The organism is Vibrio sp. ABG19, from assembly GCF_029962385.1.
Lineage (GTDB): Bacteria > Pseudomonadota > Gammaproteobacteria > Enterobacterales > Vibrionaceae > Vibrio > Vibrio ostreae.
In genome coordinates, this window is record NZ_CP071707.1 from 173,015 (window position 1) to 230,685 (window position 57,671).

Annotated in this window: 51 protein-coding genes and 1 pseudogene (1 of these 52 cut by a window edge); 25 read left to right on the plus strand and 27 right to left on the minus strand. The window is 49.9% G+C overall.

Annotated elements, in window-relative coordinates:
• The 3 genes from J0X00_RS00770 to J0X00_RS00780 all read right to left on the minus strand — a co-directional run.
• Positions 1-1,350, minus strand: the 5' portion of a protein-coding gene (locus tag J0X00_RS00770; RefSeq protein ID WP_282476751.1) for an AMP-binding protein. 159 nt of this gene lie to the left of the window's left edge; only the first 1,350 of its 1,509 coding nucleotides appear in the window; its start codon is at positions 1,348-1,350; its stop codon lies off the left edge, out of view.
• Positions 1,347-1,964, minus strand: a complete 618-nt coding sequence (locus J0X00_RS00775) for a thermostable hemolysin (RefSeq protein ID WP_218561513.1) — start codon at positions 1,962-1,964, stop codon at positions 1,347-1,349. Before J0X00_RS00775 ends, J0X00_RS00770 begins: the two co-directional genes overlap by 4 nt.
• Before the next feature lie 232 nt (positions 1,965-2,196).
• Positions 2,197-2,778: a methyltransferase domain-containing protein gene (locus tag J0X00_RS00780; RefSeq protein ID WP_218562122.1), complete on the minus strand. Its 582-nt coding sequence runs from the start codon at positions 2,776-2,778 to the stop codon at positions 2,197-2,199.
• Positions 2,779-3,050: 272 nt separating this feature from the next.
• Between J0X00_RS00780 and J0X00_RS00785 the strand changes: the two genes are divergently transcribed.
• Both J0X00_RS00785 and J0X00_RS00790 read left to right on the plus strand, forming a co-directional pair.
• A complete protein-coding gene (locus J0X00_RS00785) occupies positions 3,051-3,929 on the plus strand; it encodes a LysR family transcriptional regulator (protein WP_282476752.1) in 879 nt (292 codons plus the stop codon).
• A 385-nt stretch (positions 3,930-4,314) separates the two neighbouring features.
• A complete protein-coding gene (locus J0X00_RS00790) occupies positions 4,315-5,211 on the plus strand; it encodes a cation diffusion facilitator family transporter (protein WP_218561514.1) in 897 nt (298 codons plus the stop codon).
• A 140-nt stretch (positions 5,212-5,351) separates the two neighbouring features.
• Here the strand turns inward: J0X00_RS00790 and yddG are convergent, their stop codons facing one another.
• The 4 genes from yddG to J0X00_RS00810 all read right to left on the minus strand — a co-directional run bounded on the left by yddG (position 5,352) and on the right by J0X00_RS00810 (position 8,256).
• Positions 5,352-6,278, minus strand: coding sequence for an aromatic amino acid DMT transporter YddG (gene yddG / locus J0X00_RS00795; protein ID WP_282476753.1), 927 nt, complete (start codon positions 6,276-6,278; stop codon positions 5,352-5,354).
• Positions 6,279-6,330: 52 nt separating this feature from the next.
• Positions 6,331-6,903, minus strand: coding sequence for a sugar O-acetyltransferase (locus tag J0X00_RS00800; RefSeq protein WP_282476754.1), 573 nt, complete (start codon positions 6,901-6,903; stop codon positions 6,331-6,333).
• A 343-nt stretch (positions 6,904-7,246) separates the two neighbouring features.
• On the minus strand, positions 7,247-7,645 hold the full coding sequence (locus J0X00_RS00805; RefSeq protein ID WP_282476755.1) for an OsmC family protein: 399 nt from the start codon (positions 7,643-7,645) through the stop codon (positions 7,247-7,249).
• A 32-nt stretch (positions 7,646-7,677) separates the two neighbouring features.
• Positions 7,678-8,256, minus strand: coding sequence for an exopolysaccharide biosynthesis protein (locus tag J0X00_RS00810; RefSeq protein ID WP_240798135.1), 579 nt, complete (start codon positions 8,254-8,256; stop codon positions 7,678-7,680).
• Positions 8,257-9,241: 985 nt separating this feature from the next.
• Between J0X00_RS00810 and J0X00_RS00815 the strand changes: the two genes are divergently transcribed.
• Both J0X00_RS00815 and J0X00_RS00820 read left to right on the plus strand, forming a co-directional pair.
• Positions 9,242-9,712, plus strand: coding sequence for a cytidine/deoxycytidylate deaminase family protein (locus J0X00_RS00815; RefSeq protein ID WP_136483833.1), 471 nt, complete (start codon positions 9,242-9,244; stop codon positions 9,710-9,712).
• A gap of 303 nt (positions 9,713-10,015) precedes the next feature.
• Complete coding sequence (locus J0X00_RS00820) at positions 10,016-11,824, plus strand: bifunctional diguanylate cyclase/phosphodiesterase (protein ID WP_282476756.1); 1,809 nt, start codon at positions 10,016-10,018, stop codon at positions 11,822-11,824.
• Here the strand turns inward: J0X00_RS00820 and J0X00_RS00825 are convergent.
• The gene (locus J0X00_RS00825; RefSeq protein ID WP_282476757.1) at positions 11,821-14,475 is read right to left on the minus strand and encodes an ATP-binding protein; all 2,655 of its coding nucleotides are present in this window, start codon (positions 14,473-14,475) and stop codon (positions 11,821-11,823) included. The genes J0X00_RS00820 and J0X00_RS00825 overlap by 4 nt on opposite strands.
• Before the next feature lie 117 nt (positions 14,476-14,592).
• On the opposite strand from J0X00_RS00825, the gene J0X00_RS00830 reads away from it, so the two are divergent.
• The 3 genes from J0X00_RS00830 to J0X00_RS00840 all read left to right on the plus strand — a co-directional run bounded on the left by J0X00_RS00830 (position 14,593) and on the right by J0X00_RS00840 (position 17,868).
• On the plus strand, positions 14,593-15,033 hold the full coding sequence (locus J0X00_RS00830) for a hypothetical protein (protein WP_240798134.1): 441 nt from the start codon (positions 14,593-14,595) through the stop codon (positions 15,031-15,033).
• On the plus strand, positions 15,030-16,076 hold the full coding sequence (locus J0X00_RS00835) for a sulfate ABC transporter permease (RefSeq protein WP_282476758.1): 1,047 nt from the start codon (positions 15,030-15,032) through the stop codon (positions 16,074-16,076). Before J0X00_RS00830 ends, J0X00_RS00835 begins: the two co-directional genes overlap by 4 nt.
• Positions 16,077-16,431: 355 nt before the next feature.
• Positions 16,432-17,868 (plus strand): glyceraldehyde-3-phosphate dehydrogenase, encoded by a 1,437-nt coding sequence (locus tag J0X00_RS00840; protein WP_136483829.1) that lies wholly within the window; start codon positions 16,432-16,434, stop codon positions 17,866-17,868.
• Positions 17,869-18,155: 287 nt separating this feature from the next.
• On the opposite strand, the pseudogene J0X00_RS00845 reads toward J0X00_RS00840, so the two are convergent.
• Positions 18,156-18,690, minus strand: a pseudogene (locus J0X00_RS00845) (transposase); the annotation flags it as partial.
• A 470-nt stretch (positions 18,691-19,160) separates the two neighbouring features.
• Between J0X00_RS00845 and J0X00_RS00850 the strand changes: the two are divergent.
• Both J0X00_RS00850 and J0X00_RS00855 read left to right on the plus strand, forming a co-directional pair.
• On the plus strand, positions 19,161-20,681 hold the full coding sequence (locus J0X00_RS00850; RefSeq protein ID WP_282476759.1) for an EAL domain-containing protein: 1,521 nt from the start codon (positions 19,161-19,163) through the stop codon (positions 20,679-20,681).
• 89 nt (positions 20,682-20,770) lie between these two features.
• The gene (locus J0X00_RS00855) at positions 20,771-20,983 is read left to right on the plus strand and encodes a hypothetical protein (RefSeq protein WP_218561522.1); all 213 of its coding nucleotides are present in this window, start codon (positions 20,771-20,773) and stop codon (positions 20,981-20,983) included.
• A gap of 141 nt (positions 20,984-21,124) precedes the next feature.
• Here the strand turns inward: J0X00_RS00855 and J0X00_RS00860 are convergent, their stop codons facing one another.
• Positions 21,125-21,739, minus strand: coding sequence for a LysE family translocator (locus J0X00_RS00860; RefSeq protein ID WP_136483825.1), 615 nt, complete (start codon positions 21,737-21,739; stop codon positions 21,125-21,127).
• 77 nt (positions 21,740-21,816) lie between these two features.
• A complete protein-coding gene (locus J0X00_RS00865; protein WP_282476760.1) occupies positions 21,817-22,275 on the minus strand; it encodes an Lrp/AsnC family transcriptional regulator in 459 nt (152 codons plus the stop codon).
• Positions 22,276-22,577: 302 nt separating this feature from the next.
• Between J0X00_RS00865 and yjeH the strand changes: the two genes are divergently transcribed.
• Positions 22,578-23,843 carry an L-methionine/branched-chain amino acid transporter gene (gene yjeH / locus J0X00_RS00870; protein WP_282476761.1) on the plus strand — a complete coding sequence of 422 codons (1,266 nt, stop codon included), beginning with the start codon at positions 22,578-22,580 and terminating at the stop codon, positions 23,841-23,843.
• Positions 23,844-23,910: 67 nt separating this feature from the next.
• Here the strand turns inward: yjeH and J0X00_RS00875 are convergent, their stop codons facing one another.
• The 3 genes from J0X00_RS00875 to hutX form a co-directional block, all read right to left on the minus strand.
• A complete protein-coding gene (locus J0X00_RS00875; protein ID WP_282476762.1) occupies positions 23,911-26,034 on the minus strand; it encodes a methyl-accepting chemotaxis protein in 2,124 nt (707 codons plus the stop codon).
• Between the two features lie 444 nt (positions 26,035-26,478).
• Entirely contained in the window at positions 26,479-27,009 is a 531-nt protein-coding gene (hutZ, locus tag J0X00_RS00880) for a heme utilization protein HutZ (RefSeq protein WP_282476763.1), read from the minus strand.
• A 17-nt stretch (positions 27,010-27,026) separates the two neighbouring features.
• Positions 27,027-27,524 (minus strand): heme utilization cystosolic carrier protein HutX, encoded by a 498-nt coding sequence (gene hutX / locus J0X00_RS00885; RefSeq protein WP_136483820.1) that lies wholly within the window; start codon positions 27,522-27,524, stop codon positions 27,027-27,029.
• 349 nt (positions 27,525-27,873) lie between these two features.
• Here hutX and J0X00_RS00890 point away from each other — a divergent pair, with 349 nt between their 5' ends.
• The 3 genes from J0X00_RS00890 to J0X00_RS00900 are packed head-to-tail and all read left to right on the plus strand — an operon-like array spanning position 27,874 to position 30,549.
• Positions 27,874-28,728, plus strand: a complete 855-nt coding sequence (locus tag J0X00_RS00890; protein ID WP_282476764.1) for an ABC transporter substrate-binding protein — start codon at positions 27,874-27,876, stop codon at positions 28,726-28,728.
• A gap of 7 nt (positions 28,729-28,735) precedes the next feature.
• The gene (locus J0X00_RS00895; RefSeq protein WP_282476765.1) at positions 28,736-29,767 is read left to right on the plus strand and encodes an iron ABC transporter permease; all 1,032 of its coding nucleotides are present in this window, start codon (positions 28,736-28,738) and stop codon (positions 29,765-29,767) included.
• The gene (locus J0X00_RS00900) at positions 29,767-30,549 is read left to right on the plus strand and encodes a heme ABC transporter ATP-binding protein (RefSeq protein ID WP_282477012.1); all 783 of its coding nucleotides are present in this window, start codon (positions 29,767-29,769) and stop codon (positions 30,547-30,549) included. The genes J0X00_RS00895 and J0X00_RS00900 overlap by 1 nt, the downstream gene beginning before the upstream one ends.
• Positions 30,550-30,655: 106 nt before the next feature.
• On the opposite strand, the gene J0X00_RS00905 is transcribed toward J0X00_RS00900, so the two are convergent.
• A complete protein-coding gene (locus J0X00_RS00905) occupies positions 30,656-31,117 on the minus strand; it encodes a TetR family transcriptional regulator (protein WP_136483817.1) in 462 nt (153 codons plus the stop codon).
• 589 nt (positions 31,118-31,706) lie between these two features.
• Between J0X00_RS00905 and J0X00_RS00910 the strand changes: the two genes are divergently transcribed.
• Together J0X00_RS00910 and J0X00_RS00915 are read left to right on the plus strand one after the other, a co-directional pair.
• Positions 31,707-32,009: a YfcZ/YiiS family protein gene (locus tag J0X00_RS00910; protein WP_136483816.1), complete on the plus strand. Its 303-nt coding sequence runs from the start codon at positions 31,707-31,709 to the stop codon at positions 32,007-32,009.
• Between the two features lie 242 nt (positions 32,010-32,251).
• Entirely contained in the window at positions 32,252-32,851 is a 600-nt protein-coding gene (locus J0X00_RS00915) for a hypothetical protein (protein ID WP_136484002.1), read from the plus strand.
• 67 nt (positions 32,852-32,918) lie between these two features.
• Here the strand turns inward: J0X00_RS00915 and J0X00_RS00920 are convergent, their stop codons facing one another.
• Entirely contained in the window at positions 32,919-34,025 is a 1,107-nt protein-coding gene (locus tag J0X00_RS00920; protein ID WP_282476766.1) for a 1-acyl-sn-glycerol-3-phosphate acyltransferase, read from the minus strand.
• 243 nt (positions 34,026-34,268) lie between these two features.
• On the opposite strand from J0X00_RS00920, the gene J0X00_RS00925 reads away from it, so the two are divergent.
• Positions 34,269-34,895: an AraC family transcriptional regulator gene (locus J0X00_RS00925; protein WP_282476767.1), complete on the plus strand. Its 627-nt coding sequence runs from the start codon at positions 34,269-34,271 to the stop codon at positions 34,893-34,895.
• Positions 34,896-35,040: 145 nt separating this feature from the next.
• Here J0X00_RS00925 and J0X00_RS00930 read toward each other — a convergent pair whose 3' ends face one another.
• Positions 35,041-36,861, minus strand: a complete 1,821-nt coding sequence (locus J0X00_RS00930; RefSeq protein WP_282476768.1) for a hybrid-cluster NAD(P)-dependent oxidoreductase — start codon at positions 36,859-36,861, stop codon at positions 35,041-35,043.
• Positions 36,862-37,169: 308 nt separating this feature from the next.
• On the opposite strand from J0X00_RS00930, the gene pyrC reads away from it, so the two are divergent.
• Positions 37,170-38,198: a dihydroorotase gene (gene pyrC, locus J0X00_RS00935; protein WP_136483812.1), complete on the plus strand. Its 1,029-nt coding sequence runs from the start codon at positions 37,170-37,172 to the stop codon at positions 38,196-38,198.
• Between the two features lie 186 nt (positions 38,199-38,384).
• On the opposite strand, the gene J0X00_RS00940 is transcribed toward pyrC, so the two are convergent.
• On the minus strand, positions 38,385-39,293 hold the full coding sequence (locus tag J0X00_RS00940; protein ID WP_136483811.1) for a DUF808 domain-containing protein: 909 nt from the start codon (positions 39,291-39,293) through the stop codon (positions 38,385-38,387).
• A 181-nt stretch (positions 39,294-39,474) separates the two neighbouring features.
• On the opposite strand from J0X00_RS00940, the gene J0X00_RS00945 reads away from it, so the two are divergent.
• Entirely contained in the window at positions 39,475-40,389 is a 915-nt protein-coding gene (locus J0X00_RS00945) for a M14 family metallocarboxypeptidase (protein WP_282476769.1), read from the plus strand.
• A gap of 75 nt (positions 40,390-40,464) precedes the next feature.
• Here the strand turns inward: J0X00_RS00945 and J0X00_RS00950 are convergent, their stop codons facing one another.
• Positions 40,465-41,253: a helix-turn-helix transcriptional regulator gene (locus J0X00_RS00950; RefSeq protein ID WP_136483809.1), complete on the minus strand. Its 789-nt coding sequence runs from the start codon at positions 41,251-41,253 to the stop codon at positions 40,465-40,467.
• Positions 41,254-41,467: 214 nt separating this feature from the next.
• On the opposite strand from J0X00_RS00950, the gene J0X00_RS00955 reads away from it, so the two are divergent.
• The 3 genes from J0X00_RS00955 to J0X00_RS00965 all read left to right on the plus strand — a co-directional run bounded on the left by J0X00_RS00955 (position 41,468) and on the right by J0X00_RS00965 (position 43,501).
• Positions 41,468-42,379 (plus strand): DMT family transporter, encoded by a 912-nt coding sequence (locus J0X00_RS00955; RefSeq protein ID WP_282476770.1) that lies wholly within the window; start codon positions 41,468-41,470, stop codon positions 42,377-42,379.
• A gap of 204 nt (positions 42,380-42,583) precedes the next feature.
• On the plus strand, positions 42,584-43,075 hold the full coding sequence (locus J0X00_RS00960) for an acyl-CoA thioesterase (RefSeq protein WP_136483807.1): 492 nt from the start codon (positions 42,584-42,586) through the stop codon (positions 43,073-43,075).
• A gap of 174 nt (positions 43,076-43,249) precedes the next feature.
• Positions 43,250-43,501, plus strand: coding sequence for a hypothetical protein (locus J0X00_RS00965; protein ID WP_218561531.1), 252 nt, complete (start codon positions 43,250-43,252; stop codon positions 43,499-43,501).
• A 160-nt stretch (positions 43,502-43,661) separates the two neighbouring features.
• Here the strand turns inward: J0X00_RS00965 and malG are convergent, their stop codons facing one another.
• The 3 genes from malG to malE all read right to left on the minus strand — a co-directional run bounded on the left by malG (position 43,662) and on the right by malE (position 47,394).
• A complete protein-coding gene (gene malG / locus J0X00_RS00970; RefSeq protein WP_136483805.1) occupies positions 43,662-44,552 on the minus strand; it encodes a maltose ABC transporter permease MalG in 891 nt (296 codons plus the stop codon).
• A gap of 12 nt (positions 44,553-44,564) precedes the next feature.
• Positions 44,565-46,139 (minus strand): maltose ABC transporter permease MalF, encoded by a 1,575-nt coding sequence (malF, locus tag J0X00_RS00975; protein WP_218561532.1) that lies wholly within the window; start codon positions 46,137-46,139, stop codon positions 44,565-44,567.
• Positions 46,140-46,212: 73 nt separating this feature from the next.
• Complete coding sequence (malE, locus tag J0X00_RS00980; protein ID WP_136483803.1) at positions 46,213-47,394, minus strand: maltose/maltodextrin ABC transporter substrate-binding protein MalE; 1,182 nt, start codon at positions 47,392-47,394, stop codon at positions 46,213-46,215.
• A gap of 731 nt (positions 47,395-48,125) precedes the next feature.
• Here malE and malK point away from each other — a divergent pair.
• The gene (gene malK, locus J0X00_RS00985) at positions 48,126-49,247 is read left to right on the plus strand and encodes a maltose/maltodextrin ABC transporter ATP-binding protein MalK (protein ID WP_282476771.1); all 1,122 of its coding nucleotides are present in this window, start codon (positions 48,126-48,128) and stop codon (positions 49,245-49,247) included.
• Between the two features lie 123 nt (positions 49,248-49,370).
• Here malK and J0X00_RS00990 read toward each other — a convergent pair whose 3' ends face one another.
• Positions 49,371-50,276, minus strand: a complete 906-nt coding sequence (locus J0X00_RS00990; protein ID WP_136483801.1) for an EamA family transporter — start codon at positions 50,274-50,276, stop codon at positions 49,371-49,373.
• Positions 50,277-50,390: 114 nt separating this feature from the next.
• Between J0X00_RS00990 and J0X00_RS00995 the strand changes: the two genes are divergently transcribed.
• The 3 genes from J0X00_RS00995 to speG all read left to right on the plus strand — a co-directional run bounded on the left by J0X00_RS00995 (position 50,391) and on the right by speG (position 53,086).
• The gene (locus J0X00_RS00995) at positions 50,391-51,851 is read left to right on the plus strand and encodes a PLP-dependent aminotransferase family protein (protein ID WP_282477013.1); all 1,461 of its coding nucleotides are present in this window, start codon (positions 50,391-50,393) and stop codon (positions 51,849-51,851) included.
• A gap of 203 nt (positions 51,852-52,054) precedes the next feature.
• The gene (locus tag J0X00_RS01000) at positions 52,055-52,450 is read left to right on the plus strand and encodes a DUF2391 family protein (RefSeq protein ID WP_136483799.1); all 396 of its coding nucleotides are present in this window, start codon (positions 52,055-52,057) and stop codon (positions 52,448-52,450) included.
• Positions 52,451-52,555: 105 nt separating this feature from the next.
• Complete coding sequence (gene speG, locus J0X00_RS01005; protein ID WP_136483798.1) at positions 52,556-53,086, plus strand: spermidine N1-acetyltransferase; 531 nt, start codon at positions 52,556-52,558, stop codon at positions 53,084-53,086.
• A 185-nt stretch (positions 53,087-53,271) separates the two neighbouring features.
• Here the strand turns inward: speG and J0X00_RS01010 are convergent, their stop codons facing one another.
• The 4 genes from J0X00_RS01010 to kdgR form a co-directional block, all read right to left on the minus strand.
• Entirely contained in the window at positions 53,272-53,880 is a 609-nt protein-coding gene (locus J0X00_RS01010; protein WP_136483797.1) for a 2OG-Fe(II) oxygenase, read from the minus strand.
• A 151-nt stretch (positions 53,881-54,031) separates the two neighbouring features.
• Positions 54,032-54,757, minus strand: coding sequence for an exonuclease domain-containing protein (locus J0X00_RS01015; protein WP_282476772.1), 726 nt, complete (start codon positions 54,755-54,757; stop codon positions 54,032-54,034).
• A 4-nt stretch (positions 54,758-54,761) separates the two neighbouring features.
• On the minus strand, positions 54,762-56,636 hold the full coding sequence (locus tag J0X00_RS01020) for a putative nucleotidyltransferase substrate binding domain-containing protein (RefSeq protein WP_282476773.1): 1,875 nt from the start codon (positions 56,634-56,636) through the stop codon (positions 54,762-54,764).
• A gap of 81 nt (positions 56,637-56,717) precedes the next feature.
• Complete coding sequence (kdgR, locus tag J0X00_RS01025; protein WP_218561538.1) at positions 56,718-57,500, minus strand: DNA-binding transcriptional regulator KdgR; 783 nt, start codon at positions 57,498-57,500, stop codon at positions 56,718-56,720.
• Positions 57,501-57,671: the final 171 nt, after the last annotated feature.

Sequence of the window (57,671 nt, forward strand, 5' to 3'; positions counted from 1 at the left end):
TGCAGTCACCACCCGAGTAATGCGTGCGTAATCAGGCAGGTGCTGATTAAGCCTGGTAACACTGCCGATGATGGTGTCGCTGATGTCACCATCCAGAACGGCTGTCAGTCCGTATTGCCCCTCACCGACCACGATCATGCCCATTAAAGCTGGCATGGCTTGCGCTTCCGATTCGATCCATTCCGGCGACACATTGCGTCCGAAAGCGGTAATAATCTGGTTTTTCTTGCGTCCGTTGATGGTGAGAAAACCGTCTTGGTCTAATGACCCTAAATCACCGGTTGCCAGCCACGCATGACCGAATGGCTCACCGATATAACCGAGAGCAAGATTACCGCGCACCAGCACCTCACCATCGTCAGCGATTCTGACCGCTACATGAGACAGCACACGGCCGCTTGTACCCGGTTTAGAATGCGATGGTGTATTCACACTGACCACCGACCCACACTCTGACAGGCCATAGCCCTCGTAAGCCGGAATGCCGCATGCCTGAGCCTGCTGCAACAATGGCGGGGACACTCGTGCGCCGCCAACCGCCACAAACGTCAGGCTGCGGGTCAGGGCTGGTTGCAGGGTCGCAACCTGAATCAGTGCCATCAGCAGCGCTGGGGTCAGCACCAGACTGTTGGGCTGATATTGCTCCAGAGCCGCGGCGAATTGCCGTGCATCAAACTGGCTTGAGCCGGATAAGCCAACCTGCGAACCAGATAGCACGACTGAATTGGCGCCAAGCAAGATCGGCACGTAGACGCCGGTGATGTTTTCCAGCAGAGTCGATAACGGCAACATGATCAAATGGGTCTCGCAACGCACGTCCGCCTGAATCGCAGCAGCAAGGGCACAACTGACCTCAATCAACTGCTTCTGCCCCAGACAAACCCCTTTCGGCTGCCCGGTAGAACCGGAAGTAAAGGTAATCTTACTGCTGTCTGGCAGCCACTGTGGCAACCCGCTTGGCAAACGCCAGACATCGAAACCTTCAATCCGATCATCGGCGATACCATGACTATCAAGCCACTCTCCGACCAGGAGGTCAGCACCGGATTGCTGTAAGGTATGCGCCACCTGAGCCTCACTGAAAAACATCGGCACCGGAACAATCGGGATCCGCGCATACATCGCGGCCAAATCGACAATCACCCAATCGAGGCTGTTATCCGCTCGCAGCGCAATACAATTCACTGACCAGGCTTGCAATAGCTCCGCTGCCTGCTGAACCCGCACCAGTAACTGACTGTAGCTAAGACGGGTCTGCTGCTGTAATCCGTGCCGAGAACCGCTCAATGCGGTGTTATCCGGCGTATGCTGCGCACGCTGAATTAAAGTGGTAATAATTTGATTCATCATAAAATGCCGCCCAAACGATGCTGACGCGCAGCGAACAGCGCTTGCAGCTGCTGCAGCGCACCATTCAGATGTCCCGCCACGATACGAGGTTGATACTGATAATAATTTCCCCAGATCGTTTCTGCGTCCGGGATACGGGACGGGTCAGCCTCGGCCAGAATAACGGTGTCGAGCCCCAGTCTGGACATCATGGCGTACAGCGGATCGGTCGCGGTGAATACACACCATTCATAACCTTGCTCGACCAGTTTCTGAGTCATGAGTAAAAAGTGCAGCGAAGAGAAACCTTTCGAGAAAGAGGCTAACTGACCAAATTCAATCAGCTGATGCCGGTCGACCGGCTTAGCAAATACCTGCGTCAGCAAAACATCCGCTTGCTGGTCCAGATATTGCTCCAGAAACAGCGGTTCATCACCGGCGACACGGTAGCCGCATAAGGATTTAATCTGGTTGTTATCCATCAGTGCCATAAACGTCGGCATAAAAGTGTCAAGCCGGGCATCAAACGCCAGCGAATAACGCTGAGCGATGTAGTGTTCAACTTGTGCGCGATCAGGATGGTTACGATCAACGATCGCAAGTTGCAGTGGATGATCCTGAAAAAAATCTTTCATTCAAAAGCCCTCTTTGGTGACTTACCTAAAGAGCTTAAAAACACAAGCTTAAGGAAAACTTAAGAAACACACATTTTTCTTAAGAAAAGCAAGAGAAAGATGTAATCATTTGAAAAGTAATAAAATAAATTTGAGTAAATACTACAAAAGAAGAGAGAAATAACCGACTGGCAATAAAAAACCGCAACTGACGGCTGCGGTTTAGAAAATTGAAAGGCTGAATCGCGCAGCTTTATTTGCGGCCGATACCCATAATCACTGGCATCACACCGTGTGGTGTGGTCACTTCAAACGCAGTGACAGTTTCAACATCATTAAAGCCGGCCTTAGTCAGCGTTAATTTAACCTCTGACTCGCTCAGGCCAAACTCAGGATCATCTTCCGCCACCAGCCAGTCCCAATGCACAAACAAACCGCCTTCATCCAGCAGCGAGTAAATAATTTCCGCCACTTCATCCAGATTAGCGACATAACCGCACACGGATGACGCCACCACTAAATCAAATTGTTTACGAAATGCCGGATGCTGAGCCACCAAACCGCGGGTCAGGTGATCCACCACAGGCTCCACATTCGCCAGTTCTTTTTTATCCAGCTCTTCAATCATCGCCTCTGACGAATCCAGAGAAACGATATCTTTCGCCAACGGCGACATCCACTGACTCAATAATCCGGTGCCGCAACCAAAATCAAGCACGTGCTTGCCCTCAAGGGAAGTCAGCTTATTCAGTTGCTCAAAGACGTTGTTGGCGAAAACCACGGTCGCTTCATCTTGCTCCCAGCTCGCTGCATATTCGTCCCAGTTTTGTGCCATCATGGCCTCCGTGTAACTTCTTGTCTTCAGGCTTTGTGCCCAAGTAAACTCAAACAGCCGAACTCAGGATTGGGGTTAAACCAAACGAATCCCTCTGTTTGAGACGACTCAAACACTCCAAGATTAAACCAAAATAAAGCGAAGTTCATAGAGTTACCACACAATCTTGTGCTGCAGTGTCTCTACTTGTGTCAATTGGTGATAAATTCAGCACATAGGCAGCACAGATAAAATTGTATATGATTCACACACTTTAACTCCCAGAGACCGTTATGAACCTGTCGCAGATTGAAGCATTCTGTAGTATTGCAGACGCCGGATCGGTGTCCGAGGCAGCCCGCCAGTTGGAGTGCAACCGCACCAAACTGAGCATGGCCATCAAAGCGTTTGAGAGTGAACTGGGCGTCGAACTGTTCGTGCGTACCGGCAATAATGTCAGCCTTTCGGAAGCGGGCAAAGCAATCTATAAAGATTGCGAAAGCATAATGATTACCGCAACACGCATTCGACGCACCTGTTCGCAGGTCTCGGATGAATTTGCCGCTGAAGTCTGGATTGCCCGTGACGACTCGTTGCCTGACACGGTTTGGCAGGAGCTCGCCCACTCGCTCAATAAACTGTTCCCCAACACCTCGTTTAACCTGGTGCTGGCTTCCAGCGGTGACCTGGCCAGCCTGGTCGCGACCCAACAGGTCGATTTTGCTTTTGGCGTTGATTATGAACGCCTGGACGATGCGCGCATCAGCTATCAACCACTGGGTAAAATCCGCATGATGTCGGTATGCAGTGCCACCCATCCACTCACCAAAATCAAGCGAGTGACCGATGAAGACCTGCGTAAATCGATGCAGGCGGTCATGGTCTATCTTAACGAACAGGATAATTCCAGCCTGGGACCATTTTCACGCCGTTATATCGGATTTTCCAGTTTTGAATACATGCTCAGTACCATACTGACCGAGAGCGCCTGGGGGGTGCTGCCTGAACCACTGATCCGCAACCATCTGCGTGAGCAACGCCTGGCGGTGATTCGCCATACCTACGGTCTGACTCAGGAAGACTATTGTATGTTTACCCTGACCGGCAGCACTGAAGATCCGGCCATGGCCTGGCTTTCGGATAAACTGAGCGACTATCTGTTTGATTTCTAGCTATCTGTTTGATTCCCTGCGGCCTTGTCTGAATTTAACTATTTGTTTTAATTAACAATAGACACTTAATCGCCGGCTACCAGCTCCAATGTTCACCATCGCATCAGTCCCCCTTTCTTCATGCCACTGATAACATGCAGCTCAACGTTGAATTGGCCTTGGGCTGCGCATTAGCAGTCTGACTGACGCGCTGTCTATTCCGCTCAACAGGGCGACATGCCACTCAGTGTCAATATTACTGACAGCAAAAATACATTCTATCTCTATGATTTTATTAAACAAAAGCAAAATCGGTTAAACACCAACCAACCAAAAGTACAAATCGTCGTTGTAAAAGGCCCGCTTTAGGCGAGAATAACGTCAGTTTCTTACAGGTATAAATCAAATGTGTGCTCGAACAACTTATAACGAAAAGCGTGTCCTGACCCTCTCTGCCCTTTTTGCATCCCTTTTTGCAGGCGGCGGGTTAGTGATTGGTCTGCTCGTCGGCTCACTGGTGATTATGTTTGATGGTGTTTATTCACTGGTCAGCCTGCTGTTAACATTATTGTCACTCGCGACATCACGTTACATTATGAAACCGTCTGATGAACGATTTCCGTTTGGACGCGCGGTGCTAGAACCTGCCGTGATTGCGGTTAAAGGTGCCGTTATTCTGCTGGTGGTGGGCTACTCGCTTTACTCTGCGATTGGGGCCATGTTCACCGGCGGGCGCGAAGTTGATGCGTCTATTGCCACTGCATTCGGTGCCATCAACGTTATTGGTTGTGGATTTGCATGGTGGTACATGGCAGCACTGAATAAACGCCGTACTTCTGGCCTTATCGATGCTGAAGTGAAGCAGTGGCAGATGGATGCCATGCTGAGTGTTGCAGTCACCGCAGGCTTCGTCATTGCCTGGGGAATTTCATTAACGCCTTTGGCACCTTACGCTGTGTATGCAGACCCGATGATGATGTTAGCGATGTCATTTTACTTCATCAAAGTACCGTTCCAAATGCTGACTTCTGCGCTGCGCGAAATCTTCCTGATGGCGCCGAGTAAAGAGATTTGTCAAACCGTTGACCAAAGCGTGTTTGATGCCGGTAAAGAGTCCGATCAGGAGATTGAACTGGCCGGTGTGACCAAAGTAGGTCGTGAACTTTGGGTCGACGTTGATATTTACCCGGACAGCAGTGAAATGATTCTGCTGGAAGATATTGAACAGACGCGAGAAACCATTAAGAAACGTCTGGCCAAGCTGCCGCTGAAACTGCAAATCACAGTCAACATTGCTACTTGAGATCGCCACTTGAGGTTAGCCAGGCCAACGTTCGGTTAATGAGAGTTAACCAAGCAAGCAAATAGAAAGCGACGTGCCAAACCACGTCGCTTTTGTCATGTCCAGAACCCCAGGCCGTGACAAGTTAACCGCAGCGATCGCTAAACCGTTCTCTGAGTTGGGGATACTCCTGGCTGCTTCGCCGATGAACTATGACGTGTCACCCACCAGCAGACTAAAGATGCCAGCGTCACCATCACCACTCCTTGCCAGAAATGGCTGCCCAGCACCACACCAAGAATCAGGCAGGAAAAGAGAGTCGAAAATACCGGGGTAAAATAAGACAAGGTCGCCAACAGCAACATATTACCGGCCAGAATCGCCTGATTCCAAAGTGCATAGCCGCTGCCCATCACCACAGCTGTGAGTACAAGCGTCACAGCGGACGGCACGGTGAACTGTAGCGCTGGTTCATCTCCTGACACATATTTCACCCAAAGGGTCACCGCGGTAGCAATGAAAAACAGAGTGACTGCATTCTGACCATTGGCAATCACCCGGGTGACGTTGCAATACACCGCCCAGATAACTGCGCCCAGCGCCGCCATGGTATACGCCAGCGGATTACCCGACACATTGCCGGCAATTTGCTTCAGCGATAAACCGCTATCACCTGATATCGCCCAGGCAACGCCGAGAAAAGCGACCAGAATACATGGATAAACCCAACGGCTGACAGGCTGCCGACTGGAGATAACGGTAAGCAGTACGGTCAATGCTGGCCACAGGTAGTTAATCACCGACATTTCCAACGCCTGATGACGAGAGTGTGCCATCCCCAAAGCCAGAGCAAGGCAAATCTCGTAGCTGACAAACAGCGCCCCGCCGATAATGAGATAGCGCAAGGAGAAACGATTAATGCGGGGGATCCCCATCACACCAACCAGAAACACGCTGGCAACCGTATAAATCAGGGCAGCCCCGCCAGTCGGGCTGAACTGCTCCGCGACCATACGAACTAAACCCGCAACGCAACTCCATAACAATATGGCTGCAACACCGTAAACGGTACATCTGTGCAGTGCCAAAACAGGCTCCGGAAAAGTAATCAGAAAAGAGAACGAACTTTAACTGAAATTTTCAGCACAGAGAAGTATCCCTACCACTATTAAGGTAACGAATGATACGCGCAGGTGTACCACCAACCAGAGTATCCGGCGGCACATCATGATTGACCACAGAATTGGCCGCCACCACAGACCGGGCACCAATCGTCACTCCCTGATTAATGACGACGTTGCCGCCAATCCAGACATCGTCTTCGACCACAATCGGTTGACTGAACGCCTCCCATTCACGGCGATGTCGATAATCAAGAGAGTGAGAAGGGGTATAAAACTGGCTGTTAGGACCGATAAGCACATGATTACCAATCTTGATAGGTGCATTATCCAACATGGTCACATTCATGTTGATAAAAGTTCGGCTACCAATCGTAATCGTCTTACCAAATTCACAGTAAAACGGTGGCTGGACAATGCTGTCGGCACCAAACGCAGCAAACAGTTCTGTTTGCAACTTGTGCCGCTCAACATCACACACACTCTGATTGATCTCAACTTTCAGCTCGGTCGCTCGCTGACGTAAAGTCGCGATAGCTGCATCGTTAGCATCGAAAACCTCACCGGCAATCATCTTTTCTAATTCTTTCATCGGGCACCTCATGTTTCATGTTATGACTGCAAGGGTACCCGGATTGCGTACGGAAAAAAGAGAAAAACTCGCAGGTTAGCTTTCCCTGTTTAGAATTGACCGAGGGGGACACATCCTGTCGGTAAAACTTGATACGCAGGGCATGCTGCTCAGGAGTGACGTAACCGTACCCCTGATCGGCATACCACTCAGTGATGTGACCTTTGACGACCATACTAGTAATGATAGATTTACCAAACGTGCGCTAAACATAGTCAAAGCACTGAATTTGAGGAACGAAAAAACCGGGCTTTGACCCGGTTTTTCATTTTTAAGCACTGCTTCTTTTAAGGAACGCTTCCGATCAGCAAATTTCCCAGCTATGAGTCATTTCCACTCCGGCGCCCAGCATCAGACATACCGAGCAGTATTTTTGCAGAGAATCCGCGGTGACTTTTTCAACCACCGACTCATCAAGTTGCAGGCCGGAGATCACAAAGTGAATATTGACTTTGGTAAACAGACGCGGCGCCGTATCACGACGCTCAGTAGTCAGTTTTGCAATGCAGCTGTGTACTTGTTGCTGGGCAGATTTAAGGCCATCAACCACATCAACCGAGCTGCAACCACCAGCAGCCATCAACACCATTTCCATCGGGCTTGGCGCAGTCGCACCGCCGTTACCATCCATCACCACACAATGGCCGGACTGAGATTCACCAATAAATTTAAAATCCTCAACCCACTTAACTTGTGCTTCCATAGTTACTATCACTTCTTTTGCGTTAACACGCCTTATAATACCAACATCAGCGAGTTGAGTGCTATACGCATTAACAGATATCCCACCCACACAGCGAAGACGCTCAGCACGCCACCAATCAGCATGAACAAACCGTCACGCTCAATGATACCCAACGCAAACAAGATAATCGCGATATTAGGGGGAAAGTTCACAAAAGGCAGTGGCATCACTGCGACAACAGATAGCAGACAAATGACCACGCCAACAACGCGTCGCGCCATTGAGTTAGACAGAGGTTCCCAACGCGGTTTGATGTATTGCTCTACCCGCTCCAGCCAAGGCCGCATCTCTTCGATAAAACGCAGGGTTTTATGACGGTTAAGACGACGGCGCTGGACTAGTTTTGGCAGGCGCGGGGACTGGAAGCCAACAATGATTTGCAGACCCAGCAAAAAAATGGCAAATCCGGCGAAAAATGAAATGCCGGGAATTAATCCGGCCAGACTCAACATGATTAACAGCGCGCCATAAGAACGCCGTTTGAGCGATTCCAGCAATTCTCCAATCGAAAGGTAGGTTTCAGGATGCTGTTGCAGGGTCTTGACTAACAACTCAGAGGTTTTTTCCACACTCACCACACTATTTAACCGACAACACTATTTATTAACCAACAACACTATTTATTAACCAACGACACTATTTAACTGACGACACTGTTTAACTCATAATACTGTTTTCATCGACCAGACTATTGCCATCAACAAGACAATTTGCATCGTTGAGATAACGATGATTGCGTGCGATGTAACTTGCCATAAACTCAGCGCACCAATGTCAGCTTATTATCAGCCCATAAAAGAAAACCCCACCAAGCTCGCGCCTGGTGGGGTTCAGTTCTTACTCGCAGCAATCCGGCTACTAGAGGTGCTCCCTGCATCAATTCCTTGATAGTTTGCTGTGTCCTTCAGCGCATTCCGTTTCATCGCCGTCCTAGCGGTGTCCCTGACTCTGTCATCCTGACAGACATACGCTTATGTCCTTCAAGCCGTCCATAAACCTTCCTTCATAACCATCCTGGTTACGTCGCATCCAGCTCATGTCCTTTGCTATCCATGCCGATCATTCATCCTGAATAACCGAATCTTCATCCTGAAGATGACCTATCCCTGGGTCTTTCCTGTTCCATGTCTGCATCCTGCTGACAACTTGAGATTACGATATCGGCCAATTTGAGCAAGCGCTAAAAACAGCCCTTCCAGCTGAGAATCGGTATCAGTTAAAAACTAATCTATAACAAACAATTACTTACATTTACAGCATCTCACTTACCTTACGAATTAACAGCTAAAATCTTACATGACATGTAAGAGATCTCGCACAAAGCCAATCCTAAAATGGTCAATCGGTACTAAAGTCGCCCCCGAATAAAAGTTGATTTGGATCTCACTATTAATGCGCGGAAACCAATCATAAAGCGCACAATAAGCCAGCAATTACCCATCTTGACCTTGTGAGCACGTATTTTTTCTAGACTCATTCAGTTAAATTAAGGATATTAGTCACATAAATAACCTACGTGACTACCAATAACGATTCAGGTGAGGAAACCACACAATGATTTCTAAATGGGCACAACGCTTTTACCAAATGGCAGAACTCGTTGGTTCCTGGAGTAAAGACCCTTCGACTCAGGTCGGAGCGGTGATCACGAAACAAAACCGCATCGTTTCGGTCGGCTTTAACGGCTACCCACACGGTATTTCAGACAGCGCAAACACCGATGACCGCGATATGAAATATCTCAAGACATTGCATGCAGAAGAAAATGCTATTTTGTTCGCGAAACGGGATCTCGACGGTTGTGAAATCTATGTCACTCACTTTCCGTGCCCGAACTGTGCGGCAAAAATAATCCAGACAGGAATCGCTGCCGTGCACTGTCCGGAACAATCAGAGGACTTTTTGTCCCGCTGGGGTGACAAGATCCAAGTCAGCCAGGACATGTTTCTTCAGGCAGGCGTAAAAGTAAACTGGCTGCCAATTGAAGAACTCAGCTCGATTACAGAGATTCGCCTGCCCTCATAAGGTTTTGTCCGGCGTCATCATGAATCAGTAAGCTCTCCACACGGAGAGCTTATTTTTTGCGCTGAAAAACTCTCGCGCTCAAGCGATTATTCTGAACACCGGCCGTTAGACCGTCTCCCAAATGAGACTAGCACTAGGTTTCAGCCAAAGCTGTCAATATATTGACTTACATTCGCTATTCCTGAATTACACTCCAAGTAAAATGTTGCATCACCTTTGGCGCTCGCCGTCATCTTGTTGTCACAACGCGCCTGGAATCGAGACAAATGTCGCGCCAAGGCAGAATTACTCACAGGAACTTACATGTTATCTGCAACCAGTCAGACCGTCTCAAGATCGCTATTACGGGGCGTATTGCCTCTGTTTTATCTTGTTGCCGTCACTATTGTCAGTTATTCATTGTTGGTGGTGCCCCAAACAGTGGCACCTTATCTGTATGCCTATCCGCTGTGCCTGTTACTGGCTTTTATCAGTGCGAACGCAAAGCTCAAGATGCTGGCAGCACTCGCGGCTCTGGGCTGTGTCACCCTGGCAAGCCAGCTATCGCCATCTGCCGCGCTTCAGGAAACCTTTATCCTGATCCCTCTAAGCTATTTGATTCTGTTTCCGGGCACCCTGTGGCCAATCAGCGCCGCGCTGCTTTTGGTCATATCCAGCTTATCTCATCACTCTTTCAATTCGGCGAATTTCGGTGACTACTTATTGGATGCGATAGAGCTTGTCTCTATTTCAATACTGGCAACGCTCGGCGTGCACTACAAACACAAACTGCAGTCTCAGATCGAACGCTATCGACGCGACAGTCTGACCGATTTTCTTACCCGCCTTGCCAACCGTGCCGCGTTTTTAAATGACACCAAGCGTCTGGAATCCCAATATAACAGCGACCAGCATTATGCGTTGTTGCAGCTGGATATTGATGATTTCAAACTGATTAACGATACTTTGGGCCACCATCAAGGCGATATACTGCTCATAGGGCTGGCGCAACGTCTGAACCAGCTGAATCTTGGCTGTGACCAGTTGTACCGTCTCAGTGGCGACGAGTTCGCGCTCATTATAAAAGGTGACCAACACATCCGGGCCAAAGCCGATCAGGTCGCACACCGTATTCTCGCCACCTGCAGCCAGGCATTTTTTCTCAATCAGCGCTACTACAGCATGACAATGAGCATCGGCGTGGCGCTGTTTGACGATGCGATGTACGACAGTGATATCTGGTGCCGTAATGTGGATATCGCACTGCAGCGCGCCAAACAAAAAGGCAAGAATCTGGTACAGCATTTTGATGAAGAGTTAATCGGAGAAACCATCCGTAATTATCAGCTCGAACGTGAACTGAGCACGGCGATTAGCCGCCAGCAGTTACATCTGGAGTATCAACCTAAAGTCGACGTTGTAAGCGGACGAGTGACGAGTGCTGAAGCGTTAATACGCTGGCACCATCCGGATTTAGGTCAGGTTAACCCGGAGCAGTTCGTGGCAATTGCGGAAAAAAGCCAGCAAATCATTCCGATCGGACGCTGGGTCATTGAGACTGCCTGTCGCCAGGCCAAAGCCTGGCAGCAACAGGGTCACGATATCTGTATTGCCGTTAACGTATCTACAGTCCAGTTTCTTTATGACGATATTTTTCAGGTCGTCTCCCAAACTCTGCGGGATACAGAGCTCGATGCCCGGTTACTCCAGCTCGAAATCACCGAAACCACCCTAATGAAACAGCCACAAAGCGTCAGCCAGACTTGTGAAGAGTTACGTCGTATTGGCGTGCGCATTGCAATCGATGATTTTGGTATTGCCTACTCATCGCTAAATTACTTAAAACAACTGCCCATTGATGTAGTTAAGATCGACAAATCTTTCATTGATGACTGTGTTGACGAGCACCACGGTCATATGCTGGTCAGAACCATCATCCAACTCGGCCATAATCTCGGTAAAGTGGTCACCGCAGAAGGGGTAAACAGCCGTGAACAGTTGTCACTACTGGCTGAGGAAGGATGTGACGACTATCAGGGCTATTACTACTCTCCGCCTTTGATAGCAGAAGAATTCATTACTTTGATTACGCGCGAGCAGGCGACTCGAACACTTGCAATGGGTCGCAACTAAGCCACTTCGAGTTCGTTAAAGATATCAAATAGCTGTTTGGACTTATAAGGTTTGGGCAAATAAGCATCCATCCCCGCTTCAAAGCAGTGCGCAATGTCTTCATCAAGGACACTGGCTGTCAGGGCGATAATCGGTGTGTTGGCCATACCATTCTCTTCTTCCCACTGACGGATCCGGCGTGTGGCAGTAAATCCATCCATCACAGGCATCATGCAGTCCATCAAAATGGCCGCAAATCTACCGCCCTGGGTGACGGCATCCACGGCTTCCTGACCATTGCTGACAATCACATAGCTCAGGCCGGCTTTCTCAAGAAAGAAAGTCGCGATTTTCTGATTCATCAGGTTGTCTTCCACAATCAGGATGCAACTTGAGCTTGGCTCAGCGGCAGGACTTTGTTCAAGTACCGTTCTATCTACTGCCCCCGGTGCAACATCGGATTGATTGGCAAGAAGACGTTCAAAACGAGTGCCGAGAAAAGGCAGCGTAACCCAACCATCCACGTTATCCACCTGACTGCGATGGGTGAACAGGTGATGTTGACAGAAAATAATACTGGCGTGCGGAAAACGTTGCCGCAACAACGCAATATCGCCCTCACTACGCTGAGTCAGACTTTGACAATAGACCACATGACTGACCGGCTTACTGAATTCCATCATCGTCAGGTCAGCCACTGTCTGAGCTTCTGCCCACTCGGTTCCCAGGCGCTGGTACTCGCGGCGAATCGCTGCAACATATGAGGTGCCATTTGCCACCAGTAGCGAGAACTGCAAGCACTGAACCGGTTCAGGCTGCTCGTCCGGCAACGCTACTGGAATGATAAACTCAAATTTACTGCCCAACCCTTTGGTCGAGTTGACCGATAATGTACCTCGCATCATTTCAATCAACTGCTTACAGATCGCCAAGCCCAGCCCCGTGCCGCCAAAATGGCGGGTAATACTGTCGTCTTCCTGCGTGAACGGAGCAAAAATAGTCGTCAGCTTGTCTTTCGCGATACCACGCCCGCTGTCCGTGACACTGCAGCGGATTTGCGGTGTATCCTCGGCAAGAAAATTGACTTCAACACTTATTTCTCCATCTTTGGTGAATTTCACCGCATTGGACAGCAGGTTCATCAGGATCTGCTTGACCCTGAATTCATCCGCGACAACCAACAAAGGCAAGGCAGGATCGAGCTGTATAGACAGCTCATCGTGTTGCGTTACAGCACGCAGATTCACCAGGTTTACCGTGTCATACACCAGCTCAGCAAAGTTAAACGGATTCGAGGTGAGCGTCAGACTGCCGGCCTCAATTTTGGACAAATCGAGAATATCATTCAGCAATATGAGTAACGCCTGAGAAGAGCTATCAATGTCAGATAAGATATCTTGCTGGTTAGCCGTCAACCCTGACGTTCCCAACACTTCGGTCATACCAATAATACCGTTGAGCGGAGTACGGATTTCATGGGACATATTCGCCAGAAAAGAACTTTTGGCCCGGTTAGCCGCAATCGCGTCCTCTTTGGCCTGAATCAGAGAAGCTTCATGCAGTTGAACTTCTTCGATGATGTGATTGAGATTGGTGGCGAAGTCGGAAAACTCATCATTACCATCAATGTCGATCAACTGAACCTGATCCCGTTTGTCCTGCATCCGCCACATAGTATCGAGGATACGGTTCAGCTTGGTAGAAATACGATAGAAAGTACCGAGTCCGAGGAACAACAGCAACATAAATACCAGAAACACCACCACACTGACCAGAATGATACGCTGCTGATCCTGCTGGGAGCGATGAGCGATCTGCGCGGCGAGATGATCGGAGAAACCGACAAACAGCTTCTGAATCGATGCATGGCGATTATCCAGGGTTTTTACATAACCGGCCAGCTCAGATGGGGAGACATCCTGCTGCAGAATTTTTTCCCGCACTAATGCCCCTTGTCTAAAGTCCTGCTGAGCAAACAATTTGACTATCTGTTCCAACTGTACTGAGCTGGCCCCGGAGTCGATAAAGCGCTCCAGATACAATTGTTCATTTTCCGCGATGCGCAAATATTTCCCAACCTGCTGTTTGGTCAGCGTTTCCGAACGCGCTAAATCGCGTAGAAACCAGGCTTCACGTTGCATCCAGTACAGAAACCAACTGAGTTCATCATAAATCGTATCTAAATGATGGATCTCTGCCGGAGCGTCGTGATTAATGGTTTTCTGAATTTCGAGATTGAGCTCATAAATTAAATCAAAAGCCCAGGTGCCATATTGTCTGACATCTTCGAGTGGCGCCGTCCGAACCTCCTGCGCCATACTTCTCAGTTCTGCAATATTATTGCGAATTAACAGATCGGAATTTGCCGCCACCAGCCGGGTCACTGAAGGAGCAAAAAATTCACTCAGTTGGCTAAGCTCTGACTCCAACTGTTCAATGTAGAAATCCAGCGGGTCATCGTTCAGCCGACGACTTAATAGGTGATAAAACGAGTGCGTGGCATTGGCAACATAATTGAGCGCAGTCACTTTCTGGGTCGAACTTTGATAAGACAATAACTGTGACTGAAACTGACTAAATAGCGTCCACGTTCCCCAAGCTATTACCACCATAGGTAATAAGCACAAAAGCACCAGCCGCGCTTTTATTGAGAAGCGATTAACAATAAACATTGCCGCACCTTGATAAAGAGAAGACCTAGCCTACAGTTAAACATAGTCACTCTTCCCTGCGTTTGCGCCGATAATTTCAATAAAGTTGAGTCAGTTAGGTCAAGGAAAGACATTTTAGTGAAGCGAATCCGATTTCTTCTGTCGTGTTGTTTGCTGCTGTGCAGTGCCTGCGCACTTGCCGAAAGCTATGCCATCGTCACGCTGAATAAGGCCCTCCCTAAGCTGAAAAGCAGCCAGGTCAAAATGATCTACCGCGGTCATGTCAGCCATATCGATAACGTCAATATTGTATTACTTGATCTGACCCAAGGCTCAGCTCTGCGCAACCGCTTTTATTACACCTTACTGGGCAAAAGTCCGGCTCAGATGCAGGCTATCTGGGCCCGCCAGACGTTCTCCGGCCGCAACCGGGCGCCGTCCGAAGTGGCGGAGAATAACCCGCAGTCTGTGACTAACTGGCTTAATCATAATAAGAATGGCATCGCCTATATTCCTGTTTCCTGGCTTAGGGAAGAGCTGTCTGTCCTCTATGTCTTTGATAGTGAGGAACCACTATGAAAACAGCGTCAACACTCCTCGGCATAATCCTTTTGTCACCCGTGGTATCAGCACAGATTCATCTCGGTGAACAACTGAGACTCAGCGGTTTTGGCACCCTGTCCGCCACACGCTCCGACAGTAAAGTGCCGGTTTTTGTCCATCGAGAAATCGCCGACGACTGGTGCTTTGATTGCGACACGACGCTCGGCTTGCAGCTCGACTGGCTCATCAACAACCGCTGGCGGGCCTCAGTGCAGGCGGTTAAGCGACCACAGGATCATCTGTCCGATCCGGAGCTGGAATGGGCTTATGTTGAGTCGGCATGGGGAGCATACAGCGCTAAAGTCGGACGGCTGCGGCTGCCGTTGTTTATGATGTCTGAATACAACTACGTTTCCGTCGCGTATCCGTGGATTCGTCCGGCGCACGATGTCTATGACAGCCTGCTCGGTATCACCCACTATGACGGAGCATCATTTGAGTGGAATAAAGCGGTCAGTGACGCGTCACAATTGCGGCTGTCGACCTTTATGGCCGTCCCCGGTGACAACGATTACCGCTTATATGACACCAATTATACCCTGGCTGCGGATGCTGCTTTTGGTTTTACCGCCGACTGGTATCAGGAGGAGAATCAGTATCGTTTGACCTACATCACCAGCGAAGCCAATCTTGCTGCCTACAACACTAACATTGACCATTATGATCTCGACCTGTTCGCATTCGGCATCAATTACTCACTCGCACATTATCACGTTTTCTCAGAGTTCATTTACGACCGTACGCTCTATGCCAACTGGTATCTGGGAATCGCTCGCCAGTTCGGCCCGTGGCAGCCTTATGTTCAGTACGGACAGCGGCGTAAACTCAACCATAATGAATCCTATCTGCTCGGGTTACGCTACAACATTACCGCTAATGTGGCGCTTAACGCGGAGTGGCAATACATCACCAGTCAAGAAAATATGATCAATGGTCACTTCACCCGCATCCAGAATCCAATGGGTGACATAGAAACCGAGGTACAGGTTTTTTCAGCCGCTATCTCGTTTACTTTTTAAGGGGGTTATGCGACATAAATTACAGTTTTATGAAATGAAAGCTGCAATGAGAGTAAAAAGTGTAGATATGAAACTAAATTACCACAAAATAAGTTGTGTGTTTTGTTAAAGTCAATACGCATAAATACCGATCAAGGCAACTAAATTCACTAATTTATGTACAAATATAAGCTTAAAATCTGGCCATTATTTTTACTAGCAGAATAACCCTTCGACCTTTACAATCTGACCACACAAAAACAACAAGCTCCCCCGATACCAAACACAGTAAAAACTGTGGGTAGAAATTGCTGACGTTTGTCCCCCTACAGGCCAACGTAAAGCTCAACAAAACGTGAAAAGGTCCCGAGTAAAAATGAGTCCAGAGAAACACCTCCAAGACTGGCAGGCCAGCCAGACGATTGCTGAATCAATGTCCCCCCTGATTGCCCAGCTTTATCGTAACAAAGGGGTGGAAATCATCCTGTTTGGCAAAACCCTGATCAACGCCGCCACCATCGACATCATCAAAACTCATCGCATCGCGCGCCGCTACACTGGCGAAGCGCTGTCACTGCAACAAACCATGCCAATCGTTGAAAAGTTGACCCAGATGGCTCTTTCCCCGAGCCGGATTGATATTGGCCAACTCGCTCACCGGTTCTGGCAAACTCATAATGATACGCACGGTCTGGACGATTTCCTCGCCACTGAACTGCAACAAGCATTGAACGGCGCGGTGATGAACGAGCCAAAAGATGTGGTTCTGTATGGTTTTGGTCGCATCGGCCGCCTGCTGGCGCGTTTACTGATTGAGAAAAGTGGCCCTGGCTACCCGTTGCGTCTGCGCGCTATTGTCGTGCGAGGCGGTAAAGAGGGCGATCTGGAGAAACGCGCCAGTCTGCTACGCCGAGACTCAGTACATGGCCAGTTCAATGGCAGCATCGTGATTGATGATGAGAACAAAGCACTGATCGTCAATGGTAACTATATCCAGGTTATTTACGCCAACTCCCCGGCCGATGTCGACTATACCCATTATGGTATTCACAATGCTCTGGTGGTCGATAATACCGGTGTGTGGCGTGATGCAGAAGGTCTGGGCCAGCATCTGGATTCACAAGGTGCAGCCAAAGTACTGTTGACGGCACCGGGTAAAGGCGACATCAAAAACATCGTATTCGGTGTCAATGAATCTGTCATTGCCCCGCAAGATACTATCATTTCTGCAGCCAGCTGCACCACGAATGCCATTACACCGGTGCTGAAAGCAATGAACGATAAATATGGTGTGGTATCCGGCCATATTGAAACCGTTCACTCATTTACCAACGACCAGAACCTGATTGATAATTTCCACAAAGGTGAGCGTCGTGGCCGTTCAGCATCGCTGAACATGGTACTGACCTCAACCGGAGCAGCAAAAGCCGTGTCTAAAGCCCTGCCTGAACTGGCGGGTAAGCTAACGGGTAACTCGATTCGTGTCCCGACACCAAATGTATCCATGGCGGTCGCAAATCTCAATCTTGCAAAAGAAACCGATAAAGAACAGCTAAATGCTTATCTGCGCGACGTGGCTCTGAACTCAAAACTCGCCGCACAAATTGACTACACAGAGTCGACCGAAATTGTCTCCACCGACCTGGTTGGTTCACGCTATGCCGGCGTTGTTGACGGCGCAGCAACCATCGCTCAGGGTAATCGTTGTGTCCTGTATGTATGGTACGACAACGAATTCGGCTACAGCTGCCAGGTAGTGCACTGCATGGAACAGATGATGGGTGTACGCTACAAAACCTATCCTCAGGTGTAAGCTATTCATCTGAAAACATATTCGTCTCCACAACATAATAACAATTCATCCTGAGGATGGCGGTGAACCAGTAAGTCCCTCTGTTTCACTCTCCTCTGACGGTATCCCCCGTACTTGCCGCCCTTCCTGATGTGGGCGGCTTTTTTTGCGCCATCGGTTAATCCACTGGAAAAGTGTTTTTTATTGCGATTTTGCTATATCAGCGAAGAGACTGGTGTAGCGTGAAGCTGTTCAAGGCTTTGTTGCGTAATTCATTTTCGAAGCTGAGCAGGGCTAGTTAGATTGGGCGCGATCGCTCGTTTATTGTAAATAGCCTTATGGCAATCTCTTGTGTTACAAGCGCCATCGCCTGATAACTCAAGGATTTTCCGACGTGTTTGTTGAGCAAATCAGGCGGCAGCACTTCTGCATCAGTCACCGTAGATAAACTCCATTCTTCGGCGATTATTTCGTGTGTGCCCGTATCCACTGCGAGAGGTAACTTGCGCCACACTCTGCGTTTACCATCTGTGCCATACTTTTTAACTTTCCACTCCCCTCACCATAAATCTTGAGACCTGTTGCATCGATGGCGAGATGTTGAACTGGTCCTTTGGTTTTCGTTTTAACACTCACATCTACGTCTTTCGCTCGACGGCTGATACAACTGTAATTTGGACAACTCAGTGGAACTTGAGCAAATGACCCTTTGTGAAGCACGAAGTGGCATTGAAAAACCATGATAAGCAGTGGTGATAGCTGATCACTAAAAATGCGAGATCTCCCACGCTTGTTTAGCTTGCCTTGCTTCTACTCACTTATAGCTTCTTCGTCAATCCAAAACAGGTCGTTATTAAAGTCACACGCCCCGTTTCATCGGGGCGTTTTATTTTATCGTAGCCAGTTCATCCTGGTTGAAACAGATCCAAAGATAAAAATAAATACCAAATCATGTTGAAAACAAATTATTTGACAGAGACCTCACTAGTTATTCATAACAATCGTCAGAGGGTTGTTGAATACTGTTTATTACAATGACAAAACTTGAAAAACAACTTAGGCGAGAAAATGGCTTTACATATTGACAGCGTTTCAGTGATATAAGATCATCTCGATGTATATACTGTGGCCTGTCAATTTTCCAGCAATGACAATTTGTTGACTGACATCCATTGTTAGCCAATATCAGCATAACTCTTCGCATAAGTCGAGTACGCAGTGATGGATTTATTAACTCTATGTTTTCAGCACAAACAAAGTTCAGTTCGTTACTGGGCAAGTTAAATAACCAGCCCCTACGACATCAAATTATTATGATCAGCCTATCTTTGATCATTTTTTCTATATTCTGTCTCTACAACAGCGAACGGCTATTCACTCATCTTGGCAAGCAATCCATCGCAGATATCGAAAATGCTCTCGAACAAACCCGCACAGAGACCAAACACATACTCAATCTAATCAGTGCTGATCAAAGTTGTAGCCAACTTGCTCCAGAGCTCAGACAAACGGTGTTTATGTCTGACTACGCTAAAGAGATTGGCGTGTTTAAAGGATCGCCAACGATATACTGCACCAGTACCGAAGGCTATTCACAGGTTCAGATCTACTCCACCATCTTCGATCGAATTATCCATTCTCCGACTCATGAGACACTGGCTTTCACCAGAACAGCGATCACTAAGCAAAATTCGATCTTATATATCTACTCCGACAATCAATTCAATGGTATCAGCATGGTGATTCCGCCGCGTTACCTGACCCGATTGATTAACGGCATCATTAATCAGGAAGACCTGATATTCGATATTAAAGTCTACCAGTACCACATTTTAGGCCAGAACCATCAGGACTATATTAAATCTATGGTCTTCAATTCTGACATCTTTCCGCTACAAATAGAGTTTTTCTTTACCGTTAAGACCTATATTAGCTATTTACTTAGCAAAATCTGGGTACTGCTATGCATTTACTTCTCTCTGCTCTCCTGCTATCTGTATAAACGCAAGATAGTGATTCAGAAGAAAAGTCTGGAGAGCTCTATTTTACATGCGCTGGAAGCCAAACAGTTTGAAGTCTATTTTCAGCCAATCGTAAAAAGCTCTGACCGTTCCGTTGCAGGTTGTGAAGCGTTGCTGCGCTGGAACCATCCGACTCAGGGATTTATTCCTCCCAATATATTTATCCCCCTCGCGGAGAGATTGGGCTTTATCGAACAACTGACGGACTTTGTTATCGATCAAGCCACAGCATTACACGAGCACTATCCGCATCTGATGCAGAATAAATATGTCAGTGTCAATATTGCCCGCGAGTTAATTTGCTCGACGGAGTTTACCGATAAGATCATCGGACGCTGTATTAACCACAGCAGTTTTGCCAAAAATATCGCTTTTGAAATCACAGAAAATGGTGATTTCAGCGACAGTGAGCAAAATATGGTGGACCGTAATTTTCGCCTCTTGAGCCACTCAGGTATGCGTTTATTCGTTGATGATTTTGGCACCGGGTATTCCGGCCTCAATTTTGTGCGTCAATTCCACTTCGATACTCTAAAAATTGATCAGGTTTTTGTGAAAAATCTCGGCCATGAACCCCACTTGAACAACGTGCTGATTTCCATGCTGCAGTTAGCCGAGAGCCTGAAAATGCGCGTCATTGTCGAAGGCGTGGAAACTCAGGAGCAACTTGCCATCCTCCAGCAGTTAGGCGTGGATTATATTCAGGGTTATTTATTCTCAAAACCGCTGCCGCAACCACTATGGCTGGACTATCTGGCGCAGCATAGCGATGTACAGCAAGTGGCGTCTTCCGAACTGGCTTATTCACACTAACATCGCAAGATAAGAGTATTATCGGCGTTCATGTTTAATTCATCTTGGCGGCGTTATGCTGGCCACTCATGAACAGAAAGGAGCCACTTATGTCGCGATTTATTGTTACCACTCTAACGCTGGTGACCGGTTTTTTTGCCGTCATGTTTGGTCTGTTATTGGCTATCCCGCTGACCTTGGTTGCGATTATCACCGGCAAGCGTATTGAGAAACAGCTTAAGCGTCGCCCGTTTAATCCGGCGCAAAATAACGCTAATGTGATTGAAGGTGAGTTCGAAGAAATTACCGACCAGCAGCGATAAACACGCTGTGTCGGTGATGACTGCTGGCCTGTTAAATTTTACACCAGGCTAATTTTCATTATGAGCGGCTTGTCACGGGTCGGCGTTTTATCACCGGTAAAATGTCCGCCACGACCAGACTATTTTAGCCGCTAAAAGACTTCACACGGTAAGAATAACACGCACCGCCAGGGCGATCAGCACCAGTCCGGAGAGGCGATCAATCGCAACCGCCCTGGCGCGCAATTTATCGAGCAAACGCGGGCTGGAAAGCAGGAAAGTAATCAAGGTGTACCACAACCCATCCACAATCAGCGGCGTTGCCACTATCACCGCTTTGCTGCCCCAGTCATGACCGACCGCAACAAACTGACTGAACAACGCGATAAAGAACAGTGCAATTTTCGGGCTCAGTAACGAAATCATCAGCCCTTCTTTCGCTGACTGCCAGGCGCTGACCGTCTGGCCGGACTCCAGTTTAGCCGCCACCCCCCCTTTCGAACGCAAAGCATTAAACCCCAGGTAAGCCAGATAAAAAGCGCCCGCATAACTAATGGATTTAAACACCAGAGGCGACTGATGCAATACCACGGCCAAACCAACAATCGTCATCAGCGCATAGACGCCAATTCCAAAGGCATGGGCCCAGGCCGTTGCCAACCCGTTTTTTCGCCCGCCCGCCAGACTGTGTTTGGCCACCATCGCCAGGCTTGGCCCGGGAGACATCGCCCCTAAAATACAAATGGTAAACAGTGAAAGCCAAACCGTGAAGGTCATAGAGAATTCCTTATCAATAATTAATCAGAGAAAAGTGTCAGCATCAGTCCCGCCATGCCGTCCAAGCTTGCCAACACTTAAGGTAATTCCGTCTGCTTAGTGGTGTTAAACATCTCTTTTAGTACCGTGTGGGTTCTGAGATTACGCAACTGAGGATTTTGCTGCAGCTCATCACGAATCGCATTCAGCTGCGTCATGCTTTGCGCTTCAACATAAATCATCAGGTCCGTTTCCCCACTGATCGCATGGCACCATTTCACCCCGCGGATACGATACAACTTTTCGGCATACTTTTCGCACGAATAGAGATCCGCTGACATATCAAATTTCAACGCAAAGTAGGCGCTGACATTATTGTGGTGTTCGGGGTGGGCGATTTGCGCATGGTAGCCCAGAATGACGTTATCTTGTTCAAGCTTCTTGATTCGGGCCGTCACCGCCGAGCGGGACAGACTCACTTCTCGTGCGATATCACTGACTGACATACGTGCGTCGCGCTGCAGTAACGTGATGATCTGGTTATCAAATTTATCCATTGTTATTATTTCCGCCTGGGTCGGCCTACAGGCCGCCGCCAACTTATCCCGTTGATTAGTGGTTAATTTGACACAATTTTCGTCATCCGGCCACCCGTTGCTTTTCCCCTGTTGCTTAGTCAACCGTCAAAGTGACTTTGCCGACGCTAAAAACCGTCATTTTGACGGTCAAGCCGAGCGCTTTGTCTGCTGCATCCTGTTGATGAACCGAGTATTCTAGCGGCTTCCACCCAAGTGATCTGCACGGTTTCGACTAAGTGGCCGGTGACTTGGGTATAACAAAAAATTCAGGGAATGACACGGTGCAGCAACTCAGACAAGATATCACTTTATTATCCGGTATCGGACAACTCTCCACCACATTAATGGGCACTGGTCTGTTTATGATCCCGGCCATCGCGGCGGGTATTGCAGGTCATCTCTCTCTTTGGGCATGGCTGATTCTGTTCGTGGCTATCTGCCCGATTGCCCTCACTTTCGCCGCTTTAGGTAAACGCTATCCGAATGCCGGCGGCACCGCATATTTTGTACGTCAGGCATTTAGTCCTCGTTTAGAGCGCGCAGTGGCCTGGTTATTCGTGAGTGTTATTCCGGTCGGTGTGCCACCGGCTATTGCCCTCGCCGCCGGTTTTCTGCAACCCGTACTGCCGGCCCCATTGGATGCGCCGCTGATCGCCCAAACCCTGACTGTTGCTTTGCTGATTGGGGTCAATCTGGCAGGCAGTAAGTCATCTGGCAGACTGCAGACTCTGATTGCCCTCAGCATTTTTACTCTGGTTGCCGCATTTTTCTGGGTCGGGGATATCGGCAGCAAAGATCTGGTAATGCCAGCCTTAAACGCCTCATCACTATGGTCAATCGGCGCAGCGCTGGGCGTGATGTTCTGGTGTTTTGTCGGCATCGAGGCCTTTGCCCACATGGGGGAAGAATTTAAAAATCCGCAGCGAGATTTTCCGCTCGCCATTCTGGTGGGATGTTTCGTCGCAGGTGCCACTTACTGGGCTTGCTCAGCGGTGATCCTTAAGTTTGGGGCGTATGGCAGCCCGCACTTCGACAGCGCCTCCATTCCGTGGCTGAGCGATAAACTGTTTGGTCGCCAGATGGCCAGCGTTATCAGTGTGATTGGTTTTCTCGCCTGCTTCGCCAGTATTAATCTGTATACTCAAAGCCTGGCGCGCATGGTTTGGGCACAAGCGCGCGACTATCGTCCCAAGAGTGCTCTGGCGCGGCTTTCCTCACGCGGCGTTCCCGCAACAGCCACCTGGATAGTCGGTTTAGTGCTGCTGGTTTTTTGCGGGGTCAGGGAATTATCCGGGCTGGATCTGGAACTGTTCCTCAAACTGGCTAACGGTATTTTTGTTCTGGTCTATCTGCTGGCGATGTTTGCAGCATTTAAGCTACTCAACGGCTTAGCCAAAGTTCTCGCCAGTATCGCGCTTATCCTCTGTACCGCGGTGTTTATCTGCCTTGGTTGGTCGATGCTCTACGCTCTCGGGATTTTTACCTTGTTGGCTGTGCCGTGGAACAAGGAGACTAAATCCCCGCAGCAAAGCTTTGACGAACAGTAAGTACGATACCGACATCGGCACACAGGCCAAAAAAAGCCGGATGTTTCCATCCGGCTTATCACTGTACTCAGGAGGCTTTACTGACTTCGAAACGACCAACTAACTGATCCAGACGCTGCAGCGAATTTTGCATCAGAGTGGTGCGACGCGAAAGCTGCGAGGAGGCTTCCTGTAACTGAATCACGGTATGCTGGGCCGAGTCTGCGGTTTGACGATGTTCCTCGCTATTACGGGCTATGCCCTGAATAAGGGTAAATAGTCCGCTGGCAGAGTGGTGTAGTTGTTCGCTACGGGCCGAATCGTCCACCACCTGAGTGCTGTTTTCTACATTGGTGATCCCTTCCTGCATCGACTGAACTGCCCGCTGTGACTGGTTGTGCAATGCTTTCATTAAATCACCGATATTGTTGGCTGCCTGTGCAGTCTTGCTGGCCAATGTCCGTACTTCATCTGCCACGACAGAAAATCCCCGCCCATGCTCACCAGCCCGGGCAGCTTCAATGGCAGCATTGAGTGCCAGTAAATTCGTTTGGGCGGTAATCTCGGTAATTAAATCCACGATGCCACCGATTTTCTGCATCTCGTCATTCACTTCGTTCACCGTCTGAGCTGACGACTGTACAATCGCTTTGATCTGCTGTGCGCTCTCCGTTGCCTGTTGATAGTCCTGCTGCGCCGCTTCCACGGTTGCCTGCATCAGCAGGTTCATTTCGGTTGCGGTTTCGTTGGCTCGGTTGATCTCCTGGCTTTGGATTCCCGCCAACGCCAGCATATCGGTAATCGAGGTAGCGGTAGTGTCGCTGCTGGATAACAACAATTGGCTGCGACGCAGCATCGATCCGGAAACACTCTGTACTTCACGGCTGGCAAACACCAACTCTTTGATAATCGCCTCCAGACTATCGATAAAGCTGTTGGTCCAGCGCCCGAGATCGCCGGTTTCATCTGCTTTAAAACGATTCGCATCCAGTCGCCGGGTCAGGTTTCCATCCCCTTCAGCCAAAATCTGCATCACCTGGGTCATACTTTCCAGATTATTCGCGATCGGGCGCGAGGTCATGCGATGAAACAAGCCAACGGCAATCGTGCCCATCAGCAGTGAGAGCACCAGCAATTGCCATTCCGCCAGCGGATACCAATAGCTGATCGCAAACGGCAACAGTAACGGTGCGAAAATACTTAACCCAAACTGCTGATCCAACTTTTGCGACAACGAGCGATGCCGGTAGACCTCTTCCAGATCGGATTCACACATCATTCCCCAGCGATCCAAAGATCCCGGCATAGTAAACGTCACTCCTTTGCCGATTACAGGAATATGACGGTAATCGGAGTAGCCGGGATATTCCACATACAGGTTTTGGCCGTTGCGAATGGTTTCCCGAACCCCGGGATGGAGCTGTCTGGTCGCCGGATCATTAAACACGATTTCAAACTCGGTATGACGCTGTACTTTGACTGTTCCCCAACGAGTATGCACTCCGTCTTTAAGGTTTTCGCCATGAGAAAAACGGTTATCTTCAAAGCGGGAGCGGGATAAAGCGACGCCGGGCGCTATCGATGGGTCAAAATGCGACTGCACCATAAACAGGTAATTGTCTCCCGATTCACTGTAGATATGTCCCGCTTCCCGTTGAATCAGATCACCAATCACATCATTAGGCACCCGACCACATAAACAGGCGATCACTTCTCCGTCCATGCTCACCGGCTGATAAAACATCAGCGTCACCTCATCGTGAAACGATGAGCTTGAGGCGCCGATAGCCTCGGTGACGTCATCACAATAAGGACCATGCAAAAAAGGTTGTGTTAATCCGAGTTCAAGTGCGGCGGCAGAAACGCTCTTTTTTCCCTGCTGAGCCCGATAAGTGGATTCAAAAATGATGCCCTGCGGGGAAACCAGAAAAAGTTCGGAAAAGTCACTGCTGCGTTTAAGTAGCCTTTGTAAGGCTTCCCCGTATTCGTGTCGCGGTTTACCGGCTAAATACAAGGCAGCATCTTGTAAAAATGACCATTCATTTTCAGCCCAGGTGGTCAGTATCTGGACGCGTGTGTTGGCAATATTTTCAAAAGTCTGTTGCAAAGAGGAGATGCGACTGCGGTTAAAAAAGCAGGCTTTGCGCATCGCCAACTTACCGGTCGTTCCAAACCAAGGAAGCCAGCGCTTTTCCTCTAACGTTAACTGCATAATTCACCATCCATGTTATTGTTATTCATCTGGATAATGCAATGCTCGTTCCAAAAATGAGACATTATTACACTGTTCTGGATTAACATGTTGAAACAAAACAGATCGCTATGAAACGACACTCGTTGCAGTCATTTAGTCTTTTGTCAGGTATCTTGCGTCCGGCCCATTGCACAACCCGAGTGCAGTTAACCGATGCAAACACCAGGTGAAGCACCAAAACGGTGCGTAATGTATTATCGTAATGCACTGAAAAATATGAGATAAACAAACCTGCCACCATGCTGTGCCATGAAACAAGTTACAAAACGGTCCACTTGCTTCATTATGATGCAGACTGAGTCGCGCCATTATGGCGCAGCAATAAGCCATCGTCGCCCACTCAGGACTGGCGTACAGGCACAAAAAAAGCTGCGCCTGCAGCCTTTCTTTTCACTGATAACATTACTGATTGACGATTTTTCGATGCCCTTGTTCGAGGTGAACAAAATCGACCAGATCATCACCAGATACCTGATAAGCCTGACCGAATCCTTTCACAAACAGGCCTTGTTCCGGTTTCAGGCAGTAGAGGGTGAAATCGTCCAGTTGTTTGAGGTTATCGATGATCTCTCCAAAACGTTCAGCCATCTGCTCGATCACTTGCAGCCAAAGCACGCTGTCACGTTCTACCGCCTGAGCCACAGCATCAAATGTCAGACGCTTACGGGCAAACAGCTGTTTGGCCGTCACTTCATCTTCAATCATCATGATGGAAACTTGTGGATTGACGGAGAGATTACGTGCGTGGCGGGCAATATGAGAAATTAAAATAAAGTAACCTGCCTGGTTCTGCACGAATGGCGCGTAACTGACATTCGGTTTACCCTCTCCATCTACGGTTGCCAGCTGCAAAGTGCAGCGTTCCTGCCGAAACTCCTGAATTTCCGGCTCCAGTCTTCCTTGCAACCTTTCTTGCTTAACTTGCTGATTCATATATTTCTCCGAACCTATCACTGTTTTTGTTGTAATGCTTTAAACCGTGCGACCTGATCCGCCAGCAGTTGACGTTGCTCATCACGGCCGAGGTACACTTTAAATACGCTGTCACCCTGCTCGGTAAAAAAGCCAAAATAGTGGCTCTCACGCCCGTTGAACGGTTTGCTGACCAAAGCAATGTGCGCAATCAAATCCAGCTTAAGATGGCCGTGCAGTTGCCCTTCCCGCCCCATTAAATTGTAGTACCCGCGCGCCGTTTTCCCTTTTGGCAACGGTGCTTTGACTTCAAAAATAGATCCAAATGAATGAACTATTGTGGTCACCTGGCCCCAATCGGCCAAATCAGTGAGCACCGACTCTGCTTGTGCGCCATCCAAAATAGTCGCCATACCGGACGGCAATACACTCACCACCTCATACTCAGAAACATTCAGTTGTTGGGCAATTGCCGCAGGCAACAAAGAAGGCTCACTCTCGAGCAGTTGAGCGACTTGTTGTGCTAAAGATTCCATGTTGGTTTCCGCTGTGCTGACGATCTTGTGGTGCCTGCGCACCAAGACCGTTATGTTTGCCTGATTCACAGGCCAGAACTGACCATCTGCATTTTGCCTGCATTGTGCTTACGCATTAGGTACTAGGCATTGTGCAGAAGTGGCCAAAGCATAAATCGACACAAATGAGAATGCAATTGATAATTGATCTTATTTGCATTTTGTTAAATACTTGCGCCGTACCGGTAAAAGTGAACTATAACGCCGTAAAACACACCACACGTGCTGCGCAGCAAGAGGTTTTTCAACCGGTCGTGCTACGGGGACATAACCCGAGTTTCTCTGTCAAAACCAAAAAATGAGATATGCCATGAAAGTCACCACACGTTTAGCCTGGCTGGCCGCCACTCTGTTTTCCCTGCTCTCTTATAGCGTACAGGCCGAACAACGTATTATCAGCGCAGGTGCCAGCGTCACGGAACTGCTGCTGGCTCTCAACGCCCAGCAAGAGTTGGTTGCTGTTGATGTCACCAGTACCCTGCCAGATATGCTGACCCTGCCAAAAATCGGTTATCATCGCCAGCTATCTGCCGAAGGTATTCTATCTTTAGCACCAACCCGTCTGATTGGTTCAGATGAAATGGGGCCACCGGCGACCTTAAACAAATTACGCGCAGCCGGTGTTGAAGTCGACGTGATTAACAGCGATGTCACACCACAAGGGCTGATGCAGCGTATCGATCAAATTGCCGCGCTGACCGGGCATTCCGCCAATTCCACCCAGCTCAAACAAACCGTACAACACACTCTTGATCACCTGTCGGCCCACCAGCCACCACAATCAGCACGCAAAAAAGTTCTGTTTTTGCTGATTCATGAAGGACGAGCCGCCAATGTCGCCGGCACCCAGACAGTACCGGACGAAATCATCAATCTGGCGGGCGCGACCAATCCTGCAGCCGGTGAAGTGAGCAGTTATAAACCGCTGTCGATGGAAGCTCTGGTTCAGATGCAACCCGATGTCATCCTGGTCAGCGGGCGCAGCTATGACAAGTTGGGCGGACCGGACGCGATTCTGCAATCTCTGCCTCTGCTGGCGGCAACACCGGCTGGCCAGAACAAACAGATCATTACCCTTGACGGGCACGCACTGGTCGGCGGATTGGGCCTCAACAGCCTGAAGGAAGCCCAGCGTCTGCAAACTATTTTGTACCCTCAGGAGTAGCACAACAATGTTAAGGCAGATCCCCCTTTCATGGACCTCGCTGGTGCTGACATTGCTGGTGACATTCAGCGCGGTCTATTCAATCACAGTCGGACCGATGGCCATCAGTGTCAGCGATAGCCTGAAAAGCCTGCTGCTCAGTTCCAGTGATGTGGCTAACCATGTGCAAATGGTGATCCATCAAATCCGCTTTCCGCGTACGGTGCTGTGTATGCTGGTCGGTGCTATTCTCGCCCTGTGTGGCACCGTGATGCAGGGATTGTTCCGCAATCCGCTGGCAGAGCCAGGTATTATCGGTGTTTCCGCGGGGGCCATGCTTGGGGCTGCCATCGCGATTGTCATGCTGGCGAACCTGAGCAGCAGTCCAACCTGGCTCAATACTTTAGGGCTGCCTCTGTTCGCATTTGTCGGCGGAGCTCTGACGACTATTCTGGTCTATCGCCTTGGCACCAGTTCCCTTGGCACCTCGGTCACCATGATGCTGCTGGCCGGTGTTGCCATCAGTGCGCTATCAGGAGCAGGCGTGGGCTACCTCAACTTTGTCGCCGACGATCAAATGCTGCGTGATCTGTCCCTCTGGTCGATGGGCTCATTTGCGGCGGCCAGTTGGCCCAATATCGCGCTGTGCGCGGTGACATTGCTGCTGTTGTTCAGTTATGCCTCTCGCCACACCCTGGCGCTGAATGCGCTGCTGCTTGGTGAGTCAGAAGCTCGTCATCTGGGCATTGAGGTTGAACGTCTCAAACGCAATATGATTGTCCTGTCTGCCCTTGGTGTCGGCGTGACCGTTAGCGCAGTCGGCATGATAGGTTTTGTCGGCCTGGTCGTGCCTCATCTAGGGCGTATGCTGGTTGGCCCGGATCACCGCAACCTCGTCCCGGTTTCGGCCTTACTCGGCGCTTTGCTCTTAACCATCGCGGATATGGTATCGCGCCAGATTATCGCTCCGGCTGAACTGCCGATTGGTATTGTCACCGCGTTGATCGGAGCCCCCTTCTTTCTCTATCTACTGTTTCAACAAAAAGGAAAACTGTCGTGATGAGCACTCCGGCCATTCAGGCCCGCGGGCTGCACGTTCAATTCGGGCAACGTGTTATTCTGAATAATCTTAATGTGGATATTGATTGTGGCCAGGTCATTGCGCTACTGGGGCCCAACGGTGCCGGTAAAAGCACCCTGCTTAAGCTGCTGAGTGGCGAGATGGCCAGCGAAGCAGAGATTCGGGTATTTGGTCAGCGCCGCCAACAATGGGATAAAAGTGAACTGGCACGCCATGTTGGTCTGCTGCCGCAGTCGAGCAGCCTCAGCTTTGCCTTCACCGCACAGGAAGTGGTGGAGCTGGGGGCGATTCCGCTCAGTGTCAGTCGTCAACAAGTGACCGAACTGGCAAGACACTATATGCATGTCACCGATGTCGCCCACCTCGCGCACCGCCTGTATCCATCGTTGTCCGGAGGAGAGAAACAGCGCCTGCATTTAGCCCGGGTGCTGACCCAGCTTCATCAGGCCGGATCGCAGAAAATTTTAATGCTCGACGAGCCCACTTCGGCACTGGATTTGGCTCATCAGCACAACACGCTGCAAATCGTCCGTCAATTGGCAACCGAAGAACAGTGCGCCGTGATTGTAGTACTGCATGATCTCAACCTCGCTGCACAATATGCTGATCGTATGCTGCTGCTGAGTGAAGGTGAACTGGTGTGTGATGCCGCGCCCTGGCAGGCGCTCACCACACAGACCATACAACAGGTTTATGGTTTCCGGGCCGTCATCGCTGCGCATCCGACCCTGGCCTTTCCGGTCGTCTATCCTGCCAAGTAAGCGTTATTGGTATTGAAAATCAAAAGGCCAGCATGTCTTCATGCTGGCCTTTTGATTACTTTTCTCATGATGCTGACGTTGGATGATGCTTACGTTCTCATGCGAATTACTTACTCATGGTAATAAGAGATTTACCAATCAACCATTCGACTTTTTCATCACTGCCTGAGCCGAGTTTTTCGTCAGCCAGTTTGTACAGACGTTCCAGGCCATTGTAGGCGAACTCCTGTGCACGTTCAGCAATCACGACGTGCTGGAAAACCAGACGAAGAATGGCAACAAATTCTGAGTTGTCCAGCGCTTTCATCCAGCTTGAAACAAAGGATTCTTGGCCATTATCAAAATCAAGATGCTCAACAAACAGGCTGAACATACGGCCGTCCAGTGCTGAAGCAAAATCGGTTTTCTTGGGAAAATGGTGGCTGATTCCAGTACGTGACACACCGGTCTGCTGACTCAGAGTGGTGTATGACATTTTGTCATAGCCGAGGGTCAATAACTGTTCGACAACCGCATCCATGATGGTCTGGATGGTGATTTCGGTATCTTCTTTGCTACGCTTTGGCATGGTTAAGGCTCTTCTTATGTACTTTTATGTAGTTCCATACAATGTTGGTTTCCAATGATAAATATCATTGATTACGTTTTATCAATGCCTTGCACAACGTGGTGGCATCAACGGCTCGAACCACCTGAGGACGTACATCAGCCAACCTCCACAGTGACCAATGCACTCATTGAATGGATGAAAACACCCGCTTAAACATCGGTGAGTTACCGATAAAATTCGACACATCAATATTTCCGACCCGTGAATCATCTAATAAACCTTTAGTTAAGGCAATAAATTTCAGTAAGCCACGCCAAATTAATGACACTCAAACTTACAATAAATTGACTAAACTCACACTCAGAATTGTCACAAAGGTGCCATTCACACCGATTAGGCACCCAAAAAAGAGTTCACTCACTACGTCTCCAGGCTGAGTGAGAATCTGATCAACTTTCACAAACCAAGAGATTTGACAGCAGAAAATCGTGCAACTCACTCATCCTTGATCAGGCGCAAACTTTCGCGCATTTTTGCTTAAAACAACCATAGCCGGGCCAGAGCGAGCGGAGTAAGATACCCTCATGATTTGTAAGAGGATGGTAAGATGAGCAACCAAACCTACCGAGAACAGGAAGTGTGTGAAGCATGTGGTGTCGCCGGTGAAATGGGCTTCATCATCCGCGAAGGGGATGATGTCGCTGAAGTAACTATTTTTGCCGACTCAGAGCCGCAAATGCGCGCAGAACTGGACAAGTACCTCACATTGGCTGAGCAGGTAAACAAAAACGTTGAGCACGAAGTCATGCCGTTAGCCGACGATGCCAAAGAGATGCACGTGCGATTCAAATTTGAAGTCAGTGCGGAAAAATTAATTTTCGAGCTCAGATCCCGCTCGCTGGCACGTTAATAACCCATTTATCGGGAATGGTTAACGTCAGCCCGGAGCCGAATTCCGGGCCTGACAGGAGAGCGAGCCGTCAGGACTCGCTTTGTTATCACCATTATTGTGACCATTATTGTGACCATTTTTGTGACCATTTTTGTGACATTGTGCGCTTTGATGATGATTTTTCCGCCTCTATCATTGCAGCCACTGTGCACGCTGGCGATACTGAAGCCATCACTATTGTCTGGATTGCTGACATCGGCATGCACTACCCGCTCATCGCTCTGCTCACATTACTGGCCGCCCTCTCTGCATCGGCCGAACCACTCGACCACTATCAAATCCTGAATTATCTGGATAACTACGGTAATCTGGACTTACGCAATAAGCCTTTCACCGCACTGCCAGACAACATGGAACTCAAGGGCAATCTGAGTATCGCCAAAACAGGCATCACTAAACTGCCTCGCGGGCTGAAAATTGAAGGCAGCCTGGATGCAGCCAACAGTCAACTGGCACAAGTGCCACGCGGTACATTTATTCGCGGCTACGCCAACTTACTCGGTTCGCAAATCCAGCGCTGGCCGGCTGGAATTAATCTTGGCGGTTATCTCAATCTGACTGACACGCCACTGGTTGGATTGCCGCCGCGTTTGAGAGTGAAAGGCGACTTGAGTGTCATGCGAACCCCTTTAACCGAGCTGCCGGATGGGTTAGTCGTGGAAGGAAATCTGTTTATTGGCGGCTCGCAAATCAGCGCCTTGCCGGATAACTTAACCGTTAATGGCAATATCTATCTGGGCGGTAACCGTATCAGCCACTGGCCAGCTAATCTTACCCTGGGCGGCGCTGTCGCCCGCTGAGCCAGTACCATTCGGGAACAAAAAAGAGAAGCAGCTGCTTCTCTTTTTTGTTCTTTATTATCAGGTGTTACTTGCGGTGACGCACCGGGTTGGCATAACTATCAAGCAAGTAAGAATGCGCACCTTCAGGCAGATGGGCCAGTTTCTCCTGCAGCTTAGCGCGCACCGCTGGCGTGATATCTTCATGTTCTTCACCTGCGGCCAGCAGGTTAATCGGATACAGCTTATAGTGCGTGTGGATCTGGCGGTCAATCTCTTGCGCCAGTGCCTCTGGAGTCTCATACGGCTGATCAATCACATCGCCAAACGCGACATGGATACGGCCTTTTTCACCGACAATACCCTGAATGATACTTTCGATATCTTCAAACTCTGATTTTTCGTACTTGCCGTGCGTGGCCTTCTCATACAGTTCGCGCGCTTTGGCAATATCACACGGGTCATTCTCATAAGAGATAGAGACCGGCACGATTTTCAGTGACTGAATGTAATCAGCAAACTCAGCTTTCTGTTTACGTCCTTCAACATGGAACATTTTCAGGATCGCCGGATCGGTATAATCGTTGCCATCTTTGGCACGGCCTTCCTTCTGTGCAATCCAGATTGAGTTACCGGTCTCCAGCGAATGCTTAATGTAGGCTGACAAGGTACCCAGCGCTTTCATCATTTCACGCGGGCCCTTGGCGGAACGTTTCACAATAAAACTTTTGTTCAGCTTCATCAGTTCAGTGGCACATGGTTTCTTCAGCAGGTTATCGCCGATTGCAATACGTACAGTGCGATGCCCGGAAACATACAGACCATAGTTTACCAGCGCCGGATCCATCGCGATATCACGGTGGTTAGAGATAAACAGGTACGAGGTACTTTTATCCAGCTTGTCGAGGCCACTGTATGTCACACCATGCGTGGTGTGCTCCAGCGTTTGATCAAGGTACTTTTTCACTTCCCGCTGAATAACATCAACGGACTTCAGTTTAGCCCATTTGAATTTCAGATAGGCTTTAACAAAAGGTCCCATCAGAGATTGCAGCCAAGCCGGCTGACGCTCAAAACGGTGCTGCAAAATGGCAGCGATAAACTCTTCGTCATTAATCAGACGATTAATGGCGGCAGGAATCTCTTCGTCATTGTAAGGACGAATGTCTACATAAGGATCGTTTGTTGAAGTCATATTATTTTACATCAAATAAAAAGCTGGCCTATTCTACGCGTAGTCACCATCAGTCGCAGCTATCGTTACCACATAATTCACAAGGTCAGACCAGAACACGTGATAAAGGTTTCTTAAAAGTGACAGAAATATTTCCGCCTGTCACAACTCTCAGTAAGCTTATTTCATGCCACTTCACTGGGTATTTGGCTTTTTTCAGGGAAAGCGTTACCCTTAGCGCCCTTCTATTGCTCGAGGCTATCCATGAACTACGCTATCCAATCTGAAACGTGCTTATTTCCCTACCTTGAAGCCACGTCGCGCAAGCGCGCCGTTAAGCACAGCCTGATTCATGTGGAGCGTGGTTTAGTGCTGGTCAAACTCGGCAAGCAGGAATACGCCATTGAGGCGGATCAAGCGCTGTGGATACCGATCGACTGTCTGAGTGCACTGACGTTTTTCCCCAACACACAAATTCAGCGTATCGATTTTTCGGTTCGATTGCCTGATACCTTTCCGCATCAGGCGGGCCTGGTTAAACATAGCGAACTTAGCCGGGCGGTACTTAACCGTCTGCGACAACTTGCTAGTGATCAGCAAGTCAGCCGTGAAGACGAAGTGTATCTGCATTTGCTGCACGTGATAAAAAGCGAAGTCAAAAACTTTGAACCTAAGCTGCCTCATTCGACATTTAATCAGTCTTTAGCCGCCTGGTCACCACAGGCACACCATGGGTTAAGCAAAGAACAGCATTTAGTCTTGCTGGTACGTGAAGCGATGAAACGTCGCCAGTCAGGCGGAAAAGAAGCGCAAATCGTTGCCGAACTGTTTGCTGACAACAACAGCCAGTATCAGCAGATGTGTCAGATCGTACTAGGTAAAACGCTCTAGGCTCCAGCACGAAGCGCAGCAGCCAACAGCACTGGATATCAGTCAGGACAGCGTTCAACCGGCGTGACTCTCACGCCGGTTGAGTCGATTAAGCTACAATCTTGAAGCCCAGTCGGTTGAAGACCAGTCTCCCAGCCTCAAATTGCTAACCAACAATTTCGACGTCTGTCTCCGGGACGCAGCAACACGCCAGCACCACACCCATATGACGTTCATGCGCCGGCAGCGCCGGCACCTGAGGTTGATGCACCTTGCCCGATTGTACTGTGACTTTACAGGCGCCACACAAACCGGCGCGACAACTGCTTTCGATGTGAATACCGGCTTCTTCTGCCTGATCAAGCAGTGGCGCCTGATTATTGCCGCTGAACACTTTTCCATTGATGCTAAGCTGAACGGTTTTAAGCTCTTTTGGCGCCGTCAGCGCGACACCAAAGGCTTCCTGATGATAAGCCGTTTGCGGCAGTCCCTGTTTGAGCAGCAAATTTTTCGCCTTTTGCATAAAACCATCCGGCCCGCACACAAACACCTGACGCTGAGTTACCTCTTTCACTTGCTTGAGGTGAGACAGCGAAAAACGCCCCTTCAGACCAAACCAGTCCAGCGGTGCCTGGGTAAGCGAAATAAAGACTTTAAGGCCGGTAAACTGGCTTTCCAGTTGTTTCAGCTCGTCACGCACCGGGATATCTGCCACTGAACGACACTGGTGGTAAAACACGACGTCGTCGATTTGATCATGATCCGCCAGATAACGCAGCATCGACAGCATCGGGGTCACCCCACTGCCAGCCGACAACAACAGCAGTGGCTGACGCGACTGACTCCCATCGAGGTGAAAGCTGCCATCCGGCGCTTCGGTCGTTAATGCATCACCAACTTGCAGATGATTCACCAGCCAGTTCGACACCCGGCCACCATCAATGCGCTTGACCGAAATCGCCAGACGTCCGGGACGCGAAGGACTGGATGACAAGGTATAACGGCGTGCTATCCGCTCCCCTTCGATCACCAGCTCAATCGGCAGATGCTGCCCAGGCAGGTAAGCCGGCAACTCACCCTGCTGCGGCTCAAGCCAGAAGGTAACGAAATCACGCGCGATTTCTTCCCGCTCCACGCAAGTCATGCGGTAATGACGCAGCCCCTGATCCTGATACGCTTCTTTTTCTTTGTATTCCAATACTTGCACCACATCACCGGCGCGAATCATGCCTTCATTTTTCGCCACCAGGTTCTGGCCAAAAAACACTCCGCCACGCTCGTTGGCGCGAAATTGCGATAAGGTGCGCAGTGGCTCCTGAGTGGGACGAAATGTGCCCGTTTCCACATCCACCGTAGTCAGAATACAGCGCTCACAGGGCTTCACCGCTTCAAACTCGACGTCGCCAATCCGAATCCGTTTCCAGCCGTCCTCGGCGAATGGTTCCGTCCCGGACACCACCAGATTCGTACGGAATTGATCCATACTGTGGCGCTCCGGACTGCGGCGATTGAGCTCTTCGAGGGAGCCTTCACTGATCACCAACAGCGGGTAACCGTCGGCAAAGCTGACGTTACTGCCGACTTTTTCCCGCACCCGGTTAGACTGCTGGCCACTAAACAGTAACTCAACCCGCTGACCCAACACCTCGCTGAACCAGTCATCCGCTTCATCGGTGGTGGTATAGGCAATAAAGTTATCTTTCCAAACCTGTGCCGGCGCTTCCTGCAACTTGAAATCCGCATAACGCAACCTCAGCGGCGGCTTATCTTGCGCAGTAAAGATCAAGCCATCCGGGGTCAGAGTCGAATGCACTTTCACCATCGCGGGATACTTGCGCGCCGTGACCATGCTGCCATCAGCCAGCGCCACCATAAAACGGCGGTCAAACATCAGCCCCTGCTTTTCTACCCAGACGGTAGACAAGCCGATGCCGGCGACAGACTTAACCGGATAAATATTGATTTGTGAGAGATGAGCGGACGACATGGCATTTCCTTAGCGCAATAAGAATGAGATGTGATGCGGTGATAATAATTCGATGTGTGAGGTGATAATAAAACAATTTCACGCTGACGACTAACCTGCTTGCATAATGGAGAGATACGGCGATAAAAAGTGAGAAAAATGCCGCTTTCAGACGAAGATCAAATTAAGGGGTGAAATTGGCCCCCTTTTCCTCTATCATCCTGTCGCCTAAACGGAAGCGTTTGCGTCATACGGACATCCGCGTTTTTTGCGGTCAGGCAGACAGTTTAGGCTCCAATCACTCAACGACTTCATGGTGGGAGCAATACATGACAACACTTACGATCACTCGTCCTGACGACTGGCACGTTCACCTGCGCGATGGCGAGGTCCTGACCGATACAGTACGTGATATCAGCCGCTACAACGGACGCGCGCTAATCATGCCCAATACTGTCCCACCTGTGATTAATACCGAAATGGCGCTGGCCTACCGCGAGCGTATCATGAACGCGCAGCCACAAGGCCAGTTTGAGCCGCTGATGTCACTCTACCTGACTGACAACACCAGCGCAGACGATATCCGCAGCGCCAAGGCATCCGGTGCCGTTGTCGCTGCCAAGCTTTATCCGGCGGGCGCCACCACCAACTCAGACTCTGGTGTCACCTCAGCGAAAAATATTTACCCTGTACTGCAAGCGATGCAGGAAGAAGGGTTGCTGCTGCTGGTGCACGGCGAAGTGACTACGCACGATATTGACATTTTCGACCGTGAAAAAACCTTCCTGGACACCGTACTGGCTCCGATCGTGAACGATTTCCCGAATCTGAAAATAGTCCTCGAGCACATCACCACGGCCGATGCTGTCGAGTTCGTCAACAAAGCCGGTGACAACGTCGCGGCAACGATCACCGCGCATCACCTGATGTACAACCGTAACCACATGCTGGTTGGCGGTATCCGCCCGCACTTTTACTGCCTGCCAATCCTGAAACGCGCGACCCACCAGCACGCGTTGGTTGCAGCCGCGACCTCAGGCAGCAAGAAATTTTTCCTTGGCACCGATTCAGCGCCGCATTCCAAGGGCAAAAAAGAGACGGCCTGTGGCTGTGCCGGTTCGTACACCGCACACGCGGCACTGGAACTGTATGCGGAAGTATTCGAACAGGAAGGTAAGCTTGATCAACTGGAAGCCTTCGCCAGCCACAATGGCCCGGATTTCTACGGTCTGCCGCGTAACAGCGACACCGTTACCCTAAGCAAACAAGCCTGGGACGTGCCGGCGGAAATGCCGTTTGGCGGCGAAACCGTAGTGCCGATTCGTGGCGGCGAACAGGTGCTGTGGACAGTCAAATAACCGTGACCACTGAGTCAGTAGCCTAACGGCCGAAAACAAACGCAAAGAAGAGGCTTCGCCTCTTCTTTTTTATTGCACTGATTGGCAACGTTGCATAACTGGTGACTGCCAGAGAAGAAAAGCGTTAGTCTATTCATTCACTAGTAAATCACCATTGAAATGTTTTATCTTGTCGATAACGACAACTTAGTGACCGCGTACTTTGTGCACGACTTCCATCACCGCCACCACAAGCAGACCTGCCACGACCCCAATCAGCCCGTTCAGCAGCGCCGGAACCAAGTCTGAAACCAGGGTAAGCTCCGGAATACGCATAATCACAGGCTCAATCCAGTGATGAATGACCGGCACGTTATGCACCACGATACCACCACCGACCAAAAACATCGCTGCTGTCCCCACCACTGTCAAACCTTTCATTAGCTTAGGCGCGAACGCGACTAAGGCTGCTCCTATCACTGCCAGACCACCTTTACCCTGAGATTTACGCTCCAGATAAAAACCAAGATCGTCGAGTTTGACAATCCCGGCCACCAGGCCATACACACCGGCCGTCATGATCACCGCAATCAGGCTGACCACCGCAATCTGGGTCAACATCGCGTATCCCTGCACTGTGCCCAGCGCAATGACGATAATCTCCGCAGAAAGAATAAAATCGGTCCGGATCGCCCCCTGAACCTTTTTGGTTTCATACTCCTCAAGACTGACCTGACTGAGCTCTTCCATCGCCTGCTCAGGCTGTTTCTTTGGCTGCGGGTGAAACAGCTTCTCCAGCACTTTCTCCGCCCCCTCATAACAGAGGAACAAGCCGCCCAGCAACAGCAAAGGCATGATAAGCCAGGGCGCAACAGAGCTGATGATCAGCGCCGCAGGCACCAAAATACATTTATTACGAAATGAACCTTTGGCAACCGCCCAGACCACCGGAATTTCCCGTTCAGCGGCAACGCCTGACACTTGCTGTGCATTGAGCGCCAAATCATCGCCCAGCACACCCGCAGTTTTTTTGGCGGCCATCTTGGACATCACTGCTACATCATCCAGCACGGTCGCGATATCATCTAACAGGGTTAATAAACTTGCACCAGCCATTCTCGTCTCTTCATCTCGGTTTAATCAAACATTACGCAACGAAATGTAACATCATCCGGGCCTGTGCGCGAAATAAAGCCGGCTTTTTTCTCGTGCCGCTGCCGGTGGTAACGCCCGCTACTTGTCTCAGCAGATAACTGGGATTACTCTTGGTTTTTTCTCCTTAGTCACAGGGAAAGTTATGCACAGTGCTTACACTTATCCAATCGGAACCCCAGGTCAGAAATGGGGTGATGAAGAACGCCAGATCTGGCGTGCTCAAACCAGTATCAAACGCGAATATCAGCAGCTGGTAATACCTGAAATCGAAGCCTTACGCGCTCGGTTTGATGTGGTTCAGTATGGCGCGCTCTCTTATGATCCAGCGCGCTATCCGCTGTGGTGTGTGAAAACCCGCGCCTGGCAGGATGACAAACCAACGGTACTGATCACTGGCGGTGTGCACGGCTACGAAACCAGCGGCGTGCATGGTGCGCTGCAGTTTCTGGCCACAGAGGCGAGCCGCTTTGAAAGCGAGGTCAATCTCGTGGTAGCGCCATGTGTCAGCCCTTGGGGTTATGAGACCATCAATCGCTGGAACCCGAATGCGCTCGATCCGAACCGTTCGTTTTATCCGGGCAGCCCGGCGGAAGAGTCTGCCGCGTTGATGGCACTGGTGGCTGAACTGCCAGATATTTTGCTGCATATTGATCTGCACGAAACCACCGACACGGATGAAAGCGAGTTCCGCCCGGCACTGGCCGCACGTGATGGTATTGCCTATGTCGCCGGCTCGATTCCGGACGGCTTCTACACGGTCGGCGACAGCGATAAACCGCAACTGGCCTTGCAGACGGCTATCATCGAGGCGGTGCGCAAGGTGACCCACATTGCACCAAGCGACGAGAACGGCCAGCTGATTGGCTCCGATGCGGTTCAGGAAGGCGTGATTCTCTATCCGATGAAAAAACTGGGCTTGTGTGGCGGCGTCACCGATTGTACGTACACTTCAACCACCGAAGTCTATCCGGACAGCCCGCAGGTGACTGCTCAGGAATGCAATGACGCGCAGGTCGCGGCGGTGGTCGGCGCGCTGGAGTACGTGCTGGCCCAGTGATAAGCATGGTGCATAGCACGCCGCGGATAATGGCGTGCCACGGATAACACTGGTCGACACTCTCCATCATCGGTCCTAAAGCAGGCGGTTTTTGTATTGCTCCGGGGTCTGCCCGGAGTATTTTTTAAACATCGAGATAAACGGACTGGCCTGGTTGTAGCCTAAAGTCAGTGCGACTTCTTTGACCGAATGACCGCTGCGCAGCAATTCCATGGAATACAGATAACGGACCCGCAGACGCCACTCGGTAAAGCTCATACCCAATTCAGCCTGACAATGGCGTGCCAGTGTGCGTTCCGTTGCATGGACTTTTTCCGCCCACTGCTGCAGGCTGGTGTCATCGGTGGGGCTCTCTTCCACGGCCGCCAGGATGGGTGCCAAATACTTATTATTACTTGATGGCAGAAAATGGTGCTGGCTTTCCTGAGTCGCCAGTTGATCGAGCAGCACCTGAACCAGACGTTTATCCTGCAGTGATTCTGCCACGCTTATCTGGCGGCGACGAAAATCATCAATAATCGCTGACACGATCGGGGTGACTTTGATTAAGCAGGTCCGGCTCGGAAACGCCGTGGTCATATCGGCAGCAATGTTGAGCGAACAGTACTCGATTGGCTTACGGTTAAAACTTTTATGCCGGATACCCGCCGGAACCCAAATCGCCAGATGAGGTGGTGCGAGAAAACGGGTGTCCTGCGCTTCCATCTCCAGAATACCACCGGATATCAGTTGTACCTGGCCCCAGGCATGACTGTGCTCACGGGTTTCTGTGTTGGACAGAAAGGCTTCAAAATTCATAAATACATCGGAGGGTGCCTGCTCAATCGATAAAGAGGGGTGAAGGTTTCTGGCGCGTTTTCTCAAAGTTGTCTTCCTATCGCTCGCGATGTCTTTTTGAAGATATATATAATTATATAGACCTGTCACACTTAACGCCAATACTACTTGATATCGACATCACCTGGCATCAGGGTCGTTGGCTAGCCAGGTCAGCAGGTGTCACATCAATTCGGTAGCAGCACGCAATCGCAATTCATACATTGTCTTTATCGATTTACTTCAGAACGTTGAGGCTGACATGATCTATCTCTTACCTATGTTTACAGTACTGATTTGGGGGGCCAACACCCTGGTCAATAAACTGGCCTCCCACATTATCGAACCCAGTGCCATGAGCTTTTACCGCTGGCTGCTGGCGATGGTGATTCTGACTCCGTTCTGTTTGCCCGGTGTGCTTCGGCAATGGACGATTATTCGTCCTTACCTGGCTAAACTCGCGTTCCTGTCGCTGCTGGGCATGGCGCTAAACCAATCGCTTGGTTACTACGCCGGCCTCACCACCAGCGCTTCAAATATGTCATTAATCACTTCACTGATCCCTCTGCTGAGTATCTTCTTCAGTGTGCCGCTGCTGGGTAAACATCTCTCTGCACTGAGTATCGTCGGTGCTGTGCTATCGCTGGCCGGGTTGGCATTTATGCTTGGCCAGGGTGACCTGCTGTTTTTTATCGATCAGGATATCACCCAAGGTGACGGTCTGATGGTCCTGTCGGCGGCGGTCTACGCCCTGTACTGCGTGTTACTCAAGCGCTGGAAAATGCCATTCAGCAACTGGACACTGATCTACTTGCAAGGCTCTCTGGCAGTGGTCATGCTGGCACCACTCTGGCTGACCAGCGAGCACTTACTACCACCGCAAGAGTCGTTGCCATTGATCGCCTACGCAGGTATTGCCGCCTCCTTACTGGCGCCATGGATGTGGGTCAAAGCCATCGACGTGCTCGGAGCTGACTCGACCGCTATATTTATGAACCTGCTGCCTGTGGTGTCGGTAGCGCTGGCAGCAGGGTTGCTGGATGAACAGATCCACGTCTATCATCTGCTGGGCGGTCTCATGGTGCTGAGCGGGGTGATTCTGGCTCAGATCAAGCGTCCGCTGCGCAGCACTCCGCCAGCCACTGCCTTACCGCTTACCTCACCACGACCTTAAACAGCTCACCGACAGTATAACCCGCTGGCCGGACTCGGAATTTGATAAAAACGCGCATTGAGGCGCGTTTTTTATTGCCAACACAGAGCAAACAAAAACAAAACATTGCGCAAAGGTTACAGATTCGTTATTAGTTAGACATGCGTGCATGAAGTCTTGCGCACAATGTGGCAAAGACGCGTTCAAATCATAAAGGAAGAGCCGATGAGCAGTGGCAAACGAGATATAACTCTGCGCTTTCTAGCAGAGCCCGGAGATGTAAACTTTGGCGGTAAAGTACACGGCGGCGCCGTGATGAAATGGATCGACCTGGCTGCATACGCCTGCTCCGCAGCGTGGAGCGGAAAATACTGTATCACCGCCTACGCCGGCGGTATTCGTTTCGTGGCACCGATTCTGGTCGGCAACCTGGTGGAAGTCAGCGCTAAGGTCATTTATACCGGTAAAACCTCAATGCACATTGCGATTGATGTCCAGGCCACGGATCCGAAAGAACTCAACAATCATCTCACCACACACTGCATTGTGATTATGGTCGCCGTGGATGAAAACGGTAAACCAACGCCGGTTCCGGAGTGGATCCCGACCACCGATGAAGACATCGCACTGCGTCAATCGGCCATCCGCCTGATGAATATGCGTACTGAAATCGGCGAAGAGATGGAAGCGCACGTTAAATATCTCAAAGCCCGCTAAATCTCGCACAGATCCACCCAATCAGAAATAGTCCAGATACAACATCAGGTGAGCTGATAACGTATCTGGCTAATTTTATTCAGCCTTGTCATCTAACCTTCATTTTTCTTTGCTTTACTACTTCATTAGCTGGCAAAGGTATGCCTGCCTATTGGCACAAGCAGAGAGCAATAGATGTCGTTAACCCTCAGTGATATCACCCTCAGTGAGAACACCCTGTCTGATACTAGATCGGTTGAATACCAGTGGGTACGGACCATGTACGTGGAAGGCTATCCCCCGTTAGAGATTAATCATTACATTCAGGCCTGCTTTGGCGGAGATGAAACCTTTGCCGATCTGTTTCGTAAAGTGGCTCTGCAGCAGGAGAGCCTGTACGTGCTGCTGCGTTATATCGGGTGCGCGCCATCCAGTCGCGAGCTGTGATTTGACCCATTATCGTTGTCGCCTTGCAACGAATAGTGATCTTCCAACGTTTCAATCGTTTCAATCGCACTCAGTAAATAGGCCCGAGCAATGCCCGGGCCTATTGTTTACAGTTCAATTCTACCGTTTTGACAGGTCAATCCTATCGCTTGTCGTGATGCTAACCTTTCACACCACCAGCCGTCAGGCCACCCACCAGCCAGCGCTGCGCCAGCAGGAAAACAGCGGTAATTGGCAAAGCCGATAACACTGCGGCCGCGGCAAAATCACCCCACAGGTAATTTTGCGGATACAGATATTGCTGCATCCCTACCGCCAATGTGTACTTATCGACATCCGACAGCAGCAGCGAAGCCACCGGTACTTCTCCCACCACCATGATGAAGGAGAGGATAAACACCACCGCCAGAATTGGCACTGACAATGGCAGCAGCACCAAACGGAATGCCTGCCAAGGGGTTGCACCATCCAGTGCAGCCGCTTCTTCCAGCGAGTTATCGATGGTTTCAAAATAGCCCTTGATAGTCCAGACATGCAGTGCGATCCCCCCCAGATAGGAGAAGATCAAGCCACCATGGGTATTGAGGCCCAAAAACGGGATGTACTGGCCAAGCTTATCAAACAGCGCATATATCGCGACCAGAGCCAGCACAGCCGGGAACATCTGGAAGATCATCATCGCTTTCAGAATGGTCTCTTTGCCTTTAAAGCGCATACGGGCAAACGCGTAGGCTGAAGTGGTCGATAAGCAGACTATCAGCACCGATGAAACCGCCGCGATTTTAACCGAGTTCCACAACCAGGTCAGAACCGGAAACGGAGGCGGTGTCACACTGCCATCTGCGTTAGTGACCGAGAAACCGAGTGCCAGTTTCCAGTGCTCCAGGGACGGATTTTCCGGAATGATGCTACCGGTCGCAAAATTACCTTCGCGGAATGAGATAGCCACCACCATCAGCAACGGAAAGATGATCAGCGCCAGAAACGCCCACAGCGCAATATGTGTCGCCCACACACGGTATTTGAGCGATGTTCCTTGTACCATAGCCATAAGTGTCGCTCCTTAATTCTGGCTGACTTTAGTGAAACGCAGGTTAAGCAGCGCAAGCGCTCCCACCAGCAGGAAGATCAGCGTCGCAATCGCGCTCGCCAGACCAAAGTCCTGGCCACCGGCACCTTCGAATGCAATGCGGTAGGTATAGCTCACCAAGAGGTCGGTGTAACCAGCTGGCTCAGAGGTACCTATCATGTTCGGACCGCCCGCCGTCAACAGCTGAATCATAACAAAGTTATTGAAGTTAAAAGCAAAGCTGGCAATAAGCAGCGGTGTGAGCGGCTTAATCATCAATGGCAACGTGATCTTGGTAAAGTTGTGCACGAAGTTCGCGCCATCGATAGCTGAAGCTTCGTACAAGTCATCCGGAATCGCTTTCAGCAAGCCCATACATAAAATCATCATGTAGGGGAAACCCAGCCAGGTATTGACGATCAACACCATGCATTTCGCTAGGAACGGATCCGAGAACCAGGCCGGACTGAGGCCAAACAGACCTTGCAGCACCATATTGATTTCACCAAAGCTCTGGTTGAACAGACCTTTAAAAATCAGAATCGAAATGAACGCCGGTACTGCATAAGGCAGAATTAACAGCACACGATAGAAAGCGCGGCCTTTGAGCTCTTCCCACTGCACCACACTCGCCAGCACCAGACCAATCACCAGAGTAAAGATCACGGTCAGCACAGAGAACAGCACAGTCCAGATAAAGATACTGATAAATGGCTCTTTGATGCCTTCGTCTTTCCAAACCCGTTCAAAGTTATGGGTACCGATTGAAACAATAAAACCAGGTGACACCGTACTGCCGACAAACTGCCCCTGCTCGTTAACCGGTTGGTAGAAACCGACCTCCAGATTCGGTCGCAGCATCTCTCCGTTCTGGTTATTGATTAGCGTTTCGCCATCATCCTGCAGGGTGTAAAGCGGCGCCACAGCGGCGAATTTACGCAGTCCGCTCATGCGAATCGCGTTGCCATCCGGCAGCGTCAGATTCAACGCCCCGAGAGCATCACGATGACTGATGATGGTTTTAATCGCCTCTTTATCGCCCGTCACATCCTGGACCGGAGTCAGCGCTAACGACTGCCCGCTCGCATCGAGACTAAACACCGGAGTGGCGTACTGAGTTTCACCATCCTGAATGGTGATGCGGTAACCTTGTTCGGTGCTAAGCAGCGAAAACGGATAGCTCGCTCCACTCTGGAACGTGCGGTCCATCAGTACCGACTGGGCTCGATCAAAAGAAAGTTGGTTTTTGGCACTGTAATTGGTAAACGCCAGATTGACCGTATAGGCTAACGGAAACAGAATGAATAAGATCATTCCGGCGATACCCGGGTAAATATAACGGTGGGCGTAAGTCTTTTTACTGCCAAAGATGTAAAGTGCCAAAGCAGTAAGAATAATGGTCAGCAATGCAAAAGCGAGCTCACCACGGGAATACATCAAAACTGTTGCATATCCATTCACGAGACCGACGGCGGCTAATACACTCCACTTAATGATGGTGCGATTGTTATTGGTCGGTGGTGTCATTGCGGATGCTGACATAGCCTCTGTACCTTGGATTGACTGCATAGAACAACCTGCTAGCGAAATAAAACTGGAAAGTAAGGAGGAGTTGCCCCCTCCTTAAAAGGTGAATCTGGGATTACTTCGTCATCTGTTTTTCAGCATCCGCAAGGGCTGCATCAACAGTCTGACGGCCATCAACCACGTTGATGATTGCGTTCTTAGCTGCGCCCCAGAACGCATTCATTTGTGGGATGTTTGGCATGATCTCGCCGTTCATCGCGTTATCCATGGTCGCAGCAATACGCTGATCCGAATCCAGTTCACGCTGGAATGAACTCAGAGCAACCGCACCCAGTGGCTTATCGTTATTGACCGCGCGCAGACCTTCATTAGTCAGCAGGTAGTTTTCGATAAACTCAACCGCCAGATCTTTGTTTGGCGATGCAGTACTGATACCAGCGGTCAGCACACCAACGAACGGTTTAGAAGACTGGCCATTGAATTTAGGCAGAGTGGTCACACCGTAGTTGATACCTGACTTGTCAATATTGCCCCATGACCACGGACCATTGATGGTCATGGCCGTATTGCCTTTGTTAAATTCCGCTTCAGATACAGAGTAGTCCATATCGGCCGAAATCACGCCTTTATCAACCAGACCTTTAACGAAATTCATCGCATCTTTGACGCCTTGCTTGTCGATACCTGCGTCTTTTACATCGTAGCCAGAAGAAGTGTATTTAAATGCATAGCCACCATCAGCAGCCATCAGAGGCCAGGTAAAATACGGTTCTTTCAGGTTCCACATGATGGCTGATTTACCGTTTTTCTTCAGTTGAGCATCCAGCGCGGCCACTTCTTCCCAACTTTTTGGCGGATTAGGGACCAGATCTTTATTGTAAATCAGTGACAGCGACTCAACCGCTACCGGGTAACCGATCAGCTTACCTTGATACTTCACGGCATCCCAGGCGAAATCAACAATACCGTCTTTGATCGCTTGTGACGGTTTGATCTCCGTCAGCAGACCCGCTTCCGCGTAACCACCGAAACGGTCATGTGCCCAGAATACGATATCGGGACCATCACCCGTTGCCGCTGTCTGTGGGAATTTGTCCTGCAGACCATCCGGATGCGCAACAGTGACTTTAATACCAGTTTCTTGTTCAAACTTTTTACCAACTTCAGCCAGACCGTTGTAACCTTTGTCACCGTTAATCCAGATAGTCAGTTGTCCTTCCTGGATGGCAGCGTGTGCGCCAAACGAACCAAGAGCGACCAGAGTGCTGAGCGCTACAGTGCTTAGGGCGTTTTTCATGTTCATATCCTTGTTTTATTTATGTTGTAGGGCTTACCGATGAGGTTTCGCCGTATTTCGCCACATATCATCAGAAAAAAACGGGCTCATCTCATCCTCCTACTCCCTACGCCCCTGGTATTATGGCTTATTTTCGTGATCCGAATCGTTGCCTGTTAGAGAGAACAATCACAAAAAAATGCCCCTTTGTGATCTACTTCATGTTCAGACCCGTCAATAATTTGAACTGGATCTCTCAGGCCATTCCAGCCCCTCCTCCACCTCATCCTTACCTACTCCCCCCGCAAAAAATAAGTTTAGGAGGATGTGCAGCTGGGCAGCTTCAAGGAAACTAATCCCATCCAAAGAGTGGATGGTAAGAATCTTTTTCGGTATTGAACCTTAATACTGGCTTGCATTGCCGGGCTCATTTGCTGCTGCAGTCGACGCGTTCGTGGTCATTATTGTACGGGGGAGACGCACGCTGCAGCGGGGGAAGCAAACAGGCTCTTGGCTTTGACGGGTGATGGTTTCTTCAAACCCTTTGTTTGAAGACATCACCCTTTCTTTTCTTACCTGTTATTCTTATCTGATAAAATAAGAGGTTGCGCGTTAAGACGCAGAGTCCCGGCCACACAAGGCCGAGGAGTCACCTCAATATATCCCTACTTTTACTGCCTGCGGCAAAATTTGCTGAGAATCTACTTACAGAGGCGGTAATCATTAAAAATCTTGATCCGAGGACGAGCTAGATGGCGAGTGTCAGCTTAAAAAACGTGTGTAAAGCTTATGGCGATGTGATGATTTCCAAGAATGTGGATCTGGAAATCCAGGAAGGCGAATTTGTCGTCTTCGTCGGTCCGTCAGGCTGTGGTAAATCCACCCTGCTGCGTTGTATTGCCGGACTGGAAGACATTACCTCTGGTGATCTGTTTATTGGTGAGCAACGCATGAATGATGTCGAACCTTCCAAACGCGGGGTCGGCATGGTATTTCAGTCTTACGCCCTCTATCCGCACTTGAATTTGCACGACAACATGTCATTTGGCCTCAAACTGGCCAAAGCCGACAAAGCCGAGATCAGTAAACGCGTTGAACACGCAGCCGATATCCTGCAATTGAGCCATCTGCTGGATCGTCAGCCAAAGGCCTTATCGGGCGGCCAGCGTCAGCGTGTCGCTATTGGCCGGACTCTGGTCTCCCAACCCAATGTTTTCCTGCTCGATGAGCCGCTTTCTAACCTCGATGCTGCGCTGCGGGTACAGATGCGCTCCGAAATTACTAAGCTGCAGCGCAAATTAGGCTGCACCATGATTTACGTCACCCACGATCAGGTCGAAGCCATGACCATGGCTGATAAAATCGTAGTACTGGACGCCGGTTTTGTGTCTCAGGTCGGTAAACCACTCGAGCTTTACCACTACCCACAGAATCGTTTTGTGGCCGGTTTTATCGGTTCACCAAAGATGAACTTCATGAGTGTCACTATTGACGAAGCGGAAAAAGAGCGGGTTAAAGTTCGGCTGTCAAACGGCTTCGCCTTCTGGATCCCGGTTGATGACACGACAGTCACGGTCGGTGAACGTATGTCGCTGGGCGTACGTCCTGAGCACCTGCTGGAAGCGCAGCAAGGTGATGCTCAAATAGAAGGAAAGGTGATGATTGTGGAAAAACTGGGCAACGAGACCCAGGCCTACATGAACGTTAAAGGCTCAGATTCAGATATCATCTATCGTCAGCCTGACACCCTGGACATTGAGGTCGGCGATAGCCTGGCAATTGGTATTCCGGCCCATCGTTGCCATCTGTTCCATAGTGATGGCCGCGCGTGTCGCCGTTTGTTTAAAGAGAAGGGCGTCGAATTCAACAACTGATCTCTGTCAGGCAGGACTAATATCCTTCACCTCATATGGTTATAACCTCAGATGTTTATTACCTCTGACCGAAAAAGCCCGTTCAAATCAATAAACGGGCTTTTTCATTTCCGTCATGCTGCGCTAGCTGACACTTTCCGCGGGTTGCGGCATTCTGCTACGTCGCAACACCGGCTTTTTCACCACCAGATAAACCGCCACAGCGGCCAGTACAAAGCCCAGCGCCCCCAACCGATCAAAAGATTCCCCAAAGCAAATCCAGGCCTGAATTGCAGTGGTCGGCGGTACCAGGTAAAACACCGACGCAACACTGGATGATGCGCCATGTTCAACCATATACAGCAGCAGCAAAATCGCAATGCACGACAGCACCACCACCAGCCAGCCGAGCGTCATAATGAATGTCGGGGTCCATTCCACCTGCATGGTTTCAAACTGCATCGCAGCAGGCAACAGCAGCGCAACCGCAGCCACATATTGCACCAAGGCACCGCCCAGCAGATCAACACCCTGACAGAACTTCTTCTGATACAGCGTACCGACCGTAATACCGATCAAAGAAACCACACACATACCAATGGCTGCCCATTTGTGTGCGTCCGACTGCCACTCAATATTACCCATCAGCACACAACTGATGCCGGCAAAACCCAGGGCAAGCCCGAGCCACTGAGCGAGATTAAGCCGCTCACTGCCCATCAGCAGCAGGATCAGCGCAGTAAATATCGGTTGGCTACCGACCAGCAGTGAGGCTAAGCCCGCCGGGATCCCCCAGTGAATCGCCTGAAAGGTGCCCCCCAGATACAAACCATGGATAAACAGCCCCGATACACAGGAGTGCCAGAACTGACGGCCAGTCGGGATACGGCGTTTGAGCAGCATGATCAGTAGCGCAAACAGCACCACATTTAGCACCATCCGCAGACTGAGAAAGGTCATCGGCTCGGCATATTCAAGACCGAAACGGGCCCCGACAAAGCCGGATGCCCAGAGTATTACGAACAGAAAAGGAATCATTTTGATGAGCATAGTATTTCTCTGGCAGTCTAATTATTGTGGCGCCATTCTAATTAGGCACAGAATGACAAAAAAGGCACAGTTGATGTAGAATTAATGGGTACAGTTTTAACCCGGGCAGCCAGAATGAGCGAAGAGTTTAAATATCAGGATATCGAGCTGGCAATACGCCGCGCCATTGAAGGCGGCCTGTTTCAGCCCGACGAAAAACTGCCCTCGATACGGGACTTAATGACCCAGCATCAGGTGGGTAAGAATACCGTCATTCGCGCTTATCAGGTTCTGGAAGCTCAGGGCTGGATTTACTCTCTGCCCCGCTCGGGATATCGTGTCGCTGAACGTAAATCCAGTCTGGATAATCAGGCCAGTGAGCCAAGCCGGGTTGATTTACTGTCGATGTCTAAATCTATTCTGGCTGCGCCTGTGATCAAGCATAATATGCCGGCAGGCTCCGCCCATCCTTGTACGGATTCACCGGCTATTCGCAGTTTGTATGCTGAAATCGGCCGCCACAGCCGGATGCAAACCCATATTCCCAGTCACTATCAACTGCCTCCGGGCAATGATCAACTGGTGAACCAGATACGCAAAATCTGCCGCGATCTCGGTATTGATGCAAGATTGCGTGATATCGCCATTACCAACGGCGGCCAGCAGGCATTAAGCCTGGCTTTTCGCGCCCTGACCCAACCCGGCGATATTGTCGCCGTTGAATCCCCCTGCTATTTTGGCACCCTACTGCTGCTTGAGTCACTGGGGCTAAAGGTGGTCGAAATCCCAAGTCAGCTCACCACAGGGATGGATATCGAAGCGCTCAAACAAGCCATCAGCCGCTGGCGCATCAAGGCTGTCATGGTCACGCCGAATTTTAACAATCCGACCGGAGCGCTGATGCCGCTGGCTCATCGCCAGGCGCTGCTGGATGTCACTGAATCAATTCCCATTATCGAAGACGACGTGTTTGGCAGCCTGGGATTTGCACAGGCGCTACCGAGCCTGAAGAGTTTGGATCAGCAGGAACGGGTGATTTACATCAGTTCGTTATCGAAAACGCTCGATTCGAGACTGCGTATCGGCTGGATTATCGCCGGACGCTATATGAATCAGATCGAGAAAGTCCTGCTGAGCGAAAATATGGGCAGTCTCAATCTGATCCAGTCGGCGGTCGCGGCTTTTCTCTCGACCGGCAGATACCGCACTCATCTGACGCGCATGCGACGCCTGTATCAGAGCCGGCAACTCCGATTCGCCCAGATGCTCTCTCAGGCATTTAACTCACATCCGGAGCTCAATGGCCGCTACCACCTGTCACGTCCGCAGGGCTCTTTCCTGTGCTGGCTGACGCTGCCTGCAGAGGTCGATACCCAGCAGGTCTATCAACACTGCCTGAGTCAGAAAATCAGCCTGCTACCCGGACACTTGTTCGCTAATCAGGGACAATTTACCCAATGTATCCGCTTTAGTGTTTCCAATCTGGAAGATGAAACGCGCTGGCAAAAAAGTCTGCAGATACTGGCTGAGATAATAGTGCAGCAGCTCACCCGCAGCAGTGGTAAAACATTAGCGGGCCAACATAATCAGAGCTAAACGATTGACCCAACAGAGCTAAGAAGCTCGCTAATTGCGTGACCAGCACGTAAAGTGGTTTCAGCGCATACAGTTGTCTGTGAGCATACAGCTATCGCAGCACATTAAATTGTCTCTGCGCGTGAATTTGTCTCAACCGATAATCGATTATGCTTGAGGATATCGGTTGCCGCTCACAGCCGGCCCAATCATGAGGTGTAAGTATGAAAATGAGTTTTAACATGGAAGACGCCAGTCAGGTATGCGTCGGTGCCTTTGCTCTGGCGGTGCCCATTTCCTTTTCAGAAGAAGCCTGGCAACTTGGAACGTCGCTCCCGCTGCCCAACCTGCTGTTGTTACTGACGCTGTCTCTGGGTTTTCTCGGCGTATTTGCCTATGAAAGTGTCTTCCAGCGCAATGTGCAGCGTCGGATACCCGCTTTTTTGCTGCGTATTGTCATCGCCTATGCGATAACCGCGTTGGTGGTGGGTTTTGTCCTGCTCGCACTCGACAAATTGCCGCTCCTCGACGAACCGCTAATTTCACTTAAACGTATTGTCGTCATCGCCATGCCCGCATCGATGGGCGCTATTATCGTTGACAGTTTTGACAAAGAATAATCACCGAACCCGTTGTTTTACTACCGTCGTTTTGCAACAAAAGCGGACTATATTCAAAACCTTATAAGATTCCTTGCAATACAAGCGAATAAATCAGGACCTCATATGAACATCCAACTCACTCTCAGAGCGCTTGAACGCAGTGATTTGCGTTTCATTCACGATCTCAACAACAACCGCAATATTATGTCATACTGGTTTGAAGAGCCGTATGAGTCGTTCGATGAACTGGAAGAGTTGTACAACAAGCACATCCACGACAACGCCGAACGCCGCTTTGTGGTAGAAAATGAACAAAAGGAACTGGTGGGTCTGGTCGAGTTGATTGAAATTGACTATATCCATCGCAGTGGTGAATTTCAGATTATCATCACCCCGCAGCATCAGGGCCGTGGCTTCGCCCGCACGTTAATTCATAAAGCACTCGACTACTCCTTTACCATTCTCAACCTGCATAAAGTGTATCTGCATGTCGCGATCGATAACGAAAAAGCGGTGCATTTGTATCAGTCATGTGGATTTAAAGAAGAGGGCCATCTTGTGGAAGAATTCTTCATCAACGGCGCCTATCGTGACGTCAAACGCATGTATATTCTGCAAAATGACTATCTGAGCAAACTCTCAGCGCAAAGCTGAGCCAGGGGCAATTCAGGGAAATGAGGCCACCATCTTCAAAACGCCTCCTAGCCAAGCGACTTTTCGCCTAAAACATTATCATAAGCCCAAATAAAAACCGCGCCAGCAAAAAGCGGCGCGGTTGGTATAAAACGGGCTATCATCGGGCCATCGCGTTACTCAGCGACTTAGACGGTGGCCTGATATCAATGGGCAATATCGAAACGACTCTCTGTCACGCCGTTGGTGCGGAACCAACCGGCAATACTCATGCGCTCCGCTTTGGCAGGCAGCACTTCATGCGGGAAATTTTCTGACAGGAACACCACCAGACGTCCGGCGACCGGCGCAACGGTGTCAATTAACTGATCATCCATATCGTAGATTTTCAGTTCGCCGCCATCGGCTTCGGTCCAGTTCTCATTGAGGTAGAACACTGTGGTCAGTTTGCGGTTTTCCTGGCCGCGAAACGCATCGAGATGCTTTTTGTAAAAGTCGCCGACCTGATACTGGGCAAAGTGGGATTCATACTCAAACAGGCCCATGAAGAAATCGCGGTTCACCTCGCAGCGGATCTGCTCCATGCGTGTCAGGTAATCCTGCACTGGCAGTCCCATCTCCGAATTCAACCACTGAATACGATCACTGCGAATAGCCTTGGCTTGCAGCAGATCATCATTGCGGCCAATACGGGCACGGTACCAATCTTGAGGTACGCACTCTCTCAGGCTCTGTACCTGCTCCAGGGAAAGAAAATCATCCCACACGTACCAGCCCTGCTCAGCAATTGCATCCAATAAGGTTTCTAATGCCATTTTTCTACATATCTGTTTGAAAAAAGGCGTTATATAAGGATAACCCAAGGGCGACAAATCTAAGTTTTTATCCAAACGGACAATATAATTTGTCGATGCGCAATGGTTTAAGCATTAAGCTGACGAAGTCGAATCGGACAACAAGCGAAGTTTAAAGAAAAAGCGGTGCCGCCAATTTAGCAACTCTAGGAGAATGGCCTTTAAACAACGATTTTATCTGAGCAGTGAAGAGCTCGGCAGTAGCCAATGCATCAATCGTCGCAGAGTGCGAACTATATTGTGGCAATGCGTAACGTCGACGAACATCATTGAGCTGAAAGCTGGTGCCCGGCACCGTTTTACCCGCATAGGTCATCTGCTTTTCGATGTGCAGCGTATCAATCCACACGCAAGGAAAATGCTCGACACCGAAGCGCTCGCGCATGTACTGCGCCACAAATGCCCGTTCAATGCAGGCGCCGTGTACCAGTGCGATTTTCCCGGCCAGTTGATTGAACAACTGATCCATCGCGTCATCCAGCGTGACGCCCTGTGACAACACGTCGGGAGTGATGTGATTGATTACCGCAGAGTCCGCCGTCACAAACTCGGGATGACGAACGAACAGCTCTTCACTGGCGGCGATATCAATATGATCCATCGTGATTCCCACCCAGCCAATGCTCAGGATCTGATCCTGACTGGCGTTGACTCCTGACGTTTCAAAATCAAACGCCACCATATCCATCTGATACACCAAGGCTTCCAGGCTTGGCAGTGCCTGACTGAAATAGTGTTCGAGCCCTGTAGGCCAATCGCGGCGGGCGGCCAGTCGCTGATGCTGTTTCACCATCTTGTGGTAGCCGCCGCCAAAGCGGCGTTTCAATGCATTAAGCATCGTTTTATCCTTTTACAAACCTGAGTTTGGCTACGTCCTGTAGCTCACTGATGATTTTAAAGGCATCTTTCAGGTGTTTGCGCTCAAAGCTGCTGAAAGAGTCCGGTGAAATATGGTTGTTCGGTTCTTTGCCTTCACGCAGAGCCTGCAACTGATGCTGAAAGCGAACCTGAGTAATGAATTTGTAGGCGCCGATAATGTTCTGACAGCTGTCTTCGGACATCGTGCCCTGCTGAGCCGCGAAGCGAAAACGCTCTTCGGTGCCGGTCATTGAACCGCCAGCCGCCAGACTGAATATCCGCGCCAGGTCGATAATAAGGTTCAGCGCATATTTTTTGATATTGAGCGTGTTGCTGTTATCGCCGCCTTTCTCCAGCACCAGATTATTGAAAATCCCCAGCGGCGGCTGCGTATCGATCGCGTCGCGAACCAGAGCAGGCAAGAAATTCTGGCTGTTCTGAATACACTGATGCAGATGCTGTTGTAGACCCTCCACCAATTCACTGTTGCCGTAAATCGAACGTACTTCCAGAAACACACTGATGCTGAGTAGTTTGTTGTACTCCGGGCTTGATACCCATTTACGGTAATACTCTTTCCATACCTGAATTGGCTGACACCATTTCGGTGACGCGGCCATATATTTGCCGTCACACAGAGGATACCCGCAAGCCGCAAGCCCATTGCATACGCGCATAGACAGATGGGTGAAATACAGCATATCTTCCGGCTTAGCATCATGCGCCAACACTAAAGCGCTGTCCTGATCCGACAACATATGTACTTCATTACGGGCATGCGAACCCGCCACTACCCAAGCATAATCACACGGCGGCGGCCCAAGGAGTTCCTCGTTGATCTGCAACAGGCGGCGGGTAAACGCGTCCATGATCATCGACATCACCCTCCCCTGAATTTCTGCACTCACGCCGCTTTCCACCAGCGATTCAAAGATCGACTGCTTCTCCACGTTGAGTGCGGCCAGCGTATTCACTGAACTGGCATATTTAATTTTTTCAATAAGGAACAGGGCTTGCGTACGATGATTGTGAACCAGATGTGACGTGGTAAGTAAACCGACTACCTCTTTCCCCTGCACCACCGGCAGGCAACGAATGTTGTATTGCAGCATGATGGAGATGGCCTGAATCACTTTGTCATCGGCCTGAATCAGTTGCGGATTCTGAGTCATCACCATACTGATTGGCTCATGAATACCAATTCCAGTCGCCACGACACCGCTGGTCATATCTCGATCAGTGACCACACCGACAATTTCACCATCGCGCATCACCACCGCGCACGAGCTGCGGCTGCGCTCTTCACCACACATGGTTTGCGCCACGTCCTGAATCGGCGTGTTCACATCGACAATCGCGATGTTTTCGCTGGCAATTTCCCCCACACGGCGGAAAAACAGCCCTTTGTCCTCTTCTCGCCCAGCCGCATCATTGACTGCGGACGTCAAGCGCAGTTGCGCATGGGATGCGAAGTAATTAGCAAATTCCGGATGCTCTAGGCAAACGGTCTGCACGTCTGTGTGCGGCACCAGATAAAGCAGTGAGTCCTGAATCGCTTCAGCCTGATAGCCATCTTCGGCATTCTGAAGCGGCGCGAGGAAAGTGAAACCAAACTGATCCTCTTCTCCCAAACGAGCACGCAACTGACCGTCGCGCCTACGCTGCTCAATCGCCCCGGTGCGAATGATGTAGAGATATCGCTCTTGGCACAATGCGCTGAACTCTATTTTTTCGCCTTTCGCCAGGTAGCGCACTTTGACATGATTCGCGAGCGATTCAACAATCTCGGAGGACAACTTATCAAACGGATCGAGCTTGATAAGAAAGTCATAAATATTAGGGGTTAATGATGAGCCCATACCGCCATCCCAATTTCAAAACGCTGTTTCAATATGAAAAATGATACTAAAAAAGCAGCCAGACGGCTGCTCGTTTTTCACCTAAGCCGGATAATGGTTATAACCAAGCTGAAGCGAGATATTGCGACCTGCGGTTTGCAACAAATCCACGTAGTAGCCCATACGTTGTTCATCAAAACGGATGGTTGGCAGCGACATCGACAGGCCCGCAATCACATGACCAAAGCGATCATAGACGGGTGCGGCGATACAACGCAAACCCGGCTCTTGTTCTTCATTGTCTTCCGCAAAGTGTTGAGTGCGAACTCGCGCCAGCTCTTCCAGCAGTTGCTCGACATTTTCCAGAGTACGTTCAGTATGTTTGATGAACTCTACATCTTGCAAGGTATCTCGTACAAACTGCTCATCGCGCTCTGCCAGAAGCACTTTACCAATCGCAGTACTATACAGCGGGTTACGACGACCAATGCGCGACTGCATGCGCAAATTGTAGCCAGAATCTATTTTGTGAATGTAGATGATAGCGTTTTCATCCAGAGAACCTAAGTGCAGCGCCTCGTTGGTTTTTTCAGAGATATAACGCATCTCTTTGTCCGCTAAATCAATCAGATCGACGTACTCAAGGGATTTTGCGCCCAGCTCAAACAATTTCAGGGTTAGCTTATATTTATCTGCTTCCCCTTCCTGAGCGACAAAGCCCATGGATTTCATGGTTTGCAGGAAACGATAGGTCGTGGCTTTAGACATCATTAGACGTTGAGACAGTTCCGAAACACCGATTTCTTTCTGCTCACCCAGGGCCTGAAGAATGCTAAAGACTTTCAGAACCGAAGATACCGCTTCCGGTTGAGTTGACTTTTCCATTATAGAACCTTTGTGTTTACTTGTTAGCGCCTATTATAACCGCTCACTTTCTGCGTACCACAAATTTTAAAAAGCCTTTTCAAATTTTTGAAACCGCGCAAACATTCCATTATCAAAAAAGAAGATCGCCATCATTATTTTTAAAACACCTTTTCAAAAATAATTGCCTTT

Coding starts and splice junctions, on each gene's coding strand:
- J0X00_RS00910 (WP_136483816.1), top strand. CDS start 31,707: ATGAGCAACCAAACCTACCGAGAACAGGAAGTGTGTGAAGCATGTGGT.
- kdgR (WP_218561538.1), bottom strand. CDS start 57,500: ATGGAAAAGTCAACTCAACCGGAAGCGGTATCTTCGGTTCTGAAAGTC.
- J0X00_RS00785 (WP_282476752.1), top strand. CDS start 3,051: ATGAACCTGTCGCAGATTGAAGCATTCTGTAGTATTGCAGACGCCGGA.
- J0X00_RS00860 (WP_136483825.1), bottom strand. CDS start 21,739: ATGACCTTCACGGTTTGGCTTTCACTGTTTACCATTTGTATTTTAGGG.
- hutX (WP_136483820.1), bottom strand. CDS start 27,524: ATGGAATCTTTAGCACAACAAGTCGCTCAACTGCTCGAGAGTGAGCCT.
- J0X00_RS00780 (WP_218562122.1), bottom strand. CDS start 2,778: ATGGCACAAAACTGGGACGAATATGCAGCGAGCTGGGAGCAAGATGAA.
- malK (WP_282476771.1), top strand. CDS start 48,126: ATGGCGAGTGTCAGCTTAAAAAACGTGTGTAAAGCTTATGGCGATGTG.
- J0X00_RS00805 (WP_282476755.1), bottom strand. CDS start 7,645: ATGGAAGCACAAGTTAAGTGGGTTGAGGATTTTAAATTTATTGGTGAA.
- J0X00_RS01010 (WP_136483797.1), bottom strand. CDS start 53,880: ATGGCATTAGAAACCTTATTGGATGCAATTGCTGAGCAGGGCTGGTAC.
- J0X00_RS00995 (WP_282477013.1), top strand. CDS start 50,391: ATGAGCGAAGAGTTTAAATATCAGGATATCGAGCTGGCAATACGCCGC.
- J0X00_RS00775 (WP_218561513.1), bottom strand. CDS start 1,964: ATGAAAGATTTTTTTCAGGATCATCCACTGCAACTTGCGATCGTTGAT.
- hutZ (WP_282476763.1), bottom strand. CDS start 27,009: ATGAATCAGCAAGTTAAGCAAGAAAGGTTGCAAGGAAGACTGGAGCCG.
- J0X00_RS00905 (WP_136483817.1), bottom strand. CDS start 31,117: ATGCCAAAGCGTAGCAAAGAAGATACCGAAATCACCATCCAGACCATC.
- J0X00_RS00965 (WP_218561531.1), top strand. CDS start 43,250: ATGTCGTTAACCCTCAGTGATATCACCCTCAGTGAGAACACCCTGTCT.
- malF (WP_218561532.1), bottom strand. CDS start 46,139: ATGCAGTCAATCCAAGGTACAGAGGCTATGTCAGCATCCGCAATGACA.
- J0X00_RS00990 (WP_136483801.1), bottom strand. CDS start 50,276: ATGCTCATCAAAATGATTCCTTTTCTGTTCGTAATACTCTGGGCATCC.
- malG (WP_136483805.1), bottom strand. CDS start 44,552: ATGGCTATGGTACAAGGAACATCGCTCAAATACCGTGTGTGGGCGACA.
- J0X00_RS00825 (WP_282476757.1), bottom strand. CDS start 14,475: ATGTTTATTGTTAATCGCTTCTCAATAAAAGCGCGGCTGGTGCTTTTG.
- J0X00_RS00960 (WP_136483807.1), top strand. CDS start 42,584: ATGAGCAGTGGCAAACGAGATATAACTCTGCGCTTTCTAGCAGAGCCC.
- J0X00_RS01000 (WP_136483799.1), top strand. CDS start 52,055: ATGAAAATGAGTTTTAACATGGAAGACGCCAGTCAGGTATGCGTCGGT.
- J0X00_RS01015 (WP_282476772.1), bottom strand. CDS start 54,757: ATGCTTAATGCATTGAAACGCCGCTTTGGCGGCGGCTACCACAAGATG.
- malE (WP_136483803.1), bottom strand. CDS start 47,394: ATGAAAAACGCCCTAAGCACTGTAGCGCTCAGCACTCTGGTCGCTCTT.
- J0X00_RS00820 (WP_282476756.1), top strand. CDS start 10,016: ATGTTATCTGCAACCAGTCAGACCGTCTCAAGATCGCTATTACGGGGC.
- J0X00_RS00915 (WP_136484002.1), top strand. CDS start 32,252: ATGCACTACCCGCTCATCGCTCTGCTCACATTACTGGCCGCCCTCTCT.
- J0X00_RS00900 (WP_282477012.1), top strand. CDS start 29,767: ATGAGCACTCCGGCCATTCAGGCCCGCGGGCTGCACGTTCAATTCGGG.
- J0X00_RS00895 (WP_282476765.1), top strand. CDS start 28,736: ATGTTAAGGCAGATCCCCCTTTCATGGACCTCGCTGGTGCTGACATTG.
- J0X00_RS00875 (WP_282476762.1), bottom strand. CDS start 26,034: ATGCAGTTAACGTTAGAGGAAAAGCGCTGGCTTCCTTGGTTTGGAACG.
- speG (WP_136483798.1), top strand. CDS start 52,556: ATGAACATCCAACTCACTCTCAGAGCGCTTGAACGCAGTGATTTGCGT.
- J0X00_RS00840 (WP_136483829.1), top strand. CDS start 16,432: ATGAGTCCAGAGAAACACCTCCAAGACTGGCAGGCCAGCCAGACGATT.
- J0X00_RS01020 (WP_282476773.1), bottom strand. CDS start 56,636: ATGGGCTCATCATTAACCCCTAATATTTATGACTTTCTTATCAAGCTC.
- J0X00_RS00850 (WP_282476759.1), top strand. CDS start 19,161: ATGATCAGCCTATCTTTGATCATTTTTTCTATATTCTGTCTCTACAAC.
- J0X00_RS00790 (WP_218561514.1), top strand. CDS start 4,315: ATGTGTGCTCGAACAACTTATAACGAAAAGCGTGTCCTGACCCTCTCT.
- J0X00_RS00800 (WP_282476754.1), bottom strand. CDS start 6,903: ATGAAAGAATTAGAAAAGATGATTGCCGGTGAGGTTTTCGATGCTAAC.
- J0X00_RS00940 (WP_136483811.1), bottom strand. CDS start 39,293: ATGGCTGGTGCAAGTTTATTAACCCTGTTAGATGATATCGCGACCGTG.
- J0X00_RS00930 (WP_282476768.1), bottom strand. CDS start 36,861: ATGTCGTCCGCTCATCTCTCACAAATCAATATTTATCCGGTTAAGTCT.
- pyrC (WP_136483812.1), top strand. CDS start 37,170: ATGACAACACTTACGATCACTCGTCCTGACGACTGGCACGTTCACCTG.
- J0X00_RS00815 (WP_136483833.1), top strand. CDS start 9,242: ATGATTTCTAAATGGGCACAACGCTTTTACCAAATGGCAGAACTCGTT.
- J0X00_RS00955 (WP_282476770.1), top strand. CDS start 41,468: ATGATCTATCTCTTACCTATGTTTACAGTACTGATTTGGGGGGCCAAC.
- J0X00_RS00890 (WP_282476764.1), top strand. CDS start 27,874: ATGAAAGTCACCACACGTTTAGCCTGGCTGGCCGCCACTCTGTTTTCC.
- J0X00_RS00865 (WP_282476760.1), bottom strand. CDS start 22,275: ATGGATAAATTTGATAACCAGATCATCACGTTACTGCAGCGCGACGCA.
- J0X00_RS00945 (WP_282476769.1), top strand. CDS start 39,475: ATGCACAGTGCTTACACTTATCCAATCGGAACCCCAGGTCAGAAATGG.
- J0X00_RS00920 (WP_282476766.1), bottom strand. CDS start 34,025: ATGACTTCAACAAACGATCCTTATGTAGACATTCGTCCTTACAATGAC.
- J0X00_RS00835 (WP_282476758.1), top strand. CDS start 15,030: ATGAAAACAGCGTCAACACTCCTCGGCATAATCCTTTTGTCACCCGTG.
- J0X00_RS00925 (WP_282476767.1), top strand. CDS start 34,269: ATGAACTACGCTATCCAATCTGAAACGTGCTTATTTCCCTACCTTGAA.
- J0X00_RS00855 (WP_218561522.1), top strand. CDS start 20,771: ATGTCGCGATTTATTGTTACCACTCTAACGCTGGTGACCGGTTTTTTT.